This window comes from Gordonia sp. IITR100 (genome assembly GCF_002009645.1).
In the GTDB taxonomy this organism is placed as follows: Bacteria; Actinomycetota; Actinomycetes; order Mycobacteriales; family Mycobacteriaceae; genus Gordonia; species Gordonia hongkongensis.
This window is the reverse complement of the sequence record NZ_MVKV01000019.1, coordinates 1-57,671: the sequence shown is the minus strand read 5'-3', so window position 1 is coordinate 57,671 and position 57,671 is coordinate 1. Positions and strand designations below refer to the sequence as shown.

Sequence of the window (57,671 nt, the reverse complement as noted above, 5' to 3'; positions counted from 1 at the left end):
ACCCGGCGACGAGCGGACTGTCGGCGTAGGAGATCAGCAATTGGCCCTCGCGCCGCATGATGAAGTCCAAGTCGTTGGAATCGGTGCCGATGCCTTCGCGGGCGTCCCGGACCGTGCGTCCCACGACCTCCTCGCCGACGGGCCGACGTTCGAGGTCGTAGCTGTCGAGCAGCCCGTCGGAGCCGACACCCGCGACGGCGAGGGCGAGCTTCCAGGCGAGGTTGTGTGCATCCTGCACGCCGGTGTTCATCCCCTGCGCACCCGTGGGCGGGTGGATGTGGGCGGCGTCGCCGGCGACGAACACGCGTCCACGACCGTAGGAATCGACGATGCGGTGACTGATCCGGAACACCGAGGACCAGCGCAGGTTCGACACCGTCGCGGGTTCCGGTGCGAGGCGGTCGACCACGGCCTGGATGTGGGACAGTTCCGGCGCCCGGGTTCCCTCGAAACCGTGCGCCACACCGTCTCCGCCGGTGGTCGGTGCGACCGCGAGTTCGTCGGGGACGAGCATCGACATCCGGTAGCGGCCGCGGCCGGGAAGGGGGATGCACACCAGTTGGTCGTCGGTCGTGCCGTCTGCGGTCTGGTGCATCGAGCGGATCGCGTACCCCTGGGGCATCGACCAGTCCGCCACGACGTCGCCGAGCATGTACTGCTCGGTGAAGGCGGCCCCTTCGAAGGACAGCTTGAGTCCCTTGCGCACCACGCTGTGGGCGCCGTCCGCGCCGAGCAGATAGCCCGCACGGACGGTGGTGTCCCCGTCCGGACCCGTGAGCGTCACGGTCACCCCGTCCGCGTCCTGGTCGAACGCGGACACGGCGGTGCCCCGGTCGACCTCGGTACCCAGATCGGTCAGGCGCTCACGCAGGATGCGCTCGGTCGCGTACTGGGGGAGCAGGTGGAATCGGTAGGGCACGTCGGGTGGCGTCGACAGATCGACCCGCGAGACCTGACTTCCGTTGACGTAGACGAGTTGTCCGCGCATCTCGAGCCCGGCGTCGAGCACCTGTTTCACGACGCCCATGCTCTCGAAGACCTCGAGCGTCCGCGGTTGGATCCCGACCGCCTTGGCGTACTGCGGGGGTTCGAGGAGCGGATCGACGATCCGCACGCGAACTCCGCGCCTGCGCAGCTCGATGGCGGCGGTCAAGCCGATGGGGCCCGCGCCGGCGATCAGGACATCGACTTCGGTCATGGAATCCTCCCGTTGTCGGCAGTCGCCGACGCTCTGAGGATTATCGGGCGGGTGGCATCCCACCGCCACCAGAACGGAGAAATCGGACGTCAAACGGACGGTCGACTCCGGCCCGGTCACCTCGGGATGGCGGCGGGGCCGATCGTCCGGGCGCCCAGTTGCGCGACTCTGGCCCGCAATTCACGGTCGGCGGTGACGACGATGCGCTCGCGACGAGGATCTGAATCCGCGACGACGCCGACGATCGTGTCGTCCCCCGAACCCGGCGCGTCGACGATCCGGACCTGTTCGCTCGCCACGACACCGCGGGCCCGACCCTCGACGACGAGCACCACCTCGAGTGGCCCCGGCAGTCCTTCGAGTCCGCCGACGGCGACGGAGTCGAGACGCGTCCGCAACCGTTCGGTGGCTCCGCGGCGATCGCGCCACCACCCGTCGGGCACCGAACCCACGACGTTGGCGGCGTCCACGACGAGCAGGGGCCGGTCGTTTGGGGTGCGATCGTGCCGGGGTCCGGACGGTTCAAGCATGCCGACCATCAGTCCACATCCGGCCACCCGGGGCAAGTGCGCTGTCCGATCGGCCGATCACAGGTCGCCGTGACAGAAGCGATTCGCCGGGTCGAGGCCGGCCTTGATCTCGTCGAGCCGGCGACGGTTGTCCGCGCTGAACGCGTCCGCGGCCCGGGCGACGCGTTCGGAGCCGGAGGTGAAGTTGAGGTAGGCGGCGCCGGTCACGTAGGGCTCGAGCTCGGCGCGGGTCACCCGCAACGTCGACTCGACGGCCAATGCGACGTGCGGATCGGGCACCGCCGCAACGAGTTCGAGAAGGAACCGGCCCTGTCGCCCCCGATCGTTGGGCGCGTTGTCCGCGCTGCGAGCGATCGCTCCACCGGCGTGGCGGATCTCGCCGCACACGATGAGCGGCGCAGACGCCGGGGCCGGCCGGACCCGCGCGGCGACGATGTCGACGGCCACGTCGGGGAGATCGTCGAACCATTCGGTGGTGACCATCACCGGCATCGGCTCGGTCGGGTCCATGCTGACGGCGTCGATCGCCGAGAACGGCAGCGCACCCCACATGTCTACGACCGGCGTCCGCCACTCGCGCCATTCGTCGACGACCGCGCGACCGGCGTCGAGATCCCCGGACCAGCAGCCGCGCACGACGGCGAAGCTCCGGCCGCGGAGCGGCGCCGGGACGTCGTCCGTGGGCGGGAGGTTGAGAATCGCGACGGCCGACGTCAGCTCCTCGGACTGGGCGGGCGCCCAGTCGCGGAACCGGCGGATGATCTCCTCGGCGTCGGCGGCCGGATAGAAGAGATTGCCGGCGTACACGGTCGACACCTCGACGAGCGCGATCTCCATGGACGTCACGACACCGAGACCGCCGGCGCCGGCGCCGCGCAACGCCCAGAAGAGGTGCGGGAAACTGGTATCGGTGACCCGGATCGGTGTCCCGTCCGGAGTCACCAGGTCGAACGAGAGCACGCGGTCCGACGAGAGGCCGTGGCGTCGACCGAGCCAGCCGAAACCGCCCCCGAGCGTGTAACCGACCGCCCCGACCCCGCCGGCCGAGCCCATCAGTGGCGCGAGACCGTACGGCGCCGCCGCGTCAACGACCGTTCGCCATGGGGCGCCGGCGCCGACCCGGGCGGTCCGGGTGACGGGGTCGACGCTCACCGACGAGAGCCGGGAGGTGTTGATCAGCAGTCCGCCGTCGGCCGGTCTCCCCGTGCCGTGACCGGTCGCCTGGACGGCGACGCGTAGATCTTCCTCGACGGCGAAGCGGACCGCCTCGACCACGTCGAAATGATTGTCGGGCACGGCGATCACGGCCGGGCGGTGCACGTCGAGCCGGTTGAAGCCGGATCGCGCGTCGAGGTAGCCGGCATCGCCGGGGCCGAAGACGTCGCCGGCGATCCGGTCGCGTAGTTGCGCGAGGACCGAGGTACGGGTCCGGACGGTGAGGCGCTCGGCGTGCTCGGGCAGGGAGGAGGCGGGTGTTGCGGGCATCGGCAGGTCCTCGGTCGCGGCCGGAACGATCCGGCGGAATTCGTCGGGCTCCGGACGACGCCGGAGTCCTGACCAGGGTCGCCGACGGCGCTTGAAGGCGACTTGAGGCGGACTTGGCGACTCAGGTCGGGGACGTCAGACCCCAGGTCGTGGCCAGCGAATCGATCCGTCGGATCAACCCGGCCGCCTCCTGCGCGCGGGCGGTGTCGCGCGCGGTCGCCAGCGTGGCGCCGACCACGGACGCCGGACGCCCGTTGGCGTACTCGTAACGTGCGCGGACGAGGAGGCGGTGGGCGTCGGCATAACGTTCACCGGTGCGGTCGGCGAAGTCGTCGGCCCGGTCGAGCAGTGTGGCGGCGTCGGTGAGCTTGCCGGCGACGATGAGGACCTCGGCGTGCAGACCCAGCCAGTAGCCCTCACCCGTCCGCGGGTGATCCTCCATACCGACCTCGTCGGCACCCAGTCGCTCGATGTGCTCCAGGGCGTCGTCGAGGTCGCCGGTGAGGGCGCGCGCCCACCAGTACATGCGTTCGCCGCCGCGACGGAGGTAGGCGAGGGGCCCGACGCCGTCGGACGTGATGGCCGGGCCCGCGTCCAGAACCCACCTCGTGTCGCCGAGCATCGACGCCCCGCCGACGGCGAAGATGGCCATGGCGAGCCGGGACCGTGGATCGGGATGGGCATCGGCCATCGCGGCGAAGAGGTCTCGGCCGGCGTCGACACCGCGATGCACGGTCGCCGCCCAGGCGCGGAAACCGCGGGCCATCGCGAGCTGATCGTCGCGGAGACCGTCGACGACGACGTCGATCGGCGCATAGTCCTCCAGGATGCGATGCGCCGCACCGAAATTGCCGCGTGTGAACTCGTCGATGCCGGCGGCGTGCATGCCCAGATGGGTGACGACCGGGTCGTCGGATCTCTCGGCGCGCCGACGCAGATCCTCCGCGAGACGGTGGCCGGTGTGTGCATCCGCGATCTGGATGTGGGCCGCGCAGCGGGCGTAGTCGAGGGTGGCGAGGAGCCGGGCGTCGCCGAGGGCGGAGGCGAGTACACGGGCGCGGTCCTGCAGCTCGGGATCGGCGGCGAAGTACCCGTGCGCCGCGACGTCTCCGGCCAGTTGGGTGGTGATCGCGACGAGCTCCGCCTGCTGGTCACCGGTCGCGCGGGCGAGCGTCGCCGCATCCCCGAGATGCCGGCGCGCCCCGTCGAAATCGTAGGTGCGCAGCGCGATGTTCCCCGCCGCGAGGAGGGCGGTCGTGGTGCGCTCACGGTCGGCCAGCGGCCCGGCGGACCACAGATGCCGCGCGACTCTCGCCACGGCATGCGGCGACGAGTTGCCGGCGAGGGCGTCGGCGATCGCGAGATGCAGTCGCCGTGCGCGCATGGCGGCGATGCCGTCCGCGATCGCCTCCCGGATGATGTCGTGACTGAAGCCGAATCCGAACGGATCCTCCGGTCCGAGATCGATGACACCCGCCTCGCCCGCGGGTTCGAGGAGGTCGAGCGCCTCGTCGACCGGGCGCTTCGCGGCGGTCGCCAGCAGGACCAGGTCCACGCGGGTCCCGATGAGGGACGCGAGTTCGAGTAGTTCGGTCGTCGCCGCGGACATGCCGACCAGTCGCTGGCGCACCACATCACGGATGCCGGACGGGACGGCGCTGCCCGCGATGGACCCCCGGTCGGCCAGGATGCGGGCGAGTTCGCGCACGAAGAAGGCGTTGCCTCCGGTGCGTCGCTGGATCGACGACACGGTGGCGACCTCCGGCCACTGCCGGGTCTCGCGCCGGATGAGCTCGGAGATGTCGTCGCCGCCGAGCGGGCCGACGTGGAGGCGGCGATGCTCCGGCAACCGGGCCAGCGTCGCCAGGGTGGTGGCGACGACGGGCCGGTTCGACGGCGAACGCAACGAGGCGAAGAACGTGACCCCGGCGGTGCGTCGGGCGGCCATGTGCGCGAACAACTCCAGAGACGCACCGTCGGCCCACTGCAGATCGTCGAGCACGATGATCAGCTTCGACGTCGCGGCCACCCCCTCGAGGAGATCGGCGGCCTGGTCGTAGAACTGGAATCGAGCGGCCGCGTCCGGCATCTGCCGGGGCGGCGGGATCACGTTGACGCCCTCGGTCACCATCCGGCCGAGTGAACTGTCGAGGAGTCGTTCCCGATCGGCGGGGTCGAGCCGGGGGAGGACCGCACCGAGGATCTGCACCCACGGCCACATCGAGGGTGCGGCCGGGTCGTCGACGCAGCGCCCCCACAGGACCCGGAGGTCGGCGGCGCCCGCGGCCCGACGGCCGGCTTCGTCGATGAGCGCCGTCTTGCCCGCGCCCGGTTCGCCCTCGACCACGACCACGCCGCCGTGTCCTGTCATCGAGGCGAGCACCGCCCGATGCAACGCGGCGAGTTCGTCGGTCCGGCCGACCACCGACGGGGCGTCGTCGAGGTCGGCGTCGTCGACCGATTCGTCCGTCGTCGACTGCGCCGACGTCCGCGGGCCCGGTGTCGGGACGTCCGGCGCAAGCGTCACCTTGCCCGCGGCGGTGGCGGCCGGGGCGTCGAGATGCGGAGCGTGGTCGAGCATGTCGCGTTCGAGGGTGCGGAGACGGGGTCCCGGGTCGACGCCGATCTCCTCGGCGAGGGTCCGGCGGGCGGTGGCGATCGCCCCGAGTGCGTCGGACTGACGGCCGAGTCGGTAGAGGGCGGTGGCGAACAGCACCCACAAGCCCTCGTCGAGCGGCGCGCGTTCGACCTCGGTCTCCAGTTCGGTGACGAGCAGGCGGTGGTCGCCGTCGGCCATGCGGGCCTCGAAGGACATCTCCCGCGCCGCCTGCAGCATGCGGTCGAGGTGATCGGCGGCCTCGTCCCGGAAGGCGAGGCCCTCGAACTCGGGGAGCAGGGGACGATAGTCGGCGAGCACCTGGTGCAGCAGCGGTGCGGCACCCGCCGCGTCGCCCTGTTGCATCAATGCACGAGCATCGCCGACCCGGGCGGTCAGCCGGCGCACGTCGACGTTGTCGGCGGCCGTCGGGAGGCTGTACCCCGTCCCGTGGGTGAGCAGGACCGTGGAGGGAGTCCGAGGCTTTCGATGCGGCTCGAGGATTTTGCGCAGGCCCGAGATGTAGGACTGGAGCGACACCTCTGCGCGCTCCGGAGGCGAATCGCCCCAGATGCCCTCGATCAGACTGTCGGCGCGCACCGGAACACCCTCGGCAAGGATCAGCTGGGCGAGTGTCGCCCGCTGCTTGCGCGTGCCGAGTTCGACGGGGTCGGAACCGATCTGAGCCCCGAGGCCGCCCAAGACCGTATAGGAGATTTCGAGCATCAGCGTGAGTGTAAGTGGTGATCGGGTCCTTCCGGGCGGCTAGCGGCGAACGTGCCGACGATCTGCCCGCGACCGCCCGGGGATGTCGGTGGCCGGGAGTAGCTTGGCAGGCATGAGTCTCGCACTGGGCATGATCACCGTCGACGCACTCGCGCCCGCGCCCCTGGCGACGTGGTGGGCCGAGCAGCTCGGCGGCCGCATCGTCGAGGACAACGACGGTTACTTCATCGTCGTCGCGGTCGGGGAGGGCGGGCCGCTGTTCGCGTTCCAGCAGGTCGAGGACCCCACGCCCGGCAAGAACCGCGTCCACCTCGACCTGACCACCGACGATCTCGAGACGGAGGTGGATCGACTCGTGGCGGCGGGCGCGAGCCGGATCGCCGATCGTGAGATGCCCGGCTTCGTGTGGGTGACGCTCGCCGACCCCGACGGCAACCAGTTCTGCGTGTCGGCCCGACACGGTGCGGAGACGGCATCCTGACGCGTTCCCGCATCGCCCGGCCGGATACCCGGTGTGCCTGATGGGATTCACCCGGGCCGACCTGCTCGCCTACCGAGACCGCACCGTCGACGACCTCGTGGGCGAGGGCTGCAAGCTGCTGTTCGTCGGCATCAACCCCGGCCTGTGGACCGCGGCCACCGGTGCGCATTTCGCCCGGCCCGGCAATCGGTTCTACCCGGCGCTCGCCCGGGCCGGCATCGTCGACCACGTGATCGACGCATCGACGGGCATGTCCGACGCCGACCGGACGATGCTGCTCGACCGCGGCGTGGGGATCACCAACGTCGTGCCACGCGCCACCGCGACCGCCGCCGAACTGACCGTCGAGGAGTTCCGCGAGGGGGGACGCCGCCTGCGCGAACGGGTTCGTGAGATCCGCCCACGGGTTGTCGCGGTCGCCGGGATCACCGCGTATCGCAGCGCGTTCGGGCGCCGCGATGCCGTGCCGGGGCGGCAGGACGAGACGTGGGACGGGGCCGAACTCTGGGTGGTCCCCAACCCGAGCGGACTGAACGCGCACGAGACGGTCGAGTCCCTCGCGGCCGCCTACCGCCGGGCCGCGGCTGCCGCCGGGGTCGTCGACGACCTCAGAAGTCCTCCGAGCTGACGACCCGGCGTCGCACCGACAGCAACTCGACTTCGGGATGGGCTGCCGCAGAACGTTCGACGGCGTCGAGCACGTCGACGACATGTCCGCGGTCGGCGGCCACCGCACTGACCCCGATGACGGTTCGCCGATGGACGTCGAGGTGTCCGACCTCGGCAGCCGAGACCGTGTACCGCTTGCGCAGGTCGGCGACGATCGGTCGCACCACGGACCGCTTCTGTTTCAGCGAGTGCACGTCACCGAGCAGATAGTCGAACTCGCAGAACCCGATCCACATCAGTGGTCGGTGCGGATCAGCGTCGCCACGTGGTCGGGTACGTACTTGGACAGCGAGCGCGGCGGGCGGTGATAGTTGCCCGACTCGATCGGATGCTTGGGCAGGGACACGCGGGGGCGGGGGACCTCGGCGTACTCGATGGTCGACAGCAGATGCGAGATCATGTTCAGGCGAGCATGCTTCTTCACGTCGGATTCGACGACGTACCAGGGACTCAGCGCGGTGTCGGTGTGGACCATCATCTCGTCCTTGGCGCGCGAGTAGTCCTCCCACCGGTACACCGACTCGAGATCCATCGGGCTCAGCTTCCATTGCCGCACAGGGTCGTTCATGCGTGACCGGAACCGCTTGAGCTGTTCGTCGTCGGACACCGAGAACCAGTACTTGCGCAGCAGGATGCCGTCGTCGATGAGCATCTGCTCGAAGATCGGGGTCTGCCGCAGGAACCGCGAGTGCTCCTCGGGGGTGCAGAAACCCATGACCTTCTCCACGCCGGCGCGGTTGTACCAGGACCGGTCGAACAAGACGATCTCGCCGGGCGCGGGCAGATGCGCGACGTAACGCTGGTAATACCACTGTCCGCGTTCACGATCCGTCGGCGCCGGGAGCGCGGCGACCCGTGCGATCCGTGGGCTCAGATACTCGTGATGCGCTTGATCGTTCCGCCCTTGCCGGCAGCGTCACGCCCCTCGAAGATGACCACGACGCGGGTGCCGCTGTCACGGACCCATTCCTGGAGCTTCACGAGTTCGGTCTGCAACCGGAACAACTCCGCCTCGTAGACCTTGTTCCCGATCTTGGCCTTTTTCGCCTTGTCCTTCTTCGACATGAGCAGAAACACTACGGGGTGGACACGGCCTCGCGCTCGGATTGGAGTTCGGCGACCGACGCGTCGATCCGCGCCCGCGAGAACTCGTTGATGTCGAGACCCTCGACGATCTGCCACCGGCCGTCGATCGAGCGCACCGGAAACGAGCACACGAGTCCCTCGGGGACTCCATAGGCTCCCGGGGACGGCAGCGCCACCGACGTCCAGTCGTCGGGCGGTGTCCCGAGCACCCAGTCGTGGACATGGTCGATGGTGGCGTTCGCCGCCGAGGCCGCCGACGACGATCCGCGAGCCTCGATGATCGCGGTGCCACGGCGGGCGACGGTCGGGATGAAGTCGTCGACGAGCCAGTCACGGTCGGCGGCGATGTCCGCGCCGCTTCGGTTGCCGACCCGGGCGTGGAAGATGTCGGGGTACTGCGTGGCGGAGTGGTTGCCCCACACCGTGACCCGGCTGATCTCGGCGACGCTCGCGCCGGTCCGGCGAGCGAGCTGGGCAATCGCGCGGTTGTGGTCCAACCGGGTCAGCGCGGTGAACCGTTCAGGCGGGACCTCGGGTGCGTTCGCGGCGGCGACCGCCGCATTGGTGTTGGCGGGATTCCCTACGACGATCACCCGGATGTCATCCGCGGCAACGTCGTTGATGACCGACCCCTGGGCGGCGAAGATGTCGGAGTTGGCGGCGAGAAGATCGGCGCGCTCCATTCCCTTGGTGCGGGGTCGCGCCCCGACGAGCAGGCCGAAGCTCGCGCCGTCGAACGCCTTGCGCGGATCGTCGAGGACGTCGACGGACTTCAGGAGGGGGAACGCGCCGTCGTCGAGTTCCATCGCGGTGCCCACTGCGCCGGAGACCGCCTGCGGCAACTCGAGAAGGCGCAGGGCGATGGGCTGATCCTTGCCGAGCATCGCCCCGGCGGCGATCCGGAAGACGCTGGCGTACCCGATGCTGCCGGCCGCGCCGGTCACGGTCACGGTGACCGGTCGGCGGTTCACGAGGGCTTCTCGGTGAGCAGGACCTGCGCCGCGGGGCCGACGAGGACGAGCGCGTGGCCCACCGAATACCAGGTCAGCGGTTCCTTGGTGAACGTGGTCACCCAGGCGTCGGCGCCGGCGTGCGGACCGGGGCAGGCCATCATCGTCGAGGCGAGGGAGCCGAGACGCAACAGTGAGTCGTCGACGCGGAGATCCCCGATGTGCCGGTTGCAACCGGCCGACAGCGCGATCCGATTGGCGGCCGGGAAACTGATCTCCAGGGGTCCACCGCCGGGGATCTGTTCACCGGTCACCGCGGTCGAGGTGTAGGTCTTGCCGACGAAGCCGGGGGCGGGGGGAGCGGCGACCGCGGACCCGGGGCCGACGAGCATCGTGCCGACCGCGGCGATCACCGCGCTGAGCAGTAAGGCCATGCGTAAGCTGATGCGGTGTTCGCGGGCCGGGGATCGGTCGCGCGCGGGTAGACGTCCCGCCTCGGATTGACGTCGCTGCGCCGGTTGACGGCGTTCGCCGGAGCTCACGCGCACAACGGTAGCCGACCGGACAGGGGTATGGATATGACGAATGTGGGCACCATGGTCCCGGTGACGTGTCGGACTGAATACCTGACCGGTCGCCACCACCGCTCGGCCACCGCAGCCTGGGTTCTCATGGTCGTCGCGATGATCGCGCTCGTGACCCTCAACATCGCCGGCGTCGACGGTCTGATCACGTCGGCGGTGGTCGGTGGGGCCATCGTGGCATCGCTGCTCGGAGCGGCCTACGGCCGGCTCGGCGAACGAGGCGCCGTCCTGCTCACCGTCGACGACGACACGGTCTACTTCGGCAACGAGGACCGCACACTCGTCGGGTACCCGCTCTCGTCGCTGGTGACGGTCGCGGTGGGAGGTCCGGCGGACTCCACCTCGGACATGGCCGGCGACCGTGCCCGGCACCTGACGGTGATCGGCCAGAAGTACCTCAAACTCACCTTCGCGACCCGGGACGGAAAACCGGTGCCGGCCGATCGGAGTCCGGGCGAGACCCGAGACGATCCCGATGCCGCGTCGGAGACGGAGTTCTGGCGGGTCGCCGTCGTCGAAGGAGACCCGGCGGTCGCGGAGATCCTGGCCCGACTCCGCCGGCACGCGCCCGAACGCATCGCCACGAAGAAGAAGGGCGCCCCGACCCCGGCCGGGTCGCGGGCGGCAGCGGCGAGTGCCCCGCCGGACGAACCGGTCGACCTGACCCGACCCGCATCCGGCGGGCCCCGGATCGCCGACGCGGGCTCTGACGAAGCTGCGCAACGGTTGTGGGAGGAAGCGACGCGTCGGCACGACGAGGTCCTCGGCGCCTACGGAACATACGAACTCGATCCCGCCATGCTGCTGAGGTATCCGGCCGTGACCGACGTGACGGTCGAACAGACGCAGACCTTCCATCTCGCGCTCGACGAGGCGATGGCTCTGCGGACCGACGACTACCCGGACAACCGCTCGCGCGCCGACGCCTACCAGCAGTCCGTCGCCAGACTGCGGCGGGCCTGGATCGCCTGCGAGAAGAACGGCCGGCGGGTGGGCGCAAGCTACCTGGAGCAGACCGATCAGGACGACCTCGATCGCGCGCTCAAGCTCTACAACCACGCCGCCGCCAGCAGCACGCCGGCCGAGCAGGCGACGTACTACGGCCGCGTCCGCGACATCGTCACCACGATGACCGATCGCGGGGTGCTGCATCCGCCCGAAGCGGCGGTGGCCGAACTGCAGGCCGTCACGCGGAGGGCGCTGGAAGCGGGGACGCCGAAGGTGTGAGGCCGGCCAGTGTGGTCGCGCCGGCCGGCTCCGGTGTCAGTACCGGCCTTCCTTGATGAAGCGTCCGTCCAACGAATAGACCGCCTCGGCGTCGTCGGTGTTGGCGATGTCTATGCGGATGACGAACTCCGGAGCCTCGTCGATGCGGTTGCGTTCGACCTCGACGCCCACCGCATCGCGGTCGTACTCCGGGACCGACGCACGTCTCATCAAGTCGGCCCTGACCTGGTCGAGGGTGTCTGCCGAGATGCTGTCGAAGCGGAAGCCTTCGCTTCGGTAACGGCCTTCGCTGACAGAGGCCACCGGGAATTCGCCGGGCGCGACGGCGACTTCGCCGCCACGGTCGCCGAGCCGGTACCGGACCAGGACCCCGCCAGAGTTCTGGATGATGCTCGCTGTGACCGGGGACACACCGTCCGCTGTCCCCTGGATGATGAACTCCTCGATGACGGGTGCGTCCAGAGGGACACGCGCAGCCGCCAGTTCACGTCGTGCCAGTTCAAACGACTTGGCGAAGTCCGCGGGGTCGAAGAACTCGGCGACGGTGCCGTCGGGTGTCGCCTGGACAACGTAATCATCGACGACGCCCTCGTCGGGTTCGATGGTCCCGGTGATCAATACCGGACCGTCCGGTCCGCGCCGTTCGATGACCACCTTGTCCAGTTCCGGTTCGGTGGAGTACGGCCGGACCGCCGCCACCATCGGGTCGGCGAGTGAGCCAAGCGTGTTCGGGTCGATGGCCGCGGCGTCGAAGGTCTTGTTCGCTCTTTCGGTGTTGGGCACGACTGACGAATTCGAGTACCCGTCACCGATGTTGATCGTCCTGGCACGGCCGGTAGTGGGATCGAAGACGCGCGCAGAGGCCGACGGAGAGCCGATCTCGTAGTCGAGTTGCAGCACGTTGTGTACGCCCTGCGGGCCCGCGTATTCAGCGATTGCGTCCAGCATCCGCCGATGGTGATCGGCGAGAGTCGCCGCGTTGTCTTCGTCGGCCTCGTCGTCGGAATCAATCGCGGAATCGAACCCGGAGAGCGACGGCCCCTCGACGTGCCACCCGCCGGCGACACCGAACAGCAAGGCGCCGGCCACGAGCAGGGTGACCGCGGGATAGACGAGCGCCCAGCGGCCGGGCTGGTCGTCGAATTCGGGGGTCTCCGGCTGGTCGCGGGGCGGGAGAGCATCCGGCGGCAGTGTCGTGAACGGGGTGTCGGTCAGCGACTGGAAATTCCCCTTGGTCATCGAGGTGATCCAGCGCGCCCGGTACGCGGTGTCGTTCGGTGGGTTGATCGTCGCGGTGACCATGGTCGGTTGCGAGTCGTCGGCGGTGAGGCTGCTGCGGGTGAGCGCCTCGACCTCCACCTGCGGGGCGTCCGGCGACGTGGCGCGCCGGAACTCCGGCAGTTCCGACACCCGGGAAGCGCGGGGACTGACCGCGATGCCGGCGAAGACCAGGGGGATCCCGAAGAACAGCGCGACCCACCAGTCGTTGAATGCACCGAGGCCGACCCCGACCGCGATGAGCGACCCGGCGATCGTCGCGCGCAGGAGACGGAGTCGAACCCTGGTCCGGCGAGTCCTGGTCATGGGCCGTCCTTAGTCCTCGAGCCGAATCGGGTGGACTGATCATAATGTCGGCGCCCTCGGTCGACCAGCGGCCGCGTACCGTTGTTGCTGACCTGACCGCCCGGAGGGGGTGGGTCGCGACGGAACCGGGAACGATCAGGAGAAATGTTTCGGTGGGAAAGCTGAGCAACAGCATGTGGCGCCTTCTGGGCGCCCAGTCGACTCGCAACCAGTCGAAGTCGTTGGGTGTGATCAAGGACGCCGAAGCCCACACCGACTGGGCCGCCGAACTCGCCGACGACGCGTTCGGCGCGGAGGCCGAGAAGCTCGACATCGCCGAGAAGCCCGCGGACCGCGCGAAGTTCCTCGCCCTGGTCCGTGAAGCCGCCGACCGCACCATCGATCTGCGGCCCTTCGATGTCCAGTTGCAGGGCGCCCTCCGTCTCCTTGAGGGCGACATCGTCGAGATGGCCACCGGTGAGGGCAAGACGCTCGCCGGCGCCATCGCCGCGATCGGCCATGTGCTGCAGGGACATCAGGTCCACGTGATCTCGGTCAACGACTACCTGGCGACCCGCGACGCGGAGTGGATGAAGCCGCTGTTCGACGTCTTCGGCATCACCGTCCACGCGGTCTCGGAGAACTCGAGCCGCGAGGAACGGCGACGCGCCTACACCGGGGACGTCACCTACGGGTCGGTCAACGAGATCGGCTTCGACGTCCTCCGTGATCAGCTCGCCCTGTCCGAAGCGGACCTCGTCTCGCCGACACCCGACGTGGCCATCATCGACGAGGCGGATTCGGTGCTCGTCGACGAGGCGCTCGTGCCGCTGGTGCTCGCCGGTTCGACCGAGACCGAGGTACCGGACGCGGCGATCCACGACGTCGTGTCGCGGATGAAGAACAAGCACTACGAGGTCGACGCGGAGGGCCGCAACGTCACCCTGACCGACGAGGGTGCGGTGTTCGTCGAGGAAGAACTCGGCGGCATCGACCTCTACAGCGAGGAACACGTCGGCACGACGCTCGTACACGTCAGCATCGCCATGCACGCCCACTATCTCCTCGAACGCGACATCCACTACATCGTCCGCGACGGCGGCGTGCACCTCATCAACGCCTCGCGCGGCCGCGTCGCGCAGCTCCAGCGCTGGCCCGACGGGGTCCAGGCCGCGGTCGAGCTCAAGGAAGGGCTGACCCAGACCGATTCGGGAGAGGTCATCGACACCATCACGGTGCAGGCCCTGATCGGCCGCTACCCGAAGGTCTGCGGCATGACCGGCACCGCGCTCGCCGCCGGCGAGCAGTTCCGCCAGTTCTACGAACTGCGCGTCTCGCAGATCCCGCCGAACACCCCCAACGTCCGGACCGACCTGCCCGACCGGGTCTACGACACCAAGGCCAACAAGGTCGAGGCGATCGTCGCCTACGTCAAGGAGATCCACGAGACCGGACAACCCGTCCTCATCGGTACCCACGACGTGGCCGAGTCCGAGGAACTCGCGTACTTCCTCGACAAGGCCGGGGTGTCGTCGGTCGTGCTCAACGCGAAGAACGACGCCGAAGAGGCGAAGATCATCGCCGAGGCCGGCGCCCGGGACGCCGTCACCGTGTCCACCCAGATGGCCGGACGGGGCACCGACATCCGCCTGGGCGGTTCGAAGGACGACGCGGACGCCCACGACGAGGTCATCGAACTCGGCGGGTTGTGCGTCGTCGGCACGGGCCGCCACGACACCGAACGTCTCGACAGTCAGCTGCGCGGACGCGCGGGGCGTCAGGGCGATCCCGGTACGTCGGTGTTCTTCTCCAGCCTCGAGGACCCGGTCGTCACCAAGAACCTCGCGTTCAAACGAGATCCCGTGTCGCCCAACGAGGACGGTTCGATGGGCAGCAAGGGTGTCGACCTCATCGAGCAGGCCCAGCGGATCGCCGAGGGCGTGATGCTCGAACTCCACGCGAACACCTGGCGTTACAACAAGCTGGTCAATCAGCAGCGGGATATCATCGTCGAACGTCGTATGCAGATCCTGACCACCGACGCCGCGCTCGAAGAGCTGGCGGATCTGGAACCGGACCGCTACGCGCAGTTGACCGGGAGCACGACGACGGTGGAGACCACCACCGATGAGGCCGACGCCGAGACGGCCGCGACCGATCACGAGGCCGCCCCCGCCGTCACGCCGGTGCCACGCGAAGTGCTGACACAGGCCGCGCGCGAGATCGTGCTCTACCACCTCGACCGCGCCTGGGCCGACCATCTCGCGTTCGTCTCCGACGTCCGCGCCAGCATCCACCTCCGGTCACTGGGCAAGGAGAGCCCGCTGGACGAGTTCCACCGGCTGATCCTCGCCGAGTTCGCCGATCTGCCCGGTACGGCACTCGCGAAGGCGCGTGAGACGTTCCGGGAGGCCGACATCACCCCCGACGGCGTCGACCTCGGGTCGGCGGATCTGCACCGGTCGACGACCACCTGGACCTACATGGTCCACGACAACCTGTTCTCCTCGGGCGGAGCGAAAACCTTGCAGGGCATCATCGGGATCTTCCGGTGACCGAGCCGGAGGCGGCGACCACGCCGGCTCCGGACCGGATCGTCACGGTCCCGAACGCGTTGAGCGTGCTTCGGCTCGCACTCATCCCGGTGTTCGTGTGGCTGCTCCTCGTCGAGGAGGCGGACGGCTGGGCCTTCGCCGTCCTCATGTTCTCGGGCTTCTCCGATTGGGCCGACGGCAAGATCGCGCGGCTCCTCGACCAGTCTTCGAAGATCGGCGCGCTGCTCGACCCGGCCGCCGACCGGCTCTACATCGTGATCATCCCGATCGCGTTCGGCATCCGGGAGTTCCTGCCGTGGTGGCTGATCGGTGTGATCATCGCGCGCGACGTCCTGCTGTTCGCGTCCGCTCCACTGTTGCGATCGCGGGGCGTGCTGGCGCTCCCGGTGCTCTACATCGGCAAGGCGGGGACCTTCGCGTTGATGAGCGCATTCCCGTGGCTTCTTGCCGGACAGCTCGATTCGATCGTGGGGACCATCGCCTACCCGATCGGCTGGGCTTTCATGATCTGGGGCGTCGGACTGTATCTGTGGTCCTTCGTCCTGTACTGGTATCAGACGATCCTGGTGATGCGGCTCATGCCGCCGCGTCACCCGGCAGGCGACTCGGCAGACAGTAGAGTCTGACGAGGACGAAAGGGGTTCGCGTGACCGACAGCAAAGTGCCAGAGACCTTGCGCTACACCGCGGAGCACGAGTGGATCGAGCGACTCGGGCCGACGACGGTGCGCGTCGGGATCACCGACTACGCCCAGGACGCCCTCGGCGACGTGGTGTTCGTCCAGCTACCCGAGAGCGGTGCGGAGGTGACCGTCGGCGAGTCGTTCGCCGAGGTCGAGTCGACGAAGAGTGTCTCGGACATCTTCGGGCCGCTCGCAGGCACGGTGTCGGCGGTGAACGACGCCCTCGACGCCTCGCCGGAACTGGTCAATTCGGACCCGTACGGCGAGGGGTGGCTGGTCGAGATCGAGGCGGCAGACGAGGCGACCCTCGACGAACACCTGGGTGAGGTACTCGACGCCGCGGGGTACCGCGCCGTCATCGAGGGGTGAGTTCTCTCGGCCGTGAACGGCCGGAGCCCCGATCGACCCAGCTGATCGCCTCCGGAACGATATGATCGTCGATGCCGGAGTCGACTCGCGCGCCGGTGGGATCGGCAGGACCGGTACGGTTACGGCAGTGGGAACGAGGCGCGACGTGACACCGATGCTCACGATCTCGCGCCGAGAACTACCCGGCCGCACAAGTCATGTAGATTCGACCGGCCATCGTGGCGAGAGCCGACGGGCACCGTCCCAGGCGATGCCGGCGGTTCCGAGAACGAGGTTGGCGACTGTGCGGTCGGCACTGACGACGACGAAGGAGAAGTGGTGAGCGAAAACGACAGGGACTTCGAGGCGCCGGTGGAGACCACATCGGTGTTCCGGGAGGAGTTCATCAATGAACTCGATGCCGGGACCAGCACCTCGAGTGAGCCGGCCGACACGGGGGTCGAACGACTCGCTCCCGGGACCGCGCTGCTTGTCGTGAAGCGAGGACCCAATGCGGGGTCGCGGTTCCTCCTCGATCAGCCGACGACCTCGGCCGGCCGGCACCCCGACAGCGACATCTTCCTCGACGACGTGACCGTCAGCCGTCGTCACGCCGAGTTCCGTCTCGGCGACAACGACTTTCAGGTCGTCGACGTGGGCAGCCTCAACGGTACGTACGTCAACCGCGAGCCGGTCGACACCGCGTCGCTGAGCAATGGCGACGAGGTTCAGATCGGCAAGTTCCGTCTGGTGTTCCTCAGCGGTCCGCGCGACGAAGCAGACGCCTGACACCCGTGACGGCGTCCACGGCCCCCCGCGGCGAAGGATCGATGTCGATCGGCACGGTTCTCGCCCAATTGCGTGATGACTTCCCGGACATCACGATCTCGAAGATCCGATTCTTGGAGTCGGAGGGTCTGGTGACCCCGGAGCGGGCTCCGTCGGGGTATCGGCGGTTCAGTCAGGCCGACTGCGAACGGCTGCGGTTCGTGCTGACCGCGCAGCGGGACCGGTATCTCCCGCTGAAGGTGATCAAGGAACAGCTCGACGCGATCGACAACGGCAACGGCGGTTTCGGTCCCGGCGGAACGCGCGTGCTGTCCGCGGCCCGCGGGACCGTGGCGCCGGCCACCGACTTCGGTGCGCGCGCCGGACGCGTCTCCCGGGAGTCGCTGATCGAACGCACCGGGGTGGATTCGGCGTTCGTCACCGAACTCCAGCGCAACGGCCTGTTGACCGCCGGGCCCGCCGGGTTCTTCGACGAGGACGCCGTACGGCTCGTCGAGGCGGCCGCGGCCCTGGCCAGTTACGGCCTGGAGACGCGTCATCTCCGGGCGTTCAAGGTGTCCGCAGATCGCGAGGCGGGCCTCGTCGCCCAGATCGCCAACCCGATCGCCAAGGGCAAGGGCACCGGTGCGCGCGACCGTGCCGAGGAACTCGTGCGCGAGATCGCGGCCTTGTCGGTGACGCTGCACACGCAGTTGGTCAAGGCGGCCGTCAAGGGTGCGCTGGACTGAGATCGCGGTGCGCGCGTGCGGCCGCCGCACCGGACTGAACAGCGACGATCCGCCGAGGGCATCCGCTGAGGGGATCCGCTGGGGCGCCGCGAGTCGGCCGCCGCTGTCCGCTCAGTCGGTGTAGCGTCGAGGTCACTGAATCGAGCGCCGTACAAGGCGTCTGGGAGGTGCGAGATGAGCGAGATGCGTGTGGTGGGCATCAGGGTCGAACCCCCGCAGAGTCAGCCGGTGTTGTTGCTGCGCGAGGTCGAGGGCGAACGCTACCTGCCGATCTGGATCGGGCAGAGTGAAGCTGCGTCGATTGCGCTGCGGCAGAAGGGGATCGAGCCTCCTCGTCCGTTGACCCACGATTTGATCGTGAACCTCATCAAGGAGTTCGGGCAGACCCTCGTCGAGGTCCGGATCGTCGACATGCAGGAGGGCACCTTCTACGCCGAGATGATCTTCACCGGCGATCTGCGGGTGTCGGCGCGGCCGTCGGATTCGATCGCGGTCGCGATGCGTGCCGAGGTGCCGATCATCGCCGACGAAGAGGTTCTCGCCGAGGCGGGGTTGCTGATCCCGGACGAGGACTCCGACGAGTCCGCCGAGGTGCAGCCCGAAGAGGTCAAAGAGGACGAGGTCGAGAAGTTCAAGGAGTTCCTCGACAACGTGTCCCCGGACGACTTCAAGGCAAGCGGCGCCTGACCGGTTCGTGGAATCCGTCGACGAACGTGTTCGCCGACCGGAACCGAAACTCAGATCACGGAATCGACACCGCCCGATCACCATTTGTCTTGATCTCAAGTTGAGGTTGAGTGTCGTGGCGAGTCGCGTTGATCCACCGTCCTCCGCCGCATAGCGTCATCAGCGACATCGAGCACCGGACACGGGCCGATGAAGATGATCGGCCGACCGGAAACAGCCTGGACCGCGTACTGTGGACGTGGACGTCAGGCACCGTGGTGCGGCGTCCGATCCGAGCTTTGCGAGGGAGTCAGAAGTGGGCGATCGTCCGGTCGACAGCGAAACGACGTCGAGCGACCAGTCACCCGATCGTCCGGTGGGCGAGCGTCCCGACGCCGTCCCGACCCAGGGCAGTCTCGGCGACATCGCCCCGGGCCTCTTCCCGGACGACACGGTGCCCGACGAGCTCGTCGGCTACCGGGTGCCGAGCGCCTGCCAGATCGCCGGGATCACCTACCGCCAGCTCGACTACTGGGCCCGCACCTCGCTGGTCGTCCCGTCGATCCGTGGAGCGGCTGGTTCCGGAAGCCAGCGCCTGTACTCGTTCAAGGACATCCTCGTCCTCAAGATCGTCAAGCGTCTGCTCGACACCGGGATCTCCCTGCAGAACATCCGCGTCGCCGTCGACCACCTCCGTCAGCGCGGTGTCGAGGACCTCGCGAAGATCACCCTGTTCTCGGACGGTACGACCGTGTACGAGTGCACCTCGGCCGAAGAGGTCGTCGACCTCCTGCAGGGCGGGCAGGGCGTGTTCGGCATCGCCGTCAGCGGCGCGATGCGCGAACTCACCGGCACCATCGCCGACTTCCCCGGCGAGCGGGCCGACGGCGGTGTCAGTGAGACCGCACCCGAGGACGAACTCGCTGCGCGACGCAAGAACCGCGCCCGTCGCACCGGGTAGTCGAGACTCCGCGTAGACTGGCCCCGCGTCGCTACGCTGCGGGAGAGCGCCGTCGGATACTCATCGCCGGCGGCCGCCGAAGGAGCAACACCTCTCCGTCAAACTCTCAGGCACCCAGGACCGCGGTGGTGACGACGTCTCTGGAAAGTGACGATCCGTCGTCCGCCCACGGTGAAAGGCGATCGCGCAGAGTTGCGCAGCGCCGAATCTCTCAGGCGTCACATCGGCTGTGGCCGAAGACATGACAGAGGGGGAGGGTCAGCAGCCGGTCCGTGTACCGGCGCCTGCGAGAGGTTGCCCGCCACCGTGTCCACCACTGAAGCGACCCCGTCCGACGCCCCAGAAGGATCCAGCCCAGACGGATCCAGCCCGGACCCCACACGGGCCGCTCCCCAGCTGTCGGCCGCCTTCGTCGACCGCCATGTCGGTCCGGACGCCGACGAGACCAGGCGCATGCTCGAGGCCATCGGCGCGTCGTCCCTCGACGATCTGGCGCACCGCGTCATCCCGGCGGTCATCGCCGACGAACTCGATTCCGACGTCCTGGGGGCGTTGCCCGCACCGCTGAGCGAGAGCGCGGTCCTCGCACAACTCGGTGACCTCGCAGCCCGTAACACCGTGGCCCGGTCGATGATCGGGCTCGGCTACTACGGAACCCACACGCCCGGCGTCATCCTGCGCAACGTGCTGGAGAACCCCGCCTGGTACACCGCGTACACGCCGTATCAGCCGGAGATCAGCCAGGGACGTCTCGAGGCGCTGCTGAATTTCCAGACCATGGTCGCCGACCTCACCGGCATGGAGGTGGCCAATGCCTCCATGCTCGACGAGGCCACCGCGGCCGCCGAGGCGATGACGCTGATGCGTCGCGCGGGCAAGTCGAAGTCGAACCGCGTGATCGTCGACGCGGACCTGTTCCCGCAGACGCGTGCCGTCCTCGACACGCGCGCCGAGCCCCTGGGCATCGAGGTCGTCGAGGCCTCGTTGCACCCCGATCTGCCCGGATGCGGACTGCCGGACGGCGACTTCTTCGGCGTGATCCTCCAGGTGCCCGGCGCATCGGGTCGCATCATCGACGCCACCGCGATCGTCGACGCCGCGCACGAGCGCGGCGCTCTCGTCGCGACCGGTGCCGATCTCCTGGCGATGACACTGGTCACGCCGCCCGGCGAGCAGGGAGCCGACGTCTGCTTCGGCACGACGCAACGCTTCGGTGTGCCGATGGGCTTCGGCGGACCGCACGCGGGTTACCTCGCCGTCGGGTCGAAGCACGCCCGACAGCTTCCCGGGCGGCTCGTCGGCATCTCCAAGGATGCCGACGGCAACCTGGCCTACCGACTCGCGCTGCAGACCCGCGAACAGCACATCCGCCGGGAGAAGGCCACGAGCAACATCTGCACCGCGCAAGTGCTGCTGGCGGTGATGGCCGCCATGTACGCCTCGTACCACGGGGCGGACGGCCTGCGTGCCATCGCACGACGCACCCACGACGCAGCGGCCCGGATCGCCGACTCGATCGCCGCGGGCGGGTTCTCGGTGGCACACGCGAACTTCTTCGACACCGTCGAGGTGCACGCACCCGGTCAAGCCGACACGATCCTCGCCCGCGCCCGCCACGACGGGATCAACCTGCGACGCGTCGACGCCGACACCATCGGCATCGCCTGTGACGAGACGACGACCGACGCCGACATCGATGCCGTCCTGCGGGCCTTCGACGTCGCCGGCATCACCCCGCGGGCACTCGCGCAGCCGATCGAGAATCGCACCAGCGAGTACCTGACCCACCCGGCGTTCAACCGGTACCGCACCGAGACCGCGATGCTGCGCTACCTGCGGGCCCTGTCGGACAAGGACATCGCGCTCGACCGCAGCATGATCCCGCTCGGGTCGTGCACGATGAAACTCAATGCCACCACCGAGATGGAACCCATCACGTGGCCCGGCTTCGCCCAGCTGCACCCCTTCGCCCCGGCCGACGACACCGCGGGCATCCGCGAGCTGATCACCACGCTCGAGGGCTGGCTCGTGGCGGTCACCGGTTACGACCGCGTCAGCCTCCAGCCCAACGCGGGTTCACAGGGCGAGTTCGCAGGACTGCTCGCGATCCGCGGCTACCACCTCAGCCGCGGCGACGTCGACCGGGATGTCTGCCTCATCCCGTCGAGCGCCCACGGCACCAATGCCGCGTCGGCCGTCATGGCCGGAATGCGCGTCGTGGTGGTCGGGTGCCGCGAGAACGGCGACGTCGACCTCGACGATCTGCGCGCCAAGATCGCGGCAAACGAAGGCCGGGTCGCGGCGATCATGATCACGTACCCGTCGACGCACGGCGTCTTCGAGCACGACGTCCGCGACGTCTGCGGCGCGGTGCACGACGCCGGCGGCCAGGTCTACGTGGACGGCGCCAACCTCAACGCGCTCGTCGGTGTCGCACGGCCGGGTCATTTCGGCGGTGACGTCAGCCATCTCAACCTGCACAAGACGTTCTGCATCCCGCACGGCGGCGGCGGGCCCGGCGTCGGACCCGTCGCGGTCCGGGAGCATCTGGCCCCGTTCCTCCCCGGACACCCGCTCGCCGACGAGCTGCCCGGGTCGGCCACGATCGCCGCGGCCCCGTACGGCTCGGCGGCGATCCTGCCGATCACCTATGCCTACATCGCGATGATGGGCGCAGACGGTCTCCGGCGGGCGACGCTCACGGCGATCACCGCCGCCAACTACGTCGCCAAGCGGCTCGGTGAGCACTATCCGGTGCTCTACACCGGCGAGGACGGCTTCGTCGCCCACGAGTGCATCCTCGACCTCCGGGCCATCACCAAGGCCACCGGCGTCACCGTCGACGACGTGGCAAAACGACTCGCCGACTACGGTTTTCACGCACCGACCATGAGTTTCCCGGTGGCCGGCACGCTGATGGTCGAGCCCACCGAGAGCGAGAACCTCGACGAGATCGACGCGTTCTGCGATGCGATGATCGCCATCCGCGGCGAGATCGAACTCGTCGGACGAGGGGAGTGGCCCGCCGAGGACAATCCGCTCCGCGGCGCCCCGCACACGGCCGAGTCGCTCGTCGGCGAGTGGGACCACCCGTACTCGCGGGAAGTCGCCGTCTACCCGCAGGGACTGCCGTCCGCAGGCGGCCGGGCGAAGGTGTGGCCGGCCGTCCGGCGGATCGACGGGGTGTACGGCGACCGCAACCTGGTGTGCAGCTGCCCGCCGATCGAGGCCTACAGCAGCTGACTTCTTCATCGTCTTAAGCTCCTCACCTGTTCGTTGAGCAGGTGAGGAGCGCAGCCACGAACCGTGTCGAAACGACCCGTCCTCGCGAGCTCTAACCCCCCGCGCTTCCCGACGGCACCGAGGGCGGCGTGGAGCTCGCCGGAACGCTGGCCGGCCCGTAGACGAGCCGGTTGATGGCGACGATCGCGCCGTTCTCGGGTGTCGGCATCGGATCGGGCGTGCGCGGGAACGTCACGGTCGGGGTCGGGGAGGGCATCGGGGCGTCGCCGCGGAAACCGAGCTCGGTGAGCAACTGCAACTGCTCGGGCTCCGAGGCGAACTGGATGAACTCGGCGACGGCATCGGCTGCCGACTCGGAGACCTCGGGACCCGACATCCGGATGACGGGGTAGTCGGCGATCGGCGTCGGACCCGACGGGATGAGTTCGGCCAGGCGTGCGCGGTCGTCCTCGCGGGTCATCTGGAACAGGCGTTGTTCGGTGATGGGCACGACGTGGATCTCCGCTCGGGCCGCGTCCGGTGCGTCGGCGATGGCCGTTGCCGCGCCCTGGGGTGTCCCGTCCGGGGAGAGCGGCGCGCCCTCCAGCATGGCGCGGACACTGGAACTGACCCGCGGCGACTCGGCGTCGGCGGTGGTCAGCGGTCCGGTGGTCCGGGTGACGCGTGTCGCGACCGCCTGGGCGGCCAGCGCGCTGGCGTCGGACTGTGCGCCGATAGGCATCGCCATGCGCAACGATCCCCAACCCTGGAGTCCGAAGTCGGCGAGTGAGTTGTCGCGGCGCTGCAGGGTGGGGAACTGCGACCAGTCGAGACTGCCGGCCAGGGAGCTGTTGAGCTCGGGGGACACCGCCAGCACGACCGGCGTCGAGACCAGCGATCGGGTGTTGCCCTCGATCGCATCGGGTTTCGCCGCCGCCAGATCTGCCGACCACACCGATGACTGCGGCACCCAGGCGGCCGGGTACGCGCCCATCGACTCGGTGTCCCACGACCCCGACAGACCGTCGAGGGTGATCTTCGCGTCGCCCGGCCGGACGTCGACGCTGACGCATTTGTCGCGCACGACTGGGTTCGTCTCGCCGAAGTTGCGGGCGACGGCCGCAAGTCCCGGCGCGATATCCGCATCGGCGACGATCGGTACCGACTCACGACCCTCGACGCACTGCGCGGCGGCCTCCTCGGCCTGGCGATCGATCTGATCGCCGAGGTCCTGCCAGATGACGACGACGGCCGCGACGAGCAGGATCGACAAGAGTGCGGCGACGACACCTCGGCTCACGCCGCGGCTTCGGATGCTCTCCCCGCCGCTACTCCGGTGATGTGCCAACGCCGATGCCCTCCCTGCTCGGTGCGTCCCTCGCCCGGTCGGCCGTGGCGAGCCGGTGCGCAGTGCAGGGTACGACGATACGCCGTGCCGATCCTCGGCGGTTCGGCACGGTCGTATCGCCTACGTGGAACCCGGTGCTCAGCCGGCCGGGTTGGCCGCCTTGTACTCGCGGCGACGGCGGTGCAGGATCGGCTCGGTGTAGCCGCTCGGCTGCGTCGTACCCTCGAGGATCAGCTCCTTGGCCGCCTGGAAGGCGATGTTGGAGTCGAAGTCCGGCGCCAGGGGGCGGTAGGTCGGGTCACCGGCGTTCTGCCGGTCGACGACCGGGGCCATCCGCTCGAGCGATGCGACGACGTCGGACTCCGCCACGATGCCGTGGCGCAGCCAGTTCGCCAGCAGCTGGCTCGAGATCCGAAGCGTCGCACGGTCTTCCATGAGAGCGACGTCGTGGATGTCGGGGACCTTGGAGCAACCGACACCCTGGTCGATCCATCGCACCACGTAACCGAGGATGGACTGGCAGTTGTTGTCGAGTTCCTGCTGCTTCTCCTCGTCGGACCAGTCCGTCTTCGGCGCGAGCGGGATGGTGAGGACGTCCTCGACCCGGGCGGGATCGCGCTTGGCGATCTCGTCCTGGCGCTCGAAGACGTCGACGAGGTGGTAGTGCAGCGCGTGCAGTGTCGCAGCCGTCGGCGAGGGGACCCACGCGGTCGTGGCGCCGGCCTTCGGATGCCCGATCTTCTGCTCGAGCATGTCGGCCATCAGGTCGGGCATGGCCCACATGCCCTTGCCGATCTGCGCCTTGTGCTGCAGGCCCGCGTGCAAGCCGGTGTCGACGTTGAAGTTCTCGTACGCGCCGATCCAGGTCTGCTGTTTCATCTCGGCCTTGCGGACCATCGGCCCGGCCTCCATGGACGTGTGGATCTCGTCGCCGGTGCGGTCGAGGAAGCCGGTGTTGATGAACACGACGCGCTGCTCGGCCGCCTTGATGCAGGCCTTGAGGTTCACCGTGGTGCGGCGCTCCTCGTCCATGATCCCGACCTTGAGCGTGTTCTCGGGCAGGCCGAGGACCTTCTCCACACGGCCGAACAGTTCGACGGTGAAGGCGACCTCGTCCGGGCCGTGCATCTTCGGCTTCACGATGTAGACCGATCCGGTCCGCGAGTTCTGTAGACCCTCTGCTTGCGATCCATTCGGCCCGCTCGCTTCGCTCCCGGCGCCGCTCAAACCGTGGATGCCGATCAGTGACGTGATCAGACCGTCGAGGATGCCCTCGGGGACCTCGTTGCCGTCAGCGTCGAGAATCGCGTCGTTGGTCATCAGGTGGCCCACGTTGCGGACGAACAGCAGCGAACGCCCGTGCAGGTCGAAGGTGGTGCCGTCCGGCGCGGTGTACTCGCGGTTGCCGTTGAGCACGCGCGTGAAGGTCTTGCCGCCCTTGGTGACATCTTCGGACAGGTCGCCCTTGTTGAGGCCCAGCCAGTTCCGGTACCCGACGACCTTGTCTTCGGCGTCGACCGCAGCGACCGAGTCCTCGAAGTCCATGATCGTGGTGATCGCGGATTCGACGACGACGTCCTTGATTCCGGCCGGGTCGGTGGACCCGATGGGCGAGGACGGATCGATCTCGATGTCGAGGTGAAGGCCGTTGTTACGCAGCAGGATCGAGGTCGGCGAAGCCGCGTCGCCGCGGTAGCCGACGAACGCGGTCGGGTCGGCCAGGGTGGAGGTCTTGTCGCTGTCCAGCGTCACCTGCAGCGCGCCGTCGGTGACGGCGAACGCCCGCACATCGGTGTAGCTGCACTGTTCGAGCGGCACGGCCTGGTCGAGGAAGTCCTTGGCGTAGGCGATGACCTTGTCACCGCGCACCTTGTTGTACGACGAACCCTTCTCCGCGCCGTCGGCCTCGGAGATCGCGTCGGTGCCGTAGAGCGCGTCGTACAGCGAACCCCAGCGGGCGTTCGAGGCGTTCAGCGCGAACCGCGCGTTGAGGATCGGGACCACGAGCTGCGGGCCCGCGGTGTCGGCGATCTCGCGGTCGACGTTCGACGTGGTGATCTGGAAGTCGGCGGGGACCTCAGCGAGGTAGCCGATCTCGGTCAGGAACGACTTGTAGGAGTCGAAGTCGGCGCTGCCGGGGGTGAGGTCGGCGTCCTTGTGATCGCGGTGCCAGGCGTCGAGCTTGGTCTGCAGGTCGTCGCGGACGCCGAGCAGTTCGCGGTTGCGCGGGGCGAGATCGGCGATGACCGAGGCCGCACCGGCCCAGAAGGCGTCCGCATCTACACCGGTACCGGGCAACGCCTCGTTGTTGATGAAGTCGTGCAGGACGGTAGCGACCTGCAACCCGTTGACGGTGATCCGGTCAGACATGGCAGCCTTTCTCGAGCGAATGACGACGCATACATGCTACTCGTCGGTAACGGCGGACGGCAGGCGCCTCCCGCCGGGCACGGTCGCGAGGTCCGCGAGCTCCGTACAGATGGTGAGCAACCGCGTCCGCAGGGTCATTCCCCGTTCGGCGATCGCCGACTGCTCGCGCACGTAGTCGGCCCTGCCGGCGGCTGTCTCGATGCGGACCGGCTCGTAACCGAGGTCGCTGAGATCGTAGGGACTGGCGCGCATGTCGAGGTCGCGGGCTCGGAGTGCCAGCGCGAAGCAGTCGAGCGTCAGGTCCGACGGCACGAGCGGCGCGAGGGTGAAGCAGTACCGGTAGAGGTCCATCGTCGCGTGCAGGCAACCCGGTTGTTCGTGCGCGATCTGCGTCACCCGGCTCAACGTGGTGTCGTTGCGCGGACGCGCCGGGTCGGTGAAGAACCGGTAGGCATCGAAGTGGGTGCACCGCAGCGGCATCGACTCGACGACCGCGTCGGTGCCCGCGGACCCCAATCGCAGCGGCAGGTCGTGCCGGGTGTCGTCGGTGCGGTAGACCATCGCCCACTCGTGCAGGCCGAAACAGCCGAGCCGAGCGGGTCGTCGGGCGGTGGCGCCGAGCATGTCCACGGCGGCGGCGAGCGCTTCGCCGCGGTGCCGGAGATAGGCGTCGCCGACGCTCACACCGGCGGCGGTCTGCTCGTAGCCACGCAGGCCGAGGAACTCGTCGCCGTCCTCGATCGTCACACCGAACCCGGGATGCCAGCGCAGCACGTGCGCCGGACGTGACGAGTAGTAGGTGAACAAGAAGTCGATCACCGGGTGACGGGCGCCGCGACGCCGGGCGTCGAGGTAGGGGCCGATCAGCTCCTCCACCGCCCGCCGATGGGCGTCGCGGCGTGCTCGCCACTCGTCGGCGTCCAGGACCTGCGCCGCCAGGTCGAGATCCGGATGTTCCAGTTGCGCGGTCATCGTGGTCACACCCGGTGTGTCTCGTCGCGGACGTTGCCGACGAACTCCTCCACCAGGTCGGCGAGCGGGACGATGCCGATGGTGCGGCCGCTGTCGTCGACCACCGCGCCCAGATGCGAACTGGTCCGCCGCAGCACTCCCGTGGCCTCGTCGAGGGGCGTCGTCGAATCGATGACCGGCAGCGGCCGGATCTTGTCGACGCCGATGATGGTGTCCGGTCCGACGTGCTCGTCGAGGATCTCGTCGAGTACGTCCTTGAGGTGCAGATAGCCGGTGAAGGTGCCGTCGGGTCCGCGGACGGGGAACCGGGAGAACCCCGTCTCGCCGACCGCTTTCTCCACGGCACCCAGCGTCGGTCCGATGCCGCCGGAACCGGACACCTGCACACCGACACTGCGCATCTGGTCCAGCGGGATCATCACCTCCGACACCGTGCGGCCGATGGATTGCAGGGCGCGGGTCAGTCGTTCGTGCTCCTCGGCGTCGATGAGGCCTTCCTGCTTGGACTCGCCGACCATCTCGGCCAGCTCGCCCAGCGACACCGTGGACTCGAGTTCGTCCTTCGGTTCCACTCGGAGGAGCCGCAGGGAGATGTTTGCCAGCCAGTTGTAGAACGCGATCAACGGCCGGACCAGACGGATGAAGAGCAGATGTGCCGGCACGAGGAGCATCGCGGACGACTCCGGGCCGGCCAGCGCGATGTTCTTCGGCACCATCTCACCCAGCAGGATGTGCAGCACCACGACCAGCGACAGCGCGATGGCGAACGAGATCGGGTGGAGAAGGGCATCGGGAACGTGCGCCAGGTGCAGCGGCGCCTCGATGAGATGCGCGACCGCGGGCTCGCCGACCCGGCCGAGCAGGATCGAGCAGATCGTGATGCCGAGCTGCGCACCGGCCAGCATCAGCGACAGCCGTTCGCCGGCGTGGATGACGGTCCTCGCGCGGCTCTTGCCGCTCTCGGCGAGGGCTTCGAGGCGGTCGCGTCGAGCCGAGATCAGGGAGAACTCGGCACCCACGAAGAACGCGTTGCCGGCCAGGAGGACGACGGCCAGCCCGACCGCCCACAGATCACCGCCCATGCGGGTCCTCCTGGATGTTCGACGGTTCGCCGTTTCGTTCGGAAGCGGCGGAGAGGTCTCGGTCCGCGTGAGCCGCCCGGACCTGATCCGCGGGAGCCGGCCGGATGGCGACCACGTCGACCCGGCGTCCGTCCATCTGGGTGACGGTCGCACGCCAGGTGACGTCGGGGCCGCGGTCGGGCGACTGGGCGGTGTCGTCGTCGGTCTCGCCGACGGCCGAGCGTCGTGGGAGGTCCACCTCGTCGTCGACGGTGGGAATGCGTCCCAGGCAGTACATGACGAGTCCACCCAGCGTGTCGTAGGGCCCTTCGGGGGCGTGGTAGCCGACGGCGTCGTACAGCTCGTCGATGCGCAGCAGTCCGGCACAGAGGTAACCGTTGCCGTCGACCGCGACGTCGGCGCGTTCGTCGTCGTGTTCGTCGGTGACGTCGCCGAGGATCTCCTCGATGAGGTCTTCGGTGGTGACGATGCCGGCGGTCCCGCCGTATTCGTCGATCACGACGCACAGCTCCATCCCGTCGGCGCGGATGCGTTCCATCAGCGCGTCACCGTCGAGGCTGGCCGGCACACGTGGCACCGGCCGGGCGATCGAGGTGACCGAGGTGGTGGCCTGTCGCTCGGGCGGAACGGTGAAGGCCTGTTTGATGTGCACGACCCCGACGAGGTCGTCGAGGTCGCCGTCGATGACGACCGGGAAACGGGAATGCCCGGTGCGCGACGACGCCATGACGAGGTCGCGGACGGAGTCGGCGCGGTCGAGACAATCGATGGTCACGCGGGGGGTCATCAGGTCCTCGGCGGTCAGTTCGCCGAAGCGCAGCGAGCGGTCGACGAGGGTCGCCGTCTGCTGGTCGAGGGCACCGCGGCGCGCCGAGTTACGGACGAGCGAGACGAGTTCCTGGGGCGACCGCGCGGAGGCCAGCTCGTCGGTCGGTTCGATGCCGAGACGGCGGACGATCCAGTTCGCCGTGCCGTTCAATCCGTTGATGGCCCAGCGGAAGACCGCGGAGAACACGGTCATCGGGCCGGCGGTGGCCCGCGCCACCGCGAGCGGCTTGGCGATCGCGAGGTTCTTCGGGATGAGCTCGCCGAGCACCATCGACAGGGAGGTCGCGATCACCAGCGCGAGGATGAGCGAGGTCGCCGAGGCCACCGACTCGCCGACGCCGAGTGCGGTCAGCGGCGGCCGGAGGATCCGGGCGAGGACCGGTTCGGCGATGTAGCCGGTGATGAGGGTCGTGATCGTGATGCCCAGCTGCGCGCCCGACAGCTGGAACGACAGGGTGGAGTGCGCGCGCTGGACCATCCGAGAACGACGGTCCGCGCGATCGGCCACGTCGGCGGTGATCGTCGACCGCTCCAACGCGGTGAGGGAGAACTCGGCCGCCACGAACAGCGCCGTCCCGAGCGTCAGCGCGATGAATCCGACGAGACTCGCGACCAGGAGCAGGATCTCCACGTCACCACCCGCCCGGCAGGGGCCGTCCTTCGGCGAAGCCGGCGGGCGACTGGATGCCCAACACCACCTTGTCGTGGAGTTCGCGCAGGTTGCGGGCGCCGGTGTACGTGGCCGTGCTGCGGACGCCCGCACAGATGTGGTCGATGACGTCCTCGACGCCGGGCCGCTCCGGGTTCAGGCGGATCCGTGAACTCGAGATGCCCTCTTCGAACAAGCTCTTGCGTGCTCGGTCGTAGGTGCTGTCGCCGCTCGACCGGGCCGCGACCGCCCGCTTCGAGGCCATGCCGAAACTCACCTTGTACGGACCCCGCTCGTCCACGAGCAGGTCGCCCGGTGACTCGTGGGTCCCGGCGAACCACGAGCCGACCATCACGTTCGACGCCCCGGCGGCCAGTGCGAGCGCGACATCGCGCGGGTGTCGGACACCGCCGTCGGCCCAGACCGCTGCACCGTGTCCCGCGGCGACCGCGGCGCATTCGGCGACCGCCGAGAACTGGGGACGCCCGACGCCGGTCATCATGCGGGTGGTGCACATCGCGCCCGGCCCGACACCGACCTTGATGATCGACGCGCCGGCGTCGATGAGGTCGAGCGTGCCCTCGGCCGACACGACATTGCCGGCCGCGATCGGGACGCCGAGGTCGGCGTCGGCGACCGCGGACAGCGCGGTGAGCATCTTCTCCTGATGGCCGTGCGCGGTGTCGATCACCAGTAGATCCGCTCCCGCGGCGACCAACGCGCGAGCCTTGCCCACGACGTCGCCGTTGATGCCGACGGCCGCCGCGATCCGCAGGGCGCCGGCGGAGTCGAGGTTCGGCGTGTAGATCGCATGCCGCAGGGCACCGACGCGGTTGAGCACCCCGGTGAGCCGGCCGTCGGGTTCGACGAGCACGGCCAGGCCCAGGTGCAGGTCACCCAGCGCGTCGAAGACCTCGCGGGGCGGGGTGTCGACGGGCAGCGTCACGATGTCGGGGTCGGCGATCTCGCGGACCCGGGCGAACCGGTCGACGTCGCGGCACCGTCTCTCGGTCACGACACCCACCGGCCGGCCGTCTTCGACCACGACGGCCGCGCCGTGGGAACGCTTCGGGATCAACGCGACCGCATCGGTGACCGACGCGTCCGGGTCGAGGGTGACGGGTGTGTCGGCCACCAGGTGCCGTGACTTCACGAAGGCGATGGACGCGGCGGCCGCCTCGATGGGCAGGTCCTGGGGGAGGACCACGAGCCCACCGCGGCGGGCCACCGTCTCGGCCATGCGCTTGCCCGCCACCGCCGTCATGTTCGCCACGACCAGCGGGATCGTGGTACCGCTGCCGTCCGACGTCGACAGGTCGACGTCGAATCGGGAACTGACATCCGACCTGCCGGGGACGATGAACAGATCGTCGTAGGTCAGATCATGTGTCGGCCGGTGGCCTTCGATGAATCGCACTGGGGTTCGCAGGCTCCTATTCGGTCATTTCGGAGCGGTCGCCGCTCCACAGTGTGTGGAACGTGCCCTCCTTGTCGATGCGCTGGTAGGTGTGCGCACCGAAGAAGTCGCGCAGACCCTGGGTCAGCGCGGCCGGCAGCCGTTCGGCGCGCAGACCGTCGTAGTACGACAGCGACGACGCGAAGGCCGGCACGGGTATACCGAGCAGCGTCGCGGTCGAAACCACCCGGCGCCAACTGTCGATGCCGACCTCGACGGCTTCGCGGAAGTACGGCGCGAGAAGCAGGCTCGGAAGGGCGGGGTCGTCGTGGTAGGCCTCACGGATGCGGTTGAGGAACTGTGCCCGGATGATGCAGCCGCCGCGCCAGATGGTGGCCAGTGCTCCGCGGTCGACATCCCAGCCGTACTCGGCGCTGCCGGCGGCGATCTGATCGAAGCCCTGGGCGTAGGCGACGACCTTGGAGGCGTATAGGGCCGTCTTGATGTCGTTGACGAAGCTCTCGCGGTCGGCGGGGGCCGAGCCGAGATTGCCCGACGACAGGCCGCGCGCGGCGACGCGCTGATCGGTGGCGCTCGACAGGGCGCGGGCGAACACGGCCTCGGCGATCCCGGTCGTCGGGATGCCCAGGTCGAGTGCGGACTTCACCGTCCAGCGGCCGGTGCCCTTCTGACCCGCGGCGTCGACGATGACGTCGACCAGCGGCTTGCCGGTCTCGTCGTCGACCTGGCTGAGGACCTCCGCGGTGATCTCGATCAGGTAGCTCTCGAGTTCGGTGGTGTTCCAGTCGCGGAAGACGTCGGCGATCTCCGAGACCGGCATGTCCAGGGCCTTGCGCATGAGGTCGTAGGCCTCGCCGATGAGCTGCATGTCGGCGTACTCGATGCCGTTGTGCACCATCTTGACGAAGTGGCCGCTGCCGTCGGGCCCGATGTGGGTGCAGCACGGCTCGCCGTCGACCTGGGCGGCGATCGACTCGAGGAGGGGCCCGAGCGACTCGTAGGACTCGGCGGGTCCGCCCGGCATGATCGACGGGCCGTTGAGCGCGCCCTCTTCGCCGCCGGAGATGCCCGCGCCGACGAAGTTGAGTCCGCGGGCCGACATCGCGGCCTCGCGCCGGATGGTGTCGGTGTAGAGGGCGTTGCCGCCGTCGATGATGATGTCGCCCGGCTCCATCGCGTCGGCGAGTTCCTCGATGACCGCGTCGGTCGCGTCGCCCGCCTTCACCATGATGAGGACCCGGCGCGGACGCTCGAGTGCGGCCACGAACTCGGCCACCGTCTCGGTACGGATGAAGTTGCCGTCGCCGCCGTGGTTTTCGAGCAGCGCGTCGGTCTTGGCGATGCTGCGGTTGTGCAGCGCGACGGTATACCCGTGACGGGCGAAGTTGCGTGCGATGTTCGAACCCATGACGGCCAGGCCGGTGACACCGATCTGGGCCTTCGCGGAGGAGGACGATGCGTCGACATTGTTCATGCGGACAGCCTATTGCCTCTGTGTCCGAAGCGGCGATCTGCCTCCACGTGTGACGGCGGTCCGATACCGCCGGGGGACAGGAGTCGTCAGAACGCCGACATGAGTCGGTTGAGCTCGGTCAGCCACGGGATCGCGACCGCGAGGGTCGGCAGGACCAGGATCGCGGCGGCGGCGATGTAGGCGCCGGCCGCGAGAACGCGTGCGGGACGGTCGTCGCGGAGGCGGTGGACGCGGGTCAGGGTCGTCGGCCCGCCGACCGCCATCGCCCCGCGGGGAGCCACCGCGTCGGCGCAGGCGACCAGTGCGCGACCCAGTGTCGTCGGGGTGGTCGCGCGGACGGCCTGGTCGTCGGCCAGTGCCTCGACGAGCAGTTCCGCGGCGCCGAGCGCCGAGCTGCTGCGGACGAAGCGGGGGAACGCCTCGTGCAACGCGATGAAGGCCTCGAGGACGAGGTCGTGGCGTGCGCGGAGGTGCGCGCGCTCGTGGGCGATCACCGCGACGAGCTCGTCACGGGTGAGGCGATGCACCACGCCTTCGCTGACCACGACGCGTTGCCGCAGGCCGGGCAAGCAGTAGGCGAGGGGTTGTTCGACGTCGATCATCCGGACGTCGCGGGCGTAGAGCGGATCATCGGCGTCGTCGGTCCGGTCGCAACGGTCGAGGATGTCGATGAGCTGACGGTGCGCCTTGCGCCGGGCGCGGGTGCGCAGGCCGACGCGGATCACGGTGTAGAACAGCCGCGCGCCGACGAGCAGGGTGAGCACGAAGACCCCGACGCAGAGGAGCCACAGCGGCCAGCCGAGGCGTTCGATCTCACGGACCGGGTGGGTCGTCGGGGTGCCGTCGGGACCGATCACGAGGATGTTCGCCGCGATCGCCAGGCCACAGCTGAACGCCGACAGCACGGCGGCCAGGGCAATGGCCTGCCACAGCGTCATCGCCGCGCGTGGTGCTCGGATCGGCCAGCGGGCCCGGGACAGTGCCTCGGGTACGGGTCCGGCGAGCACCAGGCTGACGATGCCGAAGAGCAAGGCGGTCATCTGGTGATTCCTCAGGGTGGGCTGCGAGTGGTGGTGCCGCGAATCTAGCCGGTGTCGCTCGTTCCGCGGGCGGCTTCGAGTTCATCGAGTGCGGAACGGAGGGCGGCCGCCTCGTCGGCGCCCACGCGACCGACGAAGGACACCAGGGCCGCATGTCGGGAGCCGGGAGCGGCGGCCTCGCTGAGCGCGTCGACCATGAGGCTGGCGACCAGGTCCTCGCGGGGATGGGTGGGGACGTACTTGTGGGCCCGGTCGTCGCGGATCTGCGTCACCAGGTTCTTCTTCGCCAATCGCTGCAGGACCGTCATGACGGTCGTGTACGCAAGGGAGCGGTCCCGGGACAGTGCGGCGTGTACCTGCCGCACGGTCTGCGGGGTCGGACTCTCCCACAACGTGTCCATCACAGCGCGTTCGAGGTCGCCCAGGCCATTCATCTTTCGCATTTTACTGCTGTGCCTCCGTTTGTGGGTCCGGTGGATACCCAGTTGTTGTGTGTCGGTGTGCCGAGCGACGCCGATGTCGGTCACCACGCTCCTGACGTGGCCTTTTCCCGAACGCTTGACAGGTTGGTAAGGCTAGCCTACATTAAGTGTCACGTCGGACCGCGCGAGAGTCCTGAGGGCTGCAGAGACCCCCGGTCCACGGCACGGAAGGCCCCGCATCTCCCAGAGATGCGGGGCCTTCTGGGATCCTCGGGGGGCAAACGATCGGCGGTCGAGCCCGGTTCCCCGCCGAGTCCCGGACTGCTGTCGCCACGATCCGACCGACATGCGACTGTTGACGTCATGACTGCTGACAGTGCGGACGATGTTCTCCGGGATTCATTCGGCAAAGGGCTCGACGGGGTCCTGGGACTCGAGGTCGTCGAGGCCGGGCCGGGCCGGATCGTGGCCACGATGGAGATCACCGAGCGTCATCATCAGCCGTTCGGCATCGTGCACGGCGGCGTCTATTGCGCGGTCGGTGAGAGTGTCGCCAGCATGAGCGGTTTCCTCTGGCTGCAGGATTCCGGGATCGGCGGCACCGCCGTCGGGGTGAACAACAACACCGACTTCCTCCGGTCCGTCCGCGCCGGCACGGTCACCGCGACGTCCACCCCGATCCACCGGGGCCGTCGCCAGCAGCTGTGGGCTGTCGACATGGTCGACCAGGACGGAAAGATGCTGGCCAAGTCGCAGGTGCGGCTGCAGAACATCGAGGTCGCATAGGCCGTTGAGGCCCGCGTCACCCCATCGCCACTCGGCGCGCCGACCCCGTGTCGGCATGGCAGGATGACTCCTACTGCCCGGCCGGACCCACCGAACAGACCGTCCGGCCGAACACTCTCGAGGAGCGCTCCCGGTGCGACTGTCGCCGCATGAACAAGAACGGCTGTTGATCTCCTACGCGGCCGAGCTGGCCCGGCGGCGGCAGGGGCGCGGCCTGAAGCTCAACCACCCGGAGTCGGTCGCGCTGATCACCGATCACGTCCTGGAGGGCGCCCGCGACGGCCGGTCGGTGGCCGAGCTGATGACATCCGGCCGCGAGGTGCTCCGGCGCGACGACGTCATGGACGGGGTGCCGGAGATGCTGCACGACGTCCAGGTGGAGGCGACGTTCCCCGACGGCACCAAGCTGGTGACCGTGCACGACCCCATCGCCTGACGCCCCGCGATCGGGGCACCGTCCGAGGTGGATCGTGGCGCCCCGCGCCCGTCCATCGAACAGCAGCAGTCCAGAGGAGACCGAAATGTCGGGTACGCATCCCGGCCCGCGATCGACACTCGTGCCGGGTGAGGTCATCGCCGCTGACGGGACCATCGAGCTCAACGCGGGTGCCGACGCCGTCGAACTCCGGGTCGTCAACTCCGGCGATCGTCCGGTGCAGGTCGGCAGTCACGTCCACTTCCCGCAGTCGAACGCCGCACTCGTCTTCGACCGCGCTCGCGCACACGGCCGCCGCCTCGACATCCCGGCCGGGACCGCGGTGCGTTTCGAGCCCGGCATCGAGATGACCGTCGGTCTCGTCCCGCTCGGCGGAACCCGCGAGGTGTACGGGATCTCCTTGGAGCCCCCCGGTGCCTGCGGACCGGTCGACGCCGTCCGTACCGACGAGAGTGAGTGACGCATGGCCATCCTGGGACGTGACCGGTACGCACAGCTGTTCGGCCCGACCACGGGCGATCTGATCCGCCTCGCCGACACCGATCTGCTCATCGAGGTCACCGAGGACCTGTCGGGCGGACCGGGTCGCGCCGGAGACGAGGCCGTCTTCGGCGGTGGCAAGGTGATCCGCGAGTCGATGGGACAGAGTCGGGCGACCCGCGCCGACGGCGCCCCCGACACCGTCATCACCGGTGTCGTGGTCCTCGATCACTGGGGAATCATCAAGGCCGACCTGGGGATTCGGGACGGACGCATCGTCGCGATGGGCAAGGCGGGTAATCCCGACACCATGGACGGGGTGCATCCGGACCTGGTCATCGGGCCGTCGACCGAGATCATCGCCGGCAACGGCAAGATCGTCACCGCAGGCGCGATCGACTGCCATGTGCACTTCATCTGTCCGCAGATCATGGACGAGGCGCTGGGCAACGGGATCACCACCGTGATCGGTGGCGGTACGGGTCCGGCCGAGGGCAGCAAGGCCACCACCGTGACACCCGGCGCATGGCATCTGGCCTCGATCCTCGCCGCAACCGATTACTGGCCGATGAACATCGCGCTCCTCGGCAAGGGCAACACCGTCAGCGCCGAGTCGATGCACGAGCAGATCCGCGCGGGCGCTTCGGGTTTCAAGCTGCACGAGGACTGGGGCAGTACGCCCGCGGCCATCGACGCCTGCCTACGGGTCGCCGACGAGACCGGCGTGCAGGTCGCCCTGCACTCCGACACCCTGAACGAGGCCGGGTTCGTGGAGACGACCCTCGGCGCGATCGCCGGCCGCGGCATCCACGCCTACCACACCGAGGGCGCGGGCGGTGGTCACGCGCCGGACATCATCACGGTCGCGGCGTACCCGAATGTGCTTCCGTCGTCGACGAATCCGACGCGCCCGCACACGGTCAACACACTCGACGAGCATCTCGACATGTTGATGGTCTGCCACCATCTCAACCCCACCGTGCCGGAGGACCTCGCCTTCGCCGAGAGCCGGATTCGGCCGTCCACGATCGCGGCCGAAGACCTCCTGCACGACCTGGGCGCCATCTCGATGATCGGCTCGGACTCGCAGGCGATGGGCCGGATCGGCGAAGTCGTGCTTCGGACGTGGCAGACGGCGCACGTGATGAAGCGCAAACGCGGATCGCTGCCCGGCGACGGTCGGGCGGACAACAATCGCGCACGGCGTTACATCGCGAAGTACACGATCTGTCCGGCGCGTGCGCACGGCTTCGACGACGAGATCGGTTCGGTCGAGGTCGGCAAGCTCGCCGACCTCGTGCTGTGGGACCCGGCGTTCTTCGGGATCCGCCCCGATCTGGTCATCAAGGGCGGCGCCATCGCGTGGGCGGCGATGGGCGACGCCAACGCCTCGATCCCCACGCCGCAACCGGTCTTCCCGCGCCCGATGTTCGGTGCCGCACCGAAACTCGCGGCCGCGACGTCGGTCAGCTTCGTCGCCCCGGGTGCCGACGCCGATCTCGCCGGGCGCATCGGGGTCGACCGCAGGTTCGTCCCTGTCAAGAACACCCGCGGCGTCGGGAAGGCCGACATGGTCAACAACGACGCCTGCCCGACGATCGAGGTCGACCCCGACACGTTCACGGTGCGGGTCGACGGTGAGGTGTGGGAGTCCGAGCCCGTCGCCGAACTCCCGATGGCGCAACGGTATTTCCTGTTCTGATGCGACCCGACGACACGAACCCGGGCGCCTCCGCGCCGCTGGCGATGATGCTGGCCCTGGCGGATTCGCGTCTTCCGGTGGGTGGGCACGTCCACTCCGGTGGCGTCGAGCAGGCGATCACCGACGGATTCATCCGCACCGCAGGCGATCTCGCGTCCTTCCTGTACCGCCGGGTGACCACGAGCGGTCTCGTCGCGGCGTCGGTGGCGGCGGCCGTGGCCGACGGCGCGCTCGACGTGCCCCGCGCGCAACGCGAAACGGATGCGCGCACACCGTCGGCAGCCGCACGGAAGGCATCGCTGGCGCAGGGCCGCGGGATGGTGCGGTTGGCGCGGCGGATGTGGCCGGACGTCGATTGGTCGGCCCACCGGCCGTCGACGCATCTCCCCGTCATCAGCGGGTCGATCGGCGCGGTGTCCTCGCTGTCGGGTTTCCACACGGCCCTGATCCTCGTGTACACCACGATGGGCGGGTCGGCGACTGCCGGCCAGCGCCTGCTCGCACTCGACCCGGCCGACGTGTCGATCATGATCGCCGAACTCGGTCCCGAGTGCGAACGCGTCGCCGCCGAGGCCGCGGTCGGCCTGGCGGACCTGTCCGATCCGGTGCTCGACATCTTCGCCGAACGCCATGAGCGGCAACCGATGCCGCTGTTCATGTCCTGACCACCGCCCATCCATCCCGTGACCCGGCGAAGTCGCCGTCGCGAACCGAGAGGAGTTCCCATGCCCCCGCATCTCATCGACGGGCAGCCGCACACCCACGACCACAACCGGCCGCGCCGCAAGCGCGAGCCCGGCGAGGCGCTGCGCATCGGTGTCGGTGGCCCGGTCGGATCGGGCAAGACCGCGCTGGTGGCCGCACTGTGCCGACAGCTCCGGGACGAGTTGTCGGTCGCCGTGTTGACCAACGACATCTACACGACCGAGGACGCCGACTTCCTGCGCCGCAACGCTGTTCTGCCCGACGAACGGATCACCGCCGTCCAGACCGGCGGATGTCCGCACACCGCCATCCGGGACGACATCACCGCCAATCTCGACGCCATCGACGATCTCGTCGAGGCGAACCCACCGCTGGATCTGATCCTCGTGGAATCGGGCGGCGACAATCTCACCGCGACGTTCTCGACAGGTCTGATCGACGTGCAGATCTTCGTCATCGACGTCGCGGGCGGGGACAAGGTGCCCCGCAAGGGCGGACCCGGCGTCACGTTCTCGGACCTGTTGGTGATCAACAAGATCGATCTGGCCGAACGCGTCAACGCCGACCTCGACGTCATGCGGCGCGACGCGGCGAAGGTCCGCGAGGGCCGGCAGACCGCCATGATCTCGCTGACCGAGGACCCGGCCGCGACGGACGTGCTGGCCTGGGTCCGGGCCCAACTGGCGGCCCCGGTCGCCGCCGGGTGACGATGCGCACCGAGGTCGACATCGTCGCCACCGTCGAGCGTGGCGTGCGTCATCGGGCGGTCGGGGGACTGGGCGTGCGGGTGACCGCGCCAGGGCACGTTCAGCTGATCGGCACCGCCGCCACGCCGCTCGGTGGTGACGAGATCGTGGTGCGCATCGAGGTCGAACCGGGTGCGCAGTTGCGCCTCGGCAGCGTCGCGGCGACGATCGCGCTGCCGGCCCGCGACCGTCCGGACTCGTCGGCTCGGTGGGAGATCGCCGTCGGCGACGGTGGTCGCCTGCGCATCGACCCGCAACCGACGGTCGTCGCCGGTGGCGCGGTCCACCGCTCGGACATCACGGCACGACTCGCCGCCGGCGCCACCCTCGATCTACACGAGCACGTCCAGATCGGCCGGGCGGCGAGCATGACGGACGCCACCCTGGTCGACCGCGACCGGATGGGTGCCTGGACCGGGGGTCTGCGCGTCGAGGTCGACGATCAGGTGGTGCTGGCCCATCGGCTCTCGCTCGGTCAGGGCACACCCGCGGGGGCCGCGGGCCACCGGGCGGCGAGCAGCGTGTTCCGGTACCCCGACAACCGGCCCGGCGACGTGCACGGGACCGAGTTCGCCGCGCGTCTGCAGCTGGCCGGCGGCGCCAGTTTGACCACCGCCCTCGGGACCTCGGTCAGCGCCGCGCGGCGGTTGGCCGACGGCCTGGAGATCGACTCTCTGGCCGTCGTGCCGTAGACGACCGCCGGCGAGCCGGCCGCCGTCCGCGGATCAGCTGGCCTCGGCCTCGGATTCCTTGCCGTCGGCGTCCTTGCCCTCGGTGGGGACCGAGCCCGTCGCCCCGGGAGCGGTCGACGCGGAGTCGACTGATCCGGCATCGGTCTTCGCCGGTTCGGCATCGGAGGTCTCGCCGGCCTTCTCGAGCGCCGACAACTGGCCGATCGCGGTGCGCGCGTAGACCTGCTGCTCGGTCACCGCGAGCTGCGAACGGCCGCGCGTGGTGAACGCGAAGAACCAGTTGATCAGGGTGTTCAGGCGGTTGCGGAACCCGACCAGGTACACGAGGTGCAGCGCCAGCCAGCCGAGCCAGGCGAAGTAGCCCTCGGTCTCGAAGGTCTTCTTGATGCCGGGGATCGGGACCTGCATCACCGCGGAGTACCGCGAGATGGTCGCCATCGAGCCCTTGTCGTAGTAGCTGAACGGCTTGCGCTGGTCGGGGGTCTGCCCCTTCAGCTCGGCCTTGATGGCGTCCGCGGCATAGCGGCCGCCCTGGATCGCGCCCTGCGCCACACCAGGGACCCCGTCGACGGCCATCATGTCGCCGACGACGAACACCTCGGGATGGCCGGGAATGGTGAGGTCGGGGAGCACCTTCACCCGGCCGGCGCGGTCGAGTTCGACGCCCGACTGCTCGGCGAGCTGCTGGCCGAGCGGGCTGGCCTGCACGCCGGCCGACCACACCTTGCACTGCGACTCGATGCGGCGGGTGGTGCCGTCCTTCTCCTTGACGACCAGGCCGTCGTAGTCGACGTCGACGACCATCGCGTTCAGCTGGATCTCGACGCCCATGCGCTCGAGGCGGGCCGCGGCCTTGCCGCCGAGCTTCGGGCCGAACGGCGGCAGGACGGCCGGCGCGGCATCGAGCAGGATCACCCGGGCCTCGGTCGGGTCGATGTTGCGGAACGCGCCCTTGAGGGTCTTGTCGCTCATCTCGGCGATCTGGCCGGCCAACTCGACACCGGTGGGGCCGGCGCCGACGACCACGAAGGTCAGCAGCTTGGCGCGCTCGGCGGGGTCGTGGGACAGCTCGGCCTGCTCGAAGGCGCCCAGGATCCGACCGCGCAGTTCGAGTGCGTGGTCGATGGTCTTCATGCCGGGCGCGTACTCGGCGAAGTGATCGTTGCCGAAGTACGACTGATCGGCGCCGGCGGCGACGATGAGGTCGTCGTACGGGGTGACCGTGATGCGCTCGAGCAGGCGGGAGGTGACGGTCTTGGCCTCGAGGTCGATGTCGTACACATCACCCATGAGCACCGCGGTGTTCTTCTGCTTGCGCAGGACCACGCGGGTGGCCGGTGCGATCTCGCCCTCGGCGACGATGCCGGTCGCCACCTGGTAGAGCATCGGTTGGAACAGGTGGTGGGTGGTCTTGGCGATCAGCGTGACATCGACATCGGCCTTGGCCAGTCGCTGGGCGGCGAACAATCCGCCGAAGCCCGAACCGATGATGACCACTTTCCGACGGGTCGTGGCTGCTCCAGCGGGGGCCTGGACGGCGGGGCTGCTCATCTCCAGACATCTCCTTCCAGGTCGTTGGGCGACGGTCGTGCGGACTTCGGCGGACCCGAGTGGGGTGCTACCCGAGGGGGCCGTGTAGCGCCGGGGCCGGAGTACGACCGTGCATGTTCTCAACGGTAGTCAATGATGATCCGATGGGCGCGGCCAGAGGGGTGTTGCGCTCACGCGGTGAGACCCCCGGCCGACGACCATCGTTGCGAGCGCTCCTGCCAGTCGGCTCGGAGGAGCTCGTATTCGACCTCGGACCGGTCGCGGTCCGGGTGGATGGTCAGCAGCTCGGCCGAGTCCGCGGCGTCGTCGCAGAGGTGGATGGCGCACAGCGTCATCCCGAGCTTCTCCATCACGCGGCGCGACGACGCGTTGCGGGCGACCGTGCTCGCGAACACGCGCTCGGTGCCGAGGTGGTCGAACGCGAACGCGACGAGGGCGAACGCCGCCTCGGTCGCCAGTCCACGACCCCACACCGTGCGGCGGAGGCGATAACTCAGTTCCAGTTCCGCGCGACAACTGTGGCGGGGGGTGCGCAGCGAGATCCAGCCGAGGAAAGCGGTGGTGGCGGGGTCGCACAGCACCCAGGTGCCGGTGCCGTATCTCCGGTGCTCGGTCTCGGCGCGGGGCACCACCCACTCCTCGATGACGGCGCGCGGTGTCGCGGCGCCGCCGCTGACAAAGCGCATGACCTCGGGATCGCTGTCGAGATGGACGAGCTCGTCGACGTCGACCGCGGACACCGGGCGCAGCCGAGCCCGTGCCGTGTCGATGTTCACCCGAGCCCCTCACCGCGCGCGGGGGTGCGCGCACCGATTCGCTTGTCGTCCTGCCCCGGCGAGTGAGTCTACGGTCTGGATGACGGTGACTCCTGCAGTTCGTCCCACGCGTGTCCCGCACTAAGATCTGCGCCGTGGCCCTCGACCCAGACGCCCTCGATACCGACGCCCTCGATCCGAACGCGCGCGCAGCCGGTTCCGGCTATCACCTCGACATCCCGGTCGCGCTGCGCTGGGGCGACATGGACATCAACAACCACATCAACAACGTGCAGATCTCGCGCATCTTCGAGGAGAGCCGCGTGCGATCGTTCTTCGAGTGGATGCCCGACCGGCCGCGGAAGTTCTCGTTCCTCGTCGCACGCCAGGACATCGAGTTCTCCGCGCCCGTCCACTACTCGCTCGACCCCGTCCACGTCCGCACCTGCATCGGACGCGTCGGCCGGTCGTCGTTCGTCATGGCCCTGCGCCTGTTCGACCAGTCCGGGACGTTGTGCGCCACCGCCGAGACCACGATGGTCGTCGTCGATCCGGACACCGGCAGGCCGACCCCCATCCCCGACGACGCGCGGGGTCTGCTGTCCGCGCGGCTCGGGGAACCGGTGCGGTTCCACACACCTCGGACGAACGCAGCGGGCTGACCGGCCCGCGCCCGACCGGCACACCCACCCGATGCTGATCCTGCACCGCGCCGAACGCACCGACACCCTGGCCGATGCGCTGGCCGAGGTCTTGGCGCGTCCGCTCGGCGATCCCATGCGGCCCGAGATCGTCTCGGTTCCCGCTGCCGGGGTCGAGCGATGGCTCGCCCAGCATCTCGCGCGACGGCTGGGAACCGGGACCGGCGAGGACGGAATCGCCGCGAACATCGACTTCACCGGGCCGTCCCGGCTTGCGGATGCGATCGGCGCCGCGGTGCTCGGCGATACCCGTCTGCACACCGCCGCCTCGCTCACCGCGCCGGACGACCCGTGGCGCGCGGCCGAGCTGACGTGGCCGGTCCTGCGGGTCCTCGACGACCGCATCGACGATCCCGCTCTCGACGTCATCGCGCGGCACATCGGTGCCGGCGACGCCTCCTCGCCCCGGATCGGACGCCGCTACGCCACCGCGCGGCATCTGGCCGAGCTGTTCGACCGCTACGGGCGGTCGCGACCGTCCTTGATCGCCGACTGGGCCGCCGGTCACGACCTCGACGGCGCCGGTCGACCCCTGCGGGACGATCTCGCCTGGCAACCCGCATTCTGGCGCGCGGTCCGCGACGAGATCGGCCGCCCGCATCCCGCGGAGAATCTCCCCGCCGTCTGCGATCGCCTGCGCACCGACCCCGAAGCCGGGGGACTGCCGGAACGGTTGTCGGTGTTCGGGCCCACCCGGATCACCGAGTCGTTCCGTCGGATCGCCGCCGCCGCGGCCGTCCACCACGATGTCCACCTGTTCGTGCCGCACCCGAGTCCCCGGTTGTGGGAGGAACTCGGCGCCCTCGTCGATGCCGATGCCGGCGAGGGGGTCCCGCCGCGGCGCGGGGAGCGCGAGCTCCCCGAACTACGAAACCCGTTGCTGGCCGGCCTCTCCCGGGATCCTCAGGAACTCCAACTGCGTCTGGCCCCGATCGTGGACCGGGATCTGCACCATGCCCCGCGGCAGCCGGTTGTGGCGGATACGGCACTGCACGCCGTGCAGTCGGGGATCCGCGACGACCTGGCCCCCGCGGCTGACCTCACCGCCGCCTCGGCGAGCTCGAACATCCCGGATACCGCGGACCCGTCGGTCGAGGTGCATGCCTGTCACGGACCCGAGCGCCAGATCGAGGTGTTGCGGGACCGATTGCTGCATCTGTTCGCGGCCGATCCGGAGCTGCAGCCGCGGGACGTCCTCGTCATGTGCCCGGATGTCGAGACATTCGCGCCGCTGATCCGTGGCGCGTTCGGCCAGGCAGGTCTGCCGCACCCCGCCTTCGATCTACGGGTTCGCCTGGCCGACCGCGGAATCCGTCACGTCAACCCGATCCTCGACGTCATCGTCGGGGTCGTGGAGCTGGCCGCGGGTCGCGTGACCGCCGGCGAAGTCGTCGACCTCCTCGGCGCCCCGCCGGTACGCACCCGGTTCGCGATGACCGACGACGACCTCGACCTGATCCGGGAATGGTTGGCGCACAGCAACGTCCGCTGGGGCCTGGGTGTCGCCGAACGGGCCCGGTACGGCCTCGAACGATTCCGGCAGGGAACCTTCGATGCCGGTCTGGATCGGATCGCCCTCGGTGTCGTCGCCGAGGAGGCCGACGACGAGTGGCTCGGCACCGCACTGCCGCTGGCCGGCGTCGAGAGCACCGGGATCGACCTCGTCGGCCGGTTCGACGAGTTCCTCGACCGCTTGGGTCGGGTGCTGGCCGAACTGCGGGAAGCCGCTCCCGCGCACCGATGGGCGGAGACGCTCATCGACGCCGTCTCGTCGCTGACGGCGACCGAGCCCGCCGAGGATTGGCAACGCGCACAGGCAATCCGGATGCTCAGCGAGGCCTTCGGGGACACCCGACCGGTCGAGCCGGAGGAGGTGCTGCGTCTGGCGGACGTGCGGGACCTCCTGTCGGCGCTGGTCGCCGGCCGGCCGACGCGCTCGAACTTCCGCACCGGAGAACTGACGGTGTGCACGATGGTGCCGATGCGCTCGGTGCCGCACCGGGTGATCGTGCTGCTCGGGATCGACGCCGAGGTGTTCCCGCGTGTCCAGCGTATCGACGGGGATGACGTACTCGGCGTCGATCCGCTGGTGGGCGAACGCAATCCGCGGGACGAGGACCGGCAGTGTTTCCTCGACGCGATCTGCGCCGCGCAAGATGCCCTCCTCGTCTTCTACAGTGGCGCCGACCCCGTCTCCGGCCGGCGGATCCCGCCCGCTGTGGTCGTGAGCGAACTGGTCGACACGCTCACCGGTCTGACCGGCGTGAGTCCCGTTCGCCGGCATTCGCTGCACGGGTTCGACGCGCGGAACTTCACCCCCGGTGGCGTGCCGGGAATCGCGGGGCCGTTCAGCCACGACGCGTCGATGCTTCGCGGAGCCGAGGCCTTACGCGAGCCGACGCGGCGCGTGGTGGTCGCCGCTGCCGAGGTGCTGCCCGCGCCGGAACGGAACCCCGACACCGAGGACATCGACCTCGCGACCCTCATCGACTTCCACGTGGACCCGATCGTGGCGTTCGTCCGCCAGCGCCTCGGTGCCCGCATCCCCGACGACGACCGGCCACACGACGACCAGCTCGATGTCGAACTGGAACCACTGGACAAGTGGGGGATCGGCGACCGATTCCTCTCCCGGATGCTGACCGGGGTGTCCATCGGGGAGTGCGAGGCGGCCGAGCTCCGGCGCGGCACGCTGCCGCCGTTCGCCTTCGGCACCCGCGAGCTCCGCGCGATCTCGCGGACGGTCACGCGGCTGTACGGCGTCGTCGAGCCGTTGCGCACAGGTACTCCCACGACCCTCGACGTCCTGGTCCGACTACCCGACGGCCGCCGGGTGCACGGAACGGTCGGTGACGTGTTCGGCGACACCGGGCCGACCGCGTTGGTGCGGCCGACGTACTCCAAGCTCAAGGCCAAACAGCAACTCAGCGGCTGGATCACGCTTCTCGCGGTGGCCGCCGCCGCGACCCAGGGCAATGCCGCGGCGCGGTCGGTGGACTCGGCGGTCCTGATCGGGCGGGCCCCGCGAGGCGGCGGGACCAGCACCATCACACTCCGGCGCCCCGAGGATCCGGTTCCGTTGCTCCACGACCTCGTCCGGCTACGTGACGAGGGTCTTCGTCGTCCGCTGCCGCTGCCGCTGGAACCCGCGTACACGTTCGTCGAGAACGACGGGCCCGGCCGGCGCAGCACGTTCTCGCTCGCCAACGCCCGCCGGAACTTCGACGACAGATTCGGTGCCGCGCACGACCCATATGTGAAGCTCGCATTCGGCGGGGACGTGCTGGCCGAGATCGATTTCGACGACCTCCTCGACGGCGCGACACCCGACCACCGCACCGTCGGCGGTGTCGAACTGCCCATGGCCGACGACGAACCGTTGTTCGCCGGGCTGGCCCGAACCGTGTGGGTGCCACTCGATCAGCACCGGGAGGGCACGTGAGACGGCCGGCCACCTTCGACGTCACCGCCGACCTGCCGGATCACACCACGGTCCTGGAGGCGAGCGCCGGAACCGGGAAGACCTACGCCATCGTCGGACTCGCGGCACGGCACATCGCCGAGGGTGTCCCGATTTCGGAGATGCTGCTGGTGACCTTCAGCCGGGCCGCGACCGCCGAGCTGCGCGAACGCATGCGAGACCGTGTGCGCGAGTTGCTCGACGGGCTCGACCGTCCCGGTGCCGCCCCCGGCCACGACGCGCTGCTGCAGATGCTGGCGCAGGGAGCACCGGACGAGGTCGCCACCCGCCGTCGCAATCTCGCCCGCGCTCTGAGCGACTTCGACGCGTCGACGATCGCGACCACCCACACGTTCTGCAACCGCATGCTGGAGGCGCTGGGGTTCCTGGGTGAGCGTGAACTGGTCTACTCGATCGTCGAAGAGGTCGACGAACTCACCGAAGAGGTGGCACTGGACCTCTACCTGCGCGGCTTCTGGGCAAGCGACACACCGGAATTCGACTTCACCGAGGCGCGGTCGATCGCCCGCGACGCGGTGCGCCAGGCGTCGGTCGCGCTGGCGCCGGACACCTCCGAGTCGACCGACGGGCCGGGTGCCGATGCGGTGGCCGCCCGCCGGGTGAGTTTCGCGTCTGCGGTCCGCCGTATCGTCGAGGCGCGCAAACGTGATGCGCGCGTACGCACCTACGACGACCTGCAGGCCATCCTGCAACGCATCGTGACCGACCCGGTGGTCGGCGAACGCGCGTGCGAACGTATCCGCAACACCTTCACCGTGGTCCTGGTCGACGAGTTCCAGGACACGGACCCGTTGCAGTGGGACATCCTGCGCCGGTGTTTCCACGGCCATCGCCGACTCATCCTCGTCGGCGACCCCAAGCAGTCGATCTACGGGTTCCGCGGTGCCGAGGTCCTGAGCTACCTCGCCGCGGTGTCCTCGGCCGACACCTTGCAGGCGCTCGACGTGAACCGGCGATCCGACGGCGCCCTCGTCGACGCCCTCGGGCATCTGTACGGCGAGGCGGTGCTGGGGCATCCGGGCATCGTGGTGCATCCGGTCTCGGCGGCACACCCGGGCAGCCGACTCGACGGTCGTCCGCCGCTGCGCATCCGCGCCTTCCTGCGCACCGACTTCACGTCCCGTAACGCCTACAACCTGCCCGCGGTGAAGGACGTCCGCGACCGGATCGCGGTCGATGTCGCCGACGACATCGCGCAGACCCTCGCCCAGGGCGCTCGACTCGAGGCCGACGGAACCTCCCGCCCGGTGGATCCGGGCGACATCGCGATCCTGGTGCGGCTCAACAGCACCATCGAACCGCTCCAGCGGGAGCTCGCCGAGCGCGGCATCAACTCGGTGATCGGGTCGGGGGTCAACGTGTTCTCCACGACCGCGGCCCAGCACTGGCTGTGGGTGATGCGTGCCGTCGAACAACCCTCCCGCGCGGACCGCGTGCGGTTGGCGGCGCTCACGACCCTGCTCGGCTGGTCGATCGAGAAGGTGGCCACCGCAGGCGAACCCGAGGTCGCCGAGCTCGGGGCCGAACTGGCCTCGCTGGGACGGGTGTTCGTGCAGGGCGGGTTCGCGGCGATGGCGCAGCGCCTGCTCGACTCGCACGGTGTCGCCGCGCGCGTCCTGGCCACCGAGAACGGTGAACGCATCCTCACCGATCTCCTGCAGGTGTCCGCGCTCTGCAACAAGCACGTGGTCGAGACCTCGGCGGGAGTCAGTGGCCTCGTCGAGTGGCTGGCCGAGCGGATCGCCGACACGTCCGCGCGCCAGCGATACGAAGACCAGAGTCGACGCCTCGACCGCGACACCCAGGCCGTCCAGATCATGACCGTGCATGCCAGCAAGGGCCTGCAGTTCCCGATCGTCTACGTGCCCTACGGCTGGGACGGGACGTGGATCGGCGACCGCGGCAACATCACCTACCACGACGAGTCGGGTACCCGGCGCCTCGATGTCGGTGGCGGACAGGCGCCCGGCCGCGCGGCGCGGCGCAAGCGGTACGCCGAGGAGACGGCCGGTGAAGACCTCCGGTTGCTCTACGTCGCGCTGACGCGGGCGCAATCGCAGGTCGTGGCGTGGTGGGCGCCGTCGATGAACACCACGAGCGGACCGCTGCACCGACTGATCTTCGGACGCGACACCGCGACCCGAATCCCTTCCGAGACCGGCGAATCGGTGTGGTCGGTCGCCCCCGACGTCCCCATACCCGACGACGACGCGACGTGCGTCGGCGTCCTGCGCACCCTGACCGGGCGCGATGCCGCGATCTCGGTCGAGCCCGCCGGCCGGATCGAGGCCGGTGCGGTGGCGGTCCCGCCGCACGCCGATGTCGAGCCGGCGACCCTCGGGGTCGCGCGGTTCCGGCGCGCCATCGATCAGGAATGGCGTCGCACGTCGTACTCGGCCATCGTCGCCGACGTCGCGCACGGCGCACCCGGGGGGCCCGCCGGTTCTGTCGTCACCACCGGCAGCGAACCGGCCGACGACATCCTGGGTGACGAGCCGGTCGCCGACCCGGTCGAGCTCGACGAGCCGCCCGCCGAGGGGCGCCGAGCGGGAACGCCGTCGCTGATGAACGGGCTGCCCTACGGGGCGGCGTTCGGCACCCTGGTGCACGAGGTCCTCGAATACGTCGACACCTCGGCGCCCGACATCGAGACCCATGTGCGCGAATTGTGTTCGCGCGCACTCGGGGTCCTGCCGGCCGACATCGACGCCGACGTACTGGTCGCCGCGCTCGTCGGCGTCCTCACCACGCCACTCGGTTTCGGCGATCTCTGGGGCGTCGAGCCGGGAGATCGCCTCGCCGAGCTCGACTTCGAGCTCCCGCTGGGGCCGCCGGATCGCACACCCGGCGCCCGTGGGGCGACGCCGGGGGTGTTCGCCGAACTGCTGGACCGGTATCTGCCCGTCGACGATCCGTTGCGTGACTACGTCGATCACCTCCGCGAGCTCCCCGATCGTGAACTGCGCGGTTTCCTGACGGGCAGCATCGACTCGGTGCTGCGCACCCCGGACGGCCGCTACGTGGTCGTCGACTACAAGACCAACCGCATCCGGGCGGGGGACCTGGTCGTCGAGGACTTCGACACCGCGGCCATGTCAGGCGAGATGATCGCCGCCCACTATCCGCTGCAGGCGATGCTGTATTCGGTTGCGCTGCACAGGTATCTGCGATGGCGCGTCGTCGGCTACGATCCGGTCCGGCATCTCGGCCCGGTGCAGTACCACTTCGTGCGCGGGATGGCCGGGCCGGGCACGCCGCCCGGTTGCGGCGTGTTCGAGTGGGATGTGCCCGCAGAGCTGATCCTCGCATTGTCCGATGCACTGGCGGGAGCGTCCCGATGACCGTGTCCGACGTCCAGGTGGTGGAGTGGGCCACCGGTGTGCTCGCCGAGTGGAACGAGGCCGGAGTGCTCGCCGCCGCGGACGTGCACATCACCGACCGTCTCGTGGCGATGTGCGCCGAGCCGGTGTCCGAGACCGCGCGTCTCGGCGCCGCGCTGGCGGTCCGTGCGGTGCGGCTCGGTTCGACGTGCCTCGCGCTGGACAGACTGGGCGAGTTGGCCGGCGACGACACCGTTGACCTCACCATCCCGTCGTCCGATGCGGTGCTCGACGCACTGCTCGAGAGTCCGCTCGTGGCCGGCAGCGAGGCGGGTCCGTTGCGTCCGTTGGTGGCGCGACGGTCCATCGACGGGCCGCTGGTGTACCTCCAGAAGTACTTTCGGCAGGAACAGACGATCCGCGAGACGCTGGCCCGCCGCGCACAGACGACACCCGTGGTCGAAGCCGATGCGCTGCGCGCTGCGATAGCCGCCGTCTACACCTCGCCTGAGGACGGGCACCTGCAGAAGCTGGCGGCAGCGGTCGCCGCGACCCGCTGGACCACCGTCCTGGCGGGCGGTCCCGGCACCGGCAAGACCTACACGGTCGCACGCATTCTCGCGGTGCTGGACGCCCTGCAGGGACCCGGCCTCCGTATCGGGCTGTGCGCGCCGACGGGCCGGGCGGCGGCTCAGCTGCAGGCCTCGGTGGAAGCGGAGTCGACGGTTCCCGTCACGGCGCACGCCGTGACGCTCCACTCGTTGCTCGGCTGGCGCCCGGGTGCCAACCCGAGGTACGGCCGCGGGCGGACACTGCCGCACGACGTCATCGTCGTCGACGAGACCTCGATGCTGTCGATGACCGCGATGAGCCGTCTGCTCGACGCAGTCCGTCCGGATGCACGGGTGATCTTCGTCGGTGACCCGCATCAGCTCGCGTCAGTCGAGGCCGGAGCGGTGCTCGCGGATCTCGTCGAACGGGCGGATGTCGCTGGAGTGCAGGGAGATTCGGGAACCATGACGGCGGTATCACAGGCCGCGCTCGAGGCGGTGGGCGGGGATGCCGATCATGAACTGGAACCCGAGGACACCGATCATCTCGCCGGTGGCGTCATCACCCTGCGGCGCCAATTCCGTTTCGGCGGCGGCATCTCGCGGGTCGCGGCGGCCGTGAACGCCGGTGACGCAGACGAAGTCCTGAGACTGGTCGCCGCGGACGACGTCCCGAACGTCGAACTCGTCGCGCCCGACGACCTCGATGCCGTCCGTGCCGATCTCGTCGAATGGGGCCGGGCGCTGCGGGCAGCGGCCCGTCGTGCCGATGCCGACGGGGCGCTCGACGCGCTCGACGCCCACCGGGTGCTGTGCGCGCACCGGGAGGGCTCATGGGGTGTCCGTGGCTGGTCGGCCAGGATCACCGAGTGGCTGGGCACCGCCGGCGCCGAGCTAGCCGGATGGTATGCGGGACAGCCCATCCTGGTCACCGCCAACGACCGCCAGACGGCGACGTTCAACGGCGACACGGGCGTGGTGATCGCCGATCCCGAGGGCCGGACGCAGGGGGCCGACGCAGTCCGGGTCGCCTTCCGTCGCGGCGGATCGGTGCGACTCCTGCACCCGACGCAGCTCGCCGACGTCGTGTCGGTCCACGCGATGACCATCCACCGCAGCCAGGGCAGCCAGTTCCGGCAGGTCACGGTGATCCTCCCGCCCACGGGCTCAGAATTGCTCACCCGGGAGTTGCTGTACACCGCCATCACCCGCGCCCGCGACCACGTGCGGATCGTCGGGACACCCGAGGTGCTGGCCGCGGCGGTCGACCGCCGCGTGCAGCGGGCCAGCGGTCTGCGATCGGCGGTGACGCCGTTCGACCGCTCCTAGATCAGGTCGCAACCACCGGGGACGAGGTCGCGGCGCTGATAGCACTCGACGCCGAGCAGCTTCTCCTGGATGTCGTCGGGCAGCGACATGAAGCCGGAGATGGCCCGGCTGCGATCGATCTCGGAACGGTGGGCGGTGACGGCGGCCCTCTTGCGGGCCGCGAGATCCGACACGTCGACGACCACGTCGATCTCGGACTCCGGGGTGCCGGGTAGCTGCTCCCGGGGGATGTCCGCGAACAGGCTCTCCGCGAGGATGTCCATCATCCACTCCGGGATGGTGGCGAAGTACAGCGAACGCACGCGCCAGGCCGGCCCGGCGCGGTGGTAGAGCTTCGTCGACGCCGCCGCGTCGGCCGCGGCGCACGCGAGCCGGTGCGCGTGGACGTGGTCGGGGTGACCGTAGATACCCAGCGGGTCGTAGGTGATGACGATGTCGGGTTGCAGTGCCCGGATGTGGTGGGTGAGCGCACGGACCTGTTCGTCGAACGACGCCTCGCACAGCCGCTGCGCATCGGGTGCGGATTCTGGTCGCCGGTCGTCGGCATAGCCGAGCATGATCGGTGGTCGCGGCATGCCGAGGATGTCGACCGCGTCGGCGAGTTCGCGGTGCCGGACGGTGCCGTCGGTCCAGGTACACATCACGAGGTCGACCTCGCCGCCGGCGTCGGTGTGACGCGCGATGAGTCCACCGGTCCACAGTGATTCGTCGTCGGGGTGCGCGTGCACCAACAGCAGTCGGGGTGTGCCCATCCACCTGGCTTCCTGATCGTTCCCGCACGGCACGGATGTCGTGCGGGGTAGTCGGTCCCCGACCCAGGGTAGCCACACCACCGCTCGGTAAAGTCGGTGTCCGTCACACGTGTCGCACCGGCGCGGAGATGTTCGTCCGTCCGGTGCACGAGAACAGAACATGGAGGTCTGCGATGAGCGCTCAGCCCGAAGTCCACGAGTTCCAGGCCGAGACCCGGCAGCTGCTGGATCTCATGGTCCACTCGATCTACTCCAACAAGGACAGCTTCCTGCGCGAGCTGATCTCCAACGCGTCCGACGCACTGGACAAGCTGCGGCTGGAGTCCCTGCTCGACAAAGACCTCGACGTCGACACCTCCGACCTCCACATCACGCTCGACCCCGATGCCGAGGCCCGGACCCTCGTCGTGGCCGACAACGGCATCGGCATGACCCGCGACGAGGTCGTCGGCCTGATCGGCACGCTGGCCCGTTCGGGCACGGCCGAGTTGCGCCGGTCGCTCGCGGAGGCTCGCGCGAACGGGGTGTCCGACGCGGCGGCCGAGGAACTGATCGGTCAGTTCGGCATCGGCTTCTACTCGACGTTCATGGTCGCCGACAAGGTCACGCTGGTGACCCGTAAGGCGGGGGAGAGCACCGGCACCCGCTGGGAGTCGACCGGCGACGGAACCTACACGATCGACGACGTCCCCGACGCCCCGCAGGGCACCTCGGTCACGTTGGCGCTCAAGCCCGTCGACACCGAGGATCACCTCTACGACTATTCGGATCCGACCAAGCTCCGCCAGCTCGTGAAGCGGTACTCGGACTTCATCGCGTGGCCGATCCGGATGGACGTCGAGAAGACCGTTCCGGTGGAGACCCCCGACACCGAGGCCTCCGACGCCGACAACGCGGACGAGAAGAAAGCGCCGGAGACGAAGACGGTCGTCGAGGCCGAGACGATCAACTCGATGAAGGCGCTCTGGGCCAAGTCGCGCTCGGAGGTGACCGACGAGGAGTACCAGGAGTTCTACCGGCACGTCTCCCACGCCTGGGATGCGCCGCTGGAGACCATCACGCTGCAGGCCGAGGGCACCTTCGAGTACCAGGCGCTGCTGTTCATCCCGACGCAGCCACCGTTCGACCTGTTCATGCGCGACAGCAAGGTCGGCATCCACCTCTACGTCAAGCGCGTCTTCATCATGGACGACTGCGCCGAACTGATGCCGGAGTACCTGCGCTTCGTCAAGGGTGTCGTCGACGCGGCCGACCTGTCGCTGAACGTGTCCCGCGAGATCCTGCAACAGGACCGCCAGATCCGCGCGATCCGTCGCCGGCTCACCAAGAAGGTGATCTCGACGGTCACCGAGATGCGCGCCGGCCGGCCCGACGACTACCGCACGTTCTGGGATGCCTTCGGCCGGGTGTTCAAGGAAGGTCTGGTCAACGATCCGGACAACCGCGAGGCGCTCCTCAAGGCCTCGTCGTTCGCGACCACCCACTCCGAGGACGAACTGACCACACTCGCCGACTACATCGGCCGGATGAAGAGCGGTCAGGACACGATCTACTACATGACCGGCGAATCGCGTCAGCAGATCGTGAACTCGCCGCACATGGAAGCGTTCCGCGCCAAGGGAATCGAGGTTCTCGTCCTGTCCGATCCCGTCGACGAGATGTGGGTCTCGGCGGGTGCGGAGTTCGACGGCAAGTCGTTCCAGTCGATCGCCAAGGGCGCCGTCGACCTCGACGGTGACGACGAGGACGCCGACGATTCCGCCAAGGAGGAGCAGAACAAGACCTACGCCGACCTGCTGGGGTGGCTCACGAGCACCCTCTCCGACGACGTCAGTGAGACGCGACTCTCGTCGCGCCTCACCGAGTCGCCGGCGTGCCTGGTCGGTGACACGTTCTCGATGTCTCCGCAGCTGGAGAAGCTCTACCGGGCGTCCGGTCAGGAATTCCCCAAGTCCAAGCGGGCACTGGAGCTCAACCCTGATCACCCGCTCGTCGCCGCGCTGAACAAGGCCTACGGAGCCGGGGATCACGAACAACTGGTGCCGACGGCGAAGCTGCTGTACGGCATGGCCGTGATCGCCGAGGGCGGTGAGCTCGACGACCCGGCCGAGTTCGCGAAGCTGTTGGCCGGTCGGCTGACCGAATCGTTCGCGGTGAGCGGACCGTCGGCCGGTTCGGAATCCTGATCGGTCTGTCCAGACCACGGGTACGCCGCAGGTGAGCCGCCGAAGACGGATCGTCGTCTTCGGCGGCGTGGCGGTTGTCCTGGCGGTGGTGCTGGTCGCCGCGCTCGTCGTCGGGCTGGCCCGCGAGGACGAGCGGGCGGCCACCCCGTCCGAGGCGGTGCAGACCTATCTCGACGCGCTCGCCGATGCCGACGCCGACGCGGCTCTGGGTGTCATCGATCCGCGCCCCGACACCCGGTTTCTGTCCGACAACGTCCTGCGGGCTCAACGCGCCGCGGCGCCGCTGGGCGACATCGAGGTCCGGTCTGCTGCCGACGGTGCGCCGGAGGAGAACGTCCGGGCGAGATACCGGATGGGTGCCCGGGTCATCGACACCGAGATCCGGACCGTACGGGTCGCCGACGGCTGGGCCGTCGTCGACGGCGCGATCGCGGTCCGGATCGAGTCGCTACGGGTTGTGCAACCGACGTTCTTCGGCGGCGAGGTCGAGGAAGGGGACACGGTGCACGTGTTCCCCGGACCGCAGCGCTGGGGCTCCCGCGACACCGACTTCGTCGCGCGCGTCGCAGACGACGATCCTCCGACCACGCCGAGAGGACCCATGTCCGTCCGCGTCGTCGGCGAACTGAGCGCCACCGGCGCCGGAGCCGTCAGCGATTCGGTGTCGGCGCACCTGACCGCGTGTGCGGCGTCGACCCAGGCCGATGCGGGTCGGCAGGTCGCGGGCTGTACCCAACGGTTGTACCGCTCCGCGGTGGACGGCAGTGTGCGGTGGACGGCTCCGAAAGACCTGTCCGGGCTGCGCTATCTGCTCCGTGATCCGGTTTCGGATGCGAGTGGGGACAGCAGCCGGGACGGGTCGGGTCTGGGTGTCGTCGACGTCGTCGGCCCGGTGCGCTGGCGGGTGTCCTACACCCCCGAGTACGACGCGGACGGCCCCCGGGTGGAGACCGTCGACGAGCAGTACCTCGTGGGCCATGTCGACCTCACCGAGAGCAGTCCCGAGTTCGTCACCGACGGCTGACCCACCGAGTTCCGACCAGGTCGGGTCAGCGCGGTCGCAGCCGGAACACCGGGATGCGGCGGTCGGTGCGCTTCTCGTACAGATCGAAGTTCGGCCACACCGCCCGCAGCGTCTGCCAGGCCGCGTCCCGCTCGGCGTCGACCAGTTCGGTGGGCACCGCCTCCGACACCTCACCGTGGACGATGATCTCGATCTCGTCGGCAGCGCGGAGGTTGAAGACCCACGCCGGCATCTTGGGACCGCCGAAGTAGGAGCCGGCGATCAACCAGTCCGACCCGTCCGGGACGGCCAGGAGTTGCGTCGTCCGGATCGCACCGCTCTTGCGGCCCGGGACCCGGATCGTGATGTTCGGCAGATCACCTATGTCGAGCAGGCTCAGCCGCTGTCCCGACATAGATTGAAGAACGCTGTCGCACCTGACGATCTGCGGGAGGAAGCGAGGCATCCAGGAGATCGACCCGATCTTCACTGCGAGTCCGCGCCGCACCTTCATGCGCCCAGTGTGTCACGGGGATTCGGCGAATCGACGTCGACTCCCCGGACCCGTGTCGAGTCTCCGCCGACGCCGTGACGGTTCGATGCCCTCCGGGCGGATGGGCACCGAGGTAGCGTTGCGGTCCGTGACGACCGGTGACAGCGTGACGCGCATCTTGATCGACGGCGGCCAGACCGGCACCCGCGTGCGGATCGAGACGCCCGACGGTGGTTCTGACCACGACGCGCCCCCGATCCGGACCGACCGACCGGTCGTGGAGCAGATCGCCGCAACTGTGCGGGACATCCTACGAATGGCGGAGGTGAGGTCGGGTCCCGACGGGTCGCCCGGCCCGGCGGTGGTCGCGGCCGGCGTGTCCGGACTGACCCCCGGCGCCTCCCGCCCAATCGATCTCCTCGCCGCGCTCGGCGACGCAGGCGTCGACTCCGTTGCCCTCGCCCATGATTCGGTGACCGCGTATTTGGCCGCGAATCGTCACGAGTTCGGCGCGGTCACCGCGGTCGGGACAGGCGTGGTCACCCTCGGGGTCGGCCGGGGCGGTGTCTGCCGGGTGGACGGCTGGGGATACCTCTTCGGCGACGCCGGCAGTGCCTACTGGATCGGGCGGTCGGGCATCACCGCGGCACTGCGCGCCTTCGACGGCCGGGGGCCCGAGACGGCACTCCGCGTGGCGACCGAGGAGGAATTCGGTCCGCTGGCCGAGTTGTACATGTCGGTTCAGGCCGACCCCGACCGCGTCGCACGCATCGCCGCGTTCGCCCGGGTGGTCGACGCCGCGTCGGAGGCCGGCGATGCGGTGGCCCAACAGGTCATCGACGACGCCGCCGACGAACTGGCGACGTCGGCGATGACCGCGCTCGGACGCAGCGGCCGCGAGGCCGGCGAGCCAGCACGCGTGAGCTGGGTCGGCGGTGTGATGTCGGCCAGTGATCGACTCCGAAACCGGTTCGTCGACAACGTCTCTCGCCGAGCCCCCGAGGCGTCCGTGGAACCGCCGCACGGCCCGCCCTTCGACGGCGTCCGACTCCTCACCGATCTCGACGCCGCACACCCGCTGTCCGAGCACGTCTACCGTGCGACCTCTGCTCCCTGAGCCGTCAGAACCGCGCAGCCCCCGCTCCCTGATGCGAAAGAAGCGCATAACCCCGGCTTCCTGAGGAGCGCTCGGAAGCTTGCGGAGTGCGCGTCCAGCCCCCCGCTCCCTGAGGAGCGCCCGGAGCTTGCGGAGGGCGCGTCCACCCCACCGCTCCCTGAGCCTGAATCTTTCACGGGTGGGTAGGGTTTCGCCGATCGGTTGTCGGTGTCGCCTTTTGATGGTTGGTGCTGGTGT

The 57,671-nt window shown here is 69.2% G+C and carries 46 protein-coding genes, 1 pseudogene and 1 riboswitch (1 of these 48 running past the window's edge); of the genes and pseudogenes, 25 read left to right on the top strand and 22 right to left on the bottom strand.

The annotated features are described in order from the left end of the window. The 4 genes from B1818_RS20355 to B1818_RS20340 form a co-directional block, all read right to left on the bottom strand. Positions 1-1,198 carry the 5' portion of an FAD-dependent monooxygenase gene (locus tag B1818_RS20355; protein ID WP_078113814.1) on the bottom strand. Its footprint begins 431 nt before the window's first position, so the window shows 1,198 of its 1,629 coding nt (coding positions 1-1,198); the start codon lies at positions 1,196-1,198; its stop codon lies off the left edge, out of view. A 116-nt stretch (positions 1,199-1,314) separates the two neighbouring features. After that, positions 1,315-1,728, bottom strand: coding sequence for a hypothetical protein (locus tag B1818_RS20350; RefSeq protein WP_065629882.1), 414 nt, complete (start codon positions 1,726-1,728; stop codon positions 1,315-1,317). A 57-nt stretch (positions 1,729-1,785) separates the two neighbouring features. Next, complete coding sequence (locus tag B1818_RS20345) at positions 1,786-3,213, bottom strand: FAD-binding oxidoreductase (protein WP_078113813.1); 1,428 nt, start codon at positions 3,211-3,213, stop codon at positions 1,786-1,788. Positions 3,214-3,334: 121 nt separating this feature from the next. Beyond that, a complete protein-coding gene (locus B1818_RS20340) occupies positions 3,335-6,535 on the bottom strand; it encodes an AAA family ATPase (RefSeq protein ID WP_078113812.1) in 3,201 nt (1,066 codons plus the stop codon). A 112-nt stretch (positions 6,536-6,647) separates the two neighbouring features. Here B1818_RS20340 and B1818_RS20335 point away from each other — a divergent pair, with 112 nt between their 5' ends. Together B1818_RS20335 and B1818_RS20330 are read left to right on the top strand one after the other, a co-directional pair. Next, positions 6,648-7,016 (top strand): VOC family protein, encoded by a 369-nt coding sequence (locus tag B1818_RS20335; protein WP_058253178.1) that lies wholly within the window; start codon positions 6,648-6,650, stop codon positions 7,014-7,016. Positions 7,017-7,056: 40 nt separating this feature from the next. After that, positions 7,057-7,644, top strand: coding sequence for a mismatch-specific DNA-glycosylase (locus B1818_RS20330; protein ID WP_058253179.1), 588 nt, complete (start codon positions 7,057-7,059; stop codon positions 7,642-7,644). Here B1818_RS20330 and B1818_RS20325 read toward each other — a convergent pair. The 4 genes and pseudogenes from B1818_RS20325 to B1818_RS20310 form a co-directional block, all read right to left on the bottom strand. After that, positions 7,625-7,921, bottom strand: a complete 297-nt coding sequence (locus B1818_RS20325) for a DUF503 domain-containing protein (RefSeq protein WP_058253180.1) — start codon at positions 7,919-7,921, stop codon at positions 7,625-7,627. The two genes, B1818_RS20330 and B1818_RS20325, sit on opposite strands and share 20 nt — an antisense overlap. Beyond that, positions 7,921-8,750 (bottom strand): annotated as a pseudogene (ppk2, locus tag B1818_RS20320) (polyphosphate kinase 2). Before ppk2 ends, B1818_RS20325 begins: the two are co-directional and overlap by 1 nt. Before the next feature lie 11 nt (positions 8,751-8,761). Further along, entirely contained in the window at positions 8,762-9,742 is a 981-nt protein-coding gene (locus B1818_RS20315) for a malate dehydrogenase (RefSeq protein ID WP_058253181.1), read from the bottom strand. Then, positions 9,739-10,155: an META domain-containing protein gene (locus tag B1818_RS20310; RefSeq protein ID WP_058253182.1), complete on the bottom strand. Its 417-nt coding sequence runs from the start codon at positions 10,153-10,155 to the stop codon at positions 9,739-9,741. The genes B1818_RS20315 and B1818_RS20310 overlap by 4 nt, the downstream gene beginning before the upstream one ends. Before the next feature lie 162 nt (positions 10,156-10,317). Here B1818_RS20310 and B1818_RS20305 point away from each other — a divergent pair, with 162 nt between their 5' ends. After that, positions 10,318-11,532 carry a hypothetical protein gene (locus B1818_RS20305; RefSeq protein ID WP_078113829.1) on the top strand — a complete coding sequence of 405 codons (1,215 nt, stop codon included), beginning with the start codon at positions 10,318-10,320 and terminating at the stop codon, positions 11,530-11,532. 36 nt (positions 11,533-11,568) lie between these two features. Here the strand turns inward: B1818_RS20305 and B1818_RS20300 are convergent, their stop codons facing one another. Beyond that, positions 11,569-13,116, bottom strand: a complete 1,548-nt coding sequence (locus B1818_RS20300) for a hypothetical protein (protein ID WP_078113811.1) — start codon at positions 13,114-13,116, stop codon at positions 11,569-11,571. 152 nt (positions 13,117-13,268) lie between these two features. On the opposite strand from B1818_RS20300, the gene secA2 reads away from it, so the two are divergent. The 8 genes from secA2 (at position 13,269) to gcvP (ending at position 23,067) form a co-directional block, all read left to right on the top strand. Then, positions 13,269-15,650, top strand: coding sequence for an accessory Sec system translocase SecA2 (gene secA2, locus B1818_RS20295; protein WP_078113810.1), 2,382 nt, complete (start codon positions 13,269-13,271; stop codon positions 15,648-15,650). Further along, a complete protein-coding gene (locus tag B1818_RS20290; RefSeq protein WP_065629840.1) occupies positions 15,647-16,276 on the top strand; it encodes a CDP-alcohol phosphatidyltransferase family protein in 630 nt (209 codons plus the stop codon). The genes secA2 and B1818_RS20290 overlap by 4 nt, the downstream gene beginning before the upstream one ends. A gap of 20 nt (positions 16,277-16,296) precedes the next feature. Beyond that, on the top strand, positions 16,297-16,701 hold the full coding sequence (gene gcvH, locus B1818_RS20285; protein WP_055475392.1) for a glycine cleavage system protein GcvH: 405 nt from the start codon (positions 16,297-16,299) through the stop codon (positions 16,699-16,701). A gap of 315 nt (positions 16,702-17,016) precedes the next feature. Next, on the top strand, positions 17,017-17,469 hold the full coding sequence (gene garA / locus B1818_RS20280) for a glycogen accumulation regulator GarA (protein ID WP_055475393.1): 453 nt from the start codon (positions 17,017-17,019) through the stop codon (positions 17,467-17,469). 41 nt (positions 17,470-17,510) lie between these two features. Beyond that, positions 17,511-18,197 (top strand): MerR family transcriptional regulator, encoded by a 687-nt coding sequence (locus B1818_RS20275; RefSeq protein WP_055475436.1) that lies wholly within the window; start codon positions 17,511-17,513, stop codon positions 18,195-18,197. A 174-nt stretch (positions 18,198-18,371) separates the two neighbouring features. Further along, positions 18,372-18,884 (top strand): bifunctional nuclease family protein, encoded by a 513-nt coding sequence (locus B1818_RS20270; protein ID WP_055475394.1) that lies wholly within the window; start codon positions 18,372-18,374, stop codon positions 18,882-18,884. Between the two features lie 295 nt (positions 18,885-19,179). Further along, a complete protein-coding gene (locus tag B1818_RS20265; protein ID WP_065629841.1) occupies positions 19,180-19,824 on the top strand; it encodes a MerR family transcriptional regulator in 645 nt (214 codons plus the stop codon). A 29-nt stretch (positions 19,825-19,853) separates the two neighbouring features. Next, a riboswitch (glycine riboswitch) is annotated at positions 19,854-19,957 on the top strand. Positions 19,958-20,220: 263 nt separating this feature from the next. Further along, the gene (gene gcvP, locus B1818_RS20260; protein ID WP_139363060.1) at positions 20,221-23,067 is read left to right on the top strand and encodes an aminomethyl-transferring glycine dehydrogenase; all 2,847 of its coding nucleotides are present in this window, start codon (positions 20,221-20,223) and stop codon (positions 23,065-23,067) included. Between the two features lie 91 nt (positions 23,068-23,158). On the opposite strand, the gene B1818_RS20255 is transcribed toward gcvP, so the two are convergent. The 9 genes from B1818_RS20255 to B1818_RS20215 form a co-directional block, all read right to left on the bottom strand. Further along, a complete protein-coding gene (locus tag B1818_RS20255) occupies positions 23,159-24,394 on the bottom strand; it encodes a substrate-binding domain-containing protein (protein WP_078113808.1) in 1,236 nt (411 codons plus the stop codon). A 138-nt stretch (positions 24,395-24,532) separates the two neighbouring features. Beyond that, positions 24,533-26,764 (bottom strand): malate synthase G, encoded by a 2,232-nt coding sequence (locus B1818_RS20250; protein WP_078113807.1) that lies wholly within the window; start codon positions 26,762-26,764, stop codon positions 24,533-24,535. Between the two features lie 36 nt (positions 26,765-26,800). After that, positions 26,801-27,736, bottom strand: coding sequence for a 3-methyladenine DNA glycosylase (locus tag B1818_RS20245; RefSeq protein WP_078113828.1), 936 nt, complete (start codon positions 27,734-27,736; stop codon positions 26,801-26,803). A gap of 5 nt (positions 27,737-27,741) precedes the next feature. Further along, positions 27,742-28,818 carry a hemolysin family protein gene (locus B1818_RS20240; RefSeq protein ID WP_078113806.1) on the bottom strand — a complete coding sequence of 359 codons (1,077 nt, stop codon included), beginning with the start codon at positions 28,816-28,818 and terminating at the stop codon, positions 27,742-27,744. After that, the gene (locus B1818_RS20235; RefSeq protein WP_078113805.1) at positions 28,808-30,277 is read right to left on the bottom strand and encodes a hemolysin family protein; all 1,470 of its coding nucleotides are present in this window, start codon (positions 30,275-30,277) and stop codon (positions 28,808-28,810) included. Before B1818_RS20235 ends, B1818_RS20240 begins: the two co-directional genes overlap by 11 nt. A gap of 1 nt (position 30,278) precedes the next feature. Then, on the bottom strand, positions 30,279-31,712 hold the full coding sequence (locus B1818_RS20230; protein WP_078113804.1) for a GuaB1 family IMP dehydrogenase-related protein: 1,434 nt from the start codon (positions 31,710-31,712) through the stop codon (positions 30,279-30,281). 16 nt (positions 31,713-31,728) lie between these two features. Then, positions 31,729-33,186 (bottom strand): NADP-dependent phosphogluconate dehydrogenase, encoded by a 1,458-nt coding sequence (gene gndA, locus B1818_RS20225; protein WP_078113803.1) that lies wholly within the window; start codon positions 33,184-33,186, stop codon positions 31,729-31,731. Between the two features lie 86 nt (positions 33,187-33,272). Further along, entirely contained in the window at positions 33,273-34,226 is a 954-nt protein-coding gene (locus tag B1818_RS20220; protein WP_058253194.1) for a M56 family metallopeptidase, read from the bottom strand. A gap of 44 nt (positions 34,227-34,270) precedes the next feature. Continuing rightward, positions 34,271-34,669, bottom strand: a complete 399-nt coding sequence (locus tag B1818_RS20215) for a BlaI/MecI/CopY family transcriptional regulator (protein ID WP_065629849.1) — start codon at positions 34,667-34,669, stop codon at positions 34,271-34,273. A 342-nt stretch (positions 34,670-35,011) separates the two neighbouring features. Here B1818_RS20215 and B1818_RS20210 point away from each other — a divergent pair, with 342 nt between their 5' ends. From B1818_RS20210 to B1818_RS20180, 7 genes are all read left to right on the top strand, one after another. Continuing rightward, positions 35,012-35,434 carry a PaaI family thioesterase gene (locus B1818_RS20210; RefSeq protein ID WP_078113802.1) on the top strand — a complete coding sequence of 141 codons (423 nt, stop codon included), beginning with the start codon at positions 35,012-35,014 and terminating at the stop codon, positions 35,432-35,434. Between the two features lie 133 nt (positions 35,435-35,567). After that, the gene (locus tag B1818_RS20205) at positions 35,568-35,870 is read left to right on the top strand and encodes an urease subunit gamma (protein WP_058253197.1); all 303 of its coding nucleotides are present in this window, start codon (positions 35,568-35,570) and stop codon (positions 35,868-35,870) included. 85 nt (positions 35,871-35,955) lie between these two features. Further along, positions 35,956-36,330: an urease subunit beta gene (locus B1818_RS20200; RefSeq protein ID WP_058253198.1), complete on the top strand. Its 375-nt coding sequence runs from the start codon at positions 35,956-35,958 to the stop codon at positions 36,328-36,330. Between the two features lie 3 nt (positions 36,331-36,333). Further along, positions 36,334-38,052, top strand: coding sequence for an urease subunit alpha (locus tag B1818_RS20195; RefSeq protein ID WP_078113801.1), 1,719 nt, complete (start codon positions 36,334-36,336; stop codon positions 38,050-38,052). Beyond that, positions 38,052-38,717 carry an urease accessory protein UreF gene (locus B1818_RS20190; RefSeq protein WP_078113800.1) on the top strand — a complete coding sequence of 222 codons (666 nt, stop codon included), beginning with the start codon at positions 38,052-38,054 and terminating at the stop codon, positions 38,715-38,717. Before B1818_RS20195 ends, B1818_RS20190 begins: the two co-directional genes overlap by 1 nt. Positions 38,718-38,777: 60 nt before the next feature. Continuing rightward, the gene (ureG, locus tag B1818_RS20185; protein WP_068972432.1) at positions 38,778-39,464 is read left to right on the top strand and encodes an urease accessory protein UreG; all 687 of its coding nucleotides are present in this window, start codon (positions 38,778-38,780) and stop codon (positions 39,462-39,464) included. Positions 39,465-39,466: 2 nt separating this feature from the next. After that, a complete protein-coding gene (locus B1818_RS20180; RefSeq protein ID WP_078113799.1) occupies positions 39,467-40,195 on the top strand; it encodes an urease accessory protein UreD in 729 nt (242 codons plus the stop codon). A gap of 33 nt (positions 40,196-40,228) precedes the next feature. Here B1818_RS20180 and B1818_RS20175 read toward each other — a convergent pair whose 3' ends face one another. Together B1818_RS20175 and B1818_RS20170 are read right to left on the bottom strand one after the other, a co-directional pair. Beyond that, positions 40,229-41,746, bottom strand: a complete 1,518-nt coding sequence (locus tag B1818_RS20175) for an NAD(P)/FAD-dependent oxidoreductase (protein ID WP_078113798.1) — start codon at positions 41,744-41,746, stop codon at positions 40,229-40,231. A 170-nt stretch (positions 41,747-41,916) separates the two neighbouring features. After that, complete coding sequence (locus tag B1818_RS20170) at positions 41,917-42,522, bottom strand: GNAT family N-acetyltransferase (protein WP_078113797.1); 606 nt, start codon at positions 42,520-42,522, stop codon at positions 41,917-41,919. Between the two features lie 134 nt (positions 42,523-42,656). Between B1818_RS20170 and B1818_RS20165 the strand changes: the two genes are divergently transcribed. Genes B1818_RS20165 through recD form a run of 4 tightly spaced genes read left to right on the top strand, consistent with a single transcriptional unit; the run spans position 42,657 to position 51,883 of the window. Then, entirely contained in the window at positions 42,657-43,163 is a 507-nt protein-coding gene (locus tag B1818_RS20165; protein WP_176455962.1) for a thioesterase family protein, read from the top strand. 31 nt (positions 43,164-43,194) lie between these two features. Next, positions 43,195-46,644: an exodeoxyribonuclease V subunit gamma gene (recC, locus tag B1818_RS20160; RefSeq protein WP_078113795.1), complete on the top strand. Its 3,450-nt coding sequence runs from the start codon at positions 43,195-43,197 to the stop codon at positions 46,642-46,644. Then, entirely contained in the window at positions 46,641-50,024 is a 3,384-nt protein-coding gene (locus B1818_RS20155) for a UvrD-helicase domain-containing protein (protein ID WP_078113794.1), read from the top strand. Before recC ends, B1818_RS20155 begins: the two co-directional genes overlap by 4 nt. Next, positions 50,021-51,883, top strand: a complete 1,863-nt coding sequence (gene recD, locus B1818_RS20150; protein ID WP_058253208.1) for an exodeoxyribonuclease V subunit alpha — start codon at positions 50,021-50,023, stop codon at positions 51,881-51,883. Before B1818_RS20155 ends, recD begins: the two co-directional genes overlap by 4 nt. Here the strand turns inward: recD and B1818_RS20145 are convergent. Continuing rightward, positions 51,880-52,635, bottom strand: a complete 756-nt coding sequence (locus B1818_RS20145) for a PIG-L family deacetylase (RefSeq protein WP_058253209.1) — start codon at positions 52,633-52,635, stop codon at positions 51,880-51,882. The two genes, recD and B1818_RS20145, sit on opposite strands and share 4 nt — an antisense overlap. 173 nt (positions 52,636-52,808) lie before the next feature. On the opposite strand from B1818_RS20145, the gene htpG reads away from it, so the two are divergent. Together htpG and B1818_RS20135 are read left to right on the top strand one after the other, a co-directional pair. Beyond that, a complete protein-coding gene (gene htpG / locus B1818_RS20140) occupies positions 52,809-54,821 on the top strand; it encodes a molecular chaperone HtpG (protein WP_058253210.1) in 2,013 nt (670 codons plus the stop codon). Positions 54,822-54,852: 31 nt separating this feature from the next. After that, complete coding sequence (locus B1818_RS20135) at positions 54,853-55,845, top strand: hypothetical protein (RefSeq protein WP_058253211.1); 993 nt, start codon at positions 54,853-54,855, stop codon at positions 55,843-55,845. A gap of 25 nt (positions 55,846-55,870) precedes the next feature. Here B1818_RS20135 and B1818_RS20130 read toward each other — a convergent pair whose 3' ends face one another. Then, complete coding sequence (locus B1818_RS20130; protein WP_058253212.1) at positions 55,871-56,338, bottom strand: nitroreductase family deazaflavin-dependent oxidoreductase; 468 nt, start codon at positions 56,336-56,338, stop codon at positions 55,871-55,873. A gap of 100 nt (positions 56,339-56,438) precedes the next feature. On the opposite strand from B1818_RS20130, the gene B1818_RS20125 reads away from it, so the two are divergent. After that, a complete protein-coding gene (locus B1818_RS20125) occupies positions 56,439-57,434 on the top strand; it encodes an N-acetylglucosamine kinase (RefSeq protein WP_058253213.1) in 996 nt (331 codons plus the stop codon). Positions 57,435-57,671 lie beyond the last annotated feature (237 nt).

Excerpts from the sequence above, each read along its gene's own strand:
- B1818_RS20350 (WP_065629882.1), bottom strand. The coding sequence starts at position 1,728 with ATGCTTGAACCGTCCGGACCCCGGCACGATCGCACCCCAAACGACCGG.
- B1818_RS20345 (WP_078113813.1), bottom strand. The coding sequence starts at position 3,213 with ATGCCCGCAACACCCGCCTCCTCCCTGCCCGAGCACGCCGAGCGCCTC.
- B1818_RS20340 (WP_078113812.1), bottom strand. The coding sequence starts at position 6,535 with ATGCTCGAAATCTCCTATACGGTCTTGGGCGGCCTCGGGGCTCAGATC.
- B1818_RS20335 (WP_058253178.1), top strand. The coding sequence starts at position 6,648 with ATGAGTCTCGCACTGGGCATGATCACCGTCGACGCACTCGCGCCCGCG.
- B1818_RS20330 (WP_058253179.1), top strand. The coding sequence starts at position 7,057 with ATGGGATTCACCCGGGCCGACCTGCTCGCCTACCGAGACCGCACCGTC.
- B1818_RS20325 (WP_058253180.1), bottom strand. The coding sequence starts at position 7,921 with ATGTGGATCGGGTTCTGCGAGTTCGACTATCTGCTCGGTGACGTGCAC.
- B1818_RS20310 (WP_058253182.1), bottom strand. The coding sequence starts at position 10,155 with ATGGCCTTACTGCTCAGCGCGGTGATCGCCGCGGTCGGCACGATGCTC.
- B1818_RS20305 (WP_078113829.1), top strand. The coding sequence starts at position 10,318 with ATGGTCCCGGTGACGTGTCGGACTGAATACCTGACCGGTCGCCACCAC.
- B1818_RS20300 (WP_078113811.1), bottom strand. The coding sequence starts at position 13,116 with ATGACCAGGACTCGCCGGACCAGGGTTCGACTCCGTCTCCTGCGCGCG.
- B1818_RS20275 (WP_055475436.1), top strand. The coding sequence starts at position 17,511 with ATGTCGATCGGCACGGTTCTCGCCCAATTGCGTGATGACTTCCCGGAC.
- B1818_RS20270 (WP_055475394.1), top strand. The coding sequence starts at position 18,372 with ATGAGCGAGATGCGTGTGGTGGGCATCAGGGTCGAACCCCCGCAGAGT.
- B1818_RS20250 (WP_078113807.1), bottom strand. The coding sequence starts at position 26,764 with ATGTCTGACCGGATCACCGTCAACGGGTTGCAGGTCGCTACCGTCCTG.
- B1818_RS20245 (WP_078113828.1), bottom strand. The coding sequence starts at position 27,736 with ATGACCGCGCAACTGGAACATCCGGATCTCGACCTGGCGGCGCAGGTC.
- B1818_RS20240 (WP_078113806.1), bottom strand. The coding sequence starts at position 28,818 with ATGGGCGGTGATCTGTGGGCGGTCGGGCTGGCCGTCGTCCTCCTGGCC.
- gndA (WP_078113803.1), bottom strand. The coding sequence starts at position 33,186 with ATGAACAATGTCGACGCATCGTCCTCCTCCGCGAAGGCCCAGATCGGT.
- B1818_RS20220 (WP_058253194.1), bottom strand. The coding sequence starts at position 34,226 with ATGACCGCCTTGCTCTTCGGCATCGTCAGCCTGGTGCTCGCCGGACCC.
- B1818_RS20215 (WP_065629849.1), bottom strand. The coding sequence starts at position 34,669 with ATGCGAAAGATGAATGGCCTGGGCGACCTCGAACGCGCTGTGATGGAC.
- B1818_RS20210 (WP_078113802.1), top strand. The coding sequence starts at position 35,012 with ATGACTGCTGACAGTGCGGACGATGTTCTCCGGGATTCATTCGGCAAA.
- B1818_RS20200 (WP_058253198.1), top strand. The coding sequence starts at position 35,956 with ATGTCGGGTACGCATCCCGGCCCGCGATCGACACTCGTGCCGGGTGAG.
- B1818_RS20195 (WP_078113801.1), top strand. The coding sequence starts at position 36,334 with ATGGCCATCCTGGGACGTGACCGGTACGCACAGCTGTTCGGCCCGACC.
- B1818_RS20190 (WP_078113800.1), top strand. The coding sequence starts at position 38,052 with ATGCGACCCGACGACACGAACCCGGGCGCCTCCGCGCCGCTGGCGATG.
- ureG (WP_068972432.1), top strand. The coding sequence starts at position 38,778 with ATGCCCCCGCATCTCATCGACGGGCAGCCGCACACCCACGACCACAAC.
- B1818_RS20180 (WP_078113799.1), top strand. The coding sequence starts at position 39,467 with ATGCGCACCGAGGTCGACATCGTCGCCACCGTCGAGCGTGGCGTGCGT.
- B1818_RS20175 (WP_078113798.1), bottom strand. The coding sequence starts at position 41,746 with ATGAGCAGCCCCGCCGTCCAGGCCCCCGCTGGAGCAGCCACGACCCGT.
- recC (WP_078113795.1), top strand. The coding sequence starts at position 43,195 with ATGCTGATCCTGCACCGCGCCGAACGCACCGACACCCTGGCCGATGCG.
- recD (WP_058253208.1), top strand. The coding sequence starts at position 50,021 with ATGACCGTGTCCGACGTCCAGGTGGTGGAGTGGGCCACCGGTGTGCTC.
- B1818_RS20145 (WP_058253209.1), bottom strand. The coding sequence starts at position 52,635 with ATGGGCACACCCCGACTGCTGTTGGTGCACGCGCACCCCGACGACGAA.
- htpG (WP_058253210.1), top strand. The coding sequence starts at position 52,809 with ATGAGCGCTCAGCCCGAAGTCCACGAGTTCCAGGCCGAGACCCGGCAG.
- B1818_RS20130 (WP_058253212.1), bottom strand. The coding sequence starts at position 56,338 with ATGAAGGTGCGGCGCGGACTCGCAGTGAAGATCGGGTCGATCTCCTGG.
- B1818_RS20125 (WP_058253213.1), top strand. The coding sequence starts at position 56,439 with ATGGGCACCGAGGTAGCGTTGCGGTCCGTGACGACCGGTGACAGCGTG.